We start from the raw sequence: 57671 nt of genomic DNA on the forward strand, positions 1-57671 counted from the left end.
AGGTTGTCTACCTTGTCATCCCACGCGATGATTTCTCTCGCGAGATCGCTGTTGCGATCAACAAGGCTTTTTACTGAGCCTTCGATCATGGTTTCGCACTCTTTTGCCATTTCCGCTATCAGAGCCTTAAGCCTGATATAATCAGTTTCATGCTGCTGTGACATATAACACCCCTTCATCAAACATAAATGTTATATTCATCCGCATATGCAGGGTTTGAAGTCTGTACATATTGCCTGTGGAGAATACTTAAAATCATTATATCAAAGACGCCGGCTTATGAAACAGGTTTAAGCCGCACTTTGAAAAACAATTTAACATATTTTAATTCTGTGGAGTCAATGTGAGAGAAATGTCAAATAGATGTTAATTAATTTATTTTCTCCGGCGTATGAAACTTTTTTGAACCTATATACATAATTTGGCTTTCAATTCTTTTTAGACTGTATTAAACTTTGTTAGACAAAAACGCAGGAGTGTTTATGAGAGACAGAGAACTTTCCGGCAGCATGGAAGATTACCTTGAAACCATTCTGCTGCTTCAAAAGGAAAACCCCGTTGCCAGAGCGAAAGAGATTTCGGAAAAGCTCGGTGTTAAGATGTCGTCGGTAACCAACGCACTCAAGCATCTTTCCGAAAAAGGATTCATTAACTACGACCGCTACAGCTTCATCACCCTCACAAAAGAGGGCGAAAAATACGCTGAGAACATCTTCCTCCGTCATGAGGTTCTTAAAAAGTTCCTTAAGACAGTTGTGGGCTTGAGCGAAGACCACGCAGAGGAGAACGCCTGTCGTATGGAACACGTCATGGATATGGACGTAATCAGCAGGATCAACAAGCTTGTGGAGTTTCTTGAGAGGGAAAATGTCTCTCAGGAGTTTAAAAAGTATCTCGACGAAAAAAATTAAACATGCTTCACCGGGGCGGTCTGTAAGAGTCTGCCCTGACTGATTACAAAAGATGTAACAGGCTTGTTGGTATCTATTCTCACTCAATCCCCCTTTATTAAAGGGGGAAGTTATTGCCGTAAAAATAAACCTTCCTCCTTTCTCAAAGGAGTACAGGAGAGGATTTATGCAGATATATACTTTTTTACTTTTGAAAGGATTTTATCAACAAGATGGGCAGCCTTAAAGAGGCTGTCTTTATTTTTTCAGGGTTCTGATCTCCCTGAGCAGCTTTCCCGTTACAGAAGTGAGCAGATTCATTTCCCTTTCCGACCATTCCTTAGAATCGAAAAGCAAGCCTATTTCCCGTAGCCGGACATCATTATTCTGGCTGTTCAGGTAGCCTGAAATCCTGAGCAGTTCAGCCAGCTTGCTCTTGAAACGCTGTTTTTGCTCAACAGAGGCGAAATCGGGCTTGCCTGCTTTTATTTCCGTATTCGTCATGGCGTCTCTCAGCCCCCACAGTACGGCTAGTACGGCGTGAGACAGGTTCATGCTCGGACAGGCGTCCTCCGTGGGCAGGGCGACCCTGTAGCGGCACGCTGAGAGGTGTTCGTTGGAGAGTCCCCGTGCTTCGTTGCCGAAAAGCAGACCGACTGTCTTCCCTGCCGTTATTTCGGTTTTGACAGCCTCGGCAAGAGCGGAGTAGGGGAGCGACAGCCCGTCATTCCATGGATTTCTGGGACTGAATCCTATTATGGTGTCTGTTTGGGAGACAAGTTCCGTGAACGAGCCTTGCTTAACTGCGCCGTCAAGGATGCGGGAAGCATGCACCGCATACATTGACGCACCCAGTTCCCTTCCGGAAAGAGCGCCGGTGAAGCTGAGCCTGTCAAATCCGGTATTTGCCATTATTCTGGCTACATATCCCAGATTAACCGCTCCTTCTGTTTCAGATAAAAGTACGGTGATTCTTTCCTTCGGGTCTGTCATTCAGGCTTTATTGCTGAGACTCAGCATCAGACGGTAGTTTTTCATTACTTTGCTGTAATACACCTGCGGCAGTCCTGTTCCGCTCTGGAGCTTCTTGCGCAGGTTCCCCGGCCCGAGGTTATAGGCGATGATGGCGTGTTTCTGATTGTCGTATTTATCCATGAGGTATGAGAGATAGCCTATGCCGAGTTTGATATTTGTGACGGGGTCAAAAAGCTCGTCAGCCCTTCGTATGTTCACATCCGCCTTTTGGTCGGAGATGTAGCGGGCGGTGCCGGGCAGAAGCTGCATAAGCCCCATTGCGCCCTTGTTTGACACTGAATGCCTGTTGAATGAGCTTTCCGTCTTGATTACCGCAAGCACGAGATACGGATCCAGATTGTGCTTGCGTGATTCGCTGACTATTAAATAAGCCAGATCCATTGTGGTCAGCCCGCCCTGAGAGCGGCTGAATGTTGATAAAATATCCCTGACATCCAAAACCTGTGTTGCGAATGTCATTTTTTCCCTTTCGGCGTTCAGTTTCTCTGATACGCTTACCATTTTGCTCTGCTGTTCCTGCGCTTTTTCTTCCATGCCGCCGAGATTGTAGTTTACGATGTTGAGGAAGAAGAAGTTCACGGCAAGCAGGAAGAATATAAACACTGACAGCATCAGCGCTATAGGTCTAGCCTGCATTTCGATAGCTTTCATTCTTTAAATGACGCTCCTTGCGTAAATTAGGTTCGTATTAACGGACAAATCATTCTCTGAAGAATTCAGAGTACAAAACCTTAATTTTTATATCGTCATGCTTCTTGTTGCGAAAAAATAGTCCATGGAGTATGAACTGTAAAGTGAAAAAATTACACTTCGCTCAAAAACACTGACAGAATAAAGGAAAAAAAGTTAAATTTTTATGTTTATATTTCCTCCGCTCTTCAAAGCCGAATTTGTAAAACGCTATAAAAGGTTTTTCACCGATGTGATGAAGGATGACAATATAACGGTGGTTCATAACCCCAACACCGGTTCCATGAAAAACCTCCTCACTGCCGGAAATCCCGTGCTGTGCTCCGTTTCCGACAACCCTGCCCGCAAGCTGCCCTGCACTCTGGAGGCTATGTGCGTAAACAGGGAGTGGCTCATTGTCAATACTATGGTTGTCAACCGAATCGCCGAAAGCGCCATAACGGACGGCGAGATAGATGAATTAGGCAATGTGAGCCTGTGCCGCAGGGAGTATGCGTATGATGAGGCGAGGCTTGACTTCTATGTGGAGTCCGACAGGGGAAAGTTCCTGATAGAGGTGAAGAACTGTACCTTGTATGATGATGAAACGGTTATGTTCCCCGATGCGGTTACAACGAGAGGAAAAAAGCATCTTGAAGTGCTTCAGAGAGCGGTGAAAGAGGGCTACACCGCCTGCATGCTTTATATGTGTCAGGTCAGGCGGAAGTCTTTCCGTCCGGCTCATGAGATAGATCCCGCATACGCCGCCGAATTTGAACGGGCGAAAGCCGCCGGAGTAAAAATTCTGGTTTATTACACTGACTTTGATCCTGAGGAGGGAACGGTGAGGCTGAGGAAGATGGTTTAAGTCTGCTGAGTCCTGCTCTGCTTACGGATGAATGCGTCGGTTTTGTCTTTATCTTTAATAGGTGAAAGTATAAGTATCTGTCCGTCTGTGGTTATTTAAAAAGCTGTTTCTGAGTTTGCTCCAAGCAGTTGCAGAATGGGATTTTCAATAACGAGTGCCAGACTGTTCCCGTGTTTTGTCAGGTTTTTTATCATGCCACGCTCCGAAGGCTGTACAATGTTATAATGTTTTTATGGCACCAATCTGTACATGCTGTCAGAGTAACGCTTACATACACCCAATCAGCGTATAAACCGCGTCTGTGTCTCTGATTTGTCCGGTTTTGATTTTGTAGTCCAGCTCGGCGAATTGTCCGGCAAGGACGGCAAGTTCAGAGGGCTTCCATTTGGATGCGTCCGATTTGATTTTATTGAGAATAAACATCCGCTCCTGAAGGGCGGAAGGAACTTTTTTCTGTAAGTATACCTGTTTCATTCTGCGGGCAAGGAGAACAAATATGATAGTTACCGCTTCGCCCCCTTTTATAAGGCTGTTGAGGATTCGGACGCACGCCTTGCGGTCGCGTCCGGCGAAGCTGTCAATAAACGCGAATATATTTTCCTGCTTTTCGGCAGTGATAAGCTTGAGAATATCGTCCGATGAAGCGGGCTTTTTGTGGGCGTAATACAGTGAGAGCTTGTCAACTTCGCTTCTTATCTGCTTTATATCTCCGCCGAAGATGTCATATATTTCGTCCGCACAGCCTTGGTTGCAGGGGAGGGAGTGCTTCTCAAACGCAGCCTTGACTTCCATAACGCTGTCACGGCGGGTTTTCTTCTTCTCAATTATTGTCCTGAATCCCTGAAACGCTCCCAGTTTCTTTTCGGCGTCGGCAGCCGCAGTGAGAACTATCACCGCCTCAGGGCATCTGTGTGCCTGATTCATGAAGGCTTCAAGCTCTTTTATTTTATCGGCGTTATGCACAACTGCGAGCTTTACCGGATTGAAAAGGGAAGGGGAGGAGACAAAACTGAAAAAATCGGACAGGTTAATTTCGTCTCCGAACCATACCGTGTCCTCCGGATCGTCCATGGACGCACGCACTTTTTCTGTTTCCTCATCAATAAACCCTGCCGAGCCGAGGACTATAAGCTTGGAATCATGGTCTGAAGGCATGGTAAAAATCCGTTAAAGACTGCTTGATAACATAATTTATAGCGTCTGTTCTGTTCCGTTTGTTTGTACCTATGTCGCTTGTGAGGTCGTATACAGTTCTGCCGGAGAAATTTCCGGTGAAGACTTCCTTTCCGGTTCTGTCATGTATTATTATTTCCAGCTCGCAGGTAACGGACGAGGTTCCTGTCTGTCCCGTTTTTGTTACGATTCTGGATTCAAAATTGAGCTTTCTGAGGCGGAGATCCGCTATGTATCTGCTTTTGCCGTTATCTCCCAGTGCGCTTCTGCCGCTGAAGAAGTTGACGGCGACATCCTCAATCTCTCTTTCAAGATCCGGTTCGGAAGACATGTTATAGACGCTGTTGATGCTCAGGGTATAGTTTGCCCTTTCCTCCAGACCGGCTATTTTGTATCCGCAGCCGCTTATCACGAAAAAAGTGAGAATAAGGGCGGTCAGCCCGCCCCTTAAGCTTTTGAACATTTATTTCACCACGATATTTATCAGTTTATTCGGAACGAAGATCTGCTTAACAATCTCCTTTCCGTCAGTATAGCCCTTGACTTTTTCATCAAGGAAAGCCGCCGTAAAAGCGTCATCCTGCGCGCAGTCACGGGGGAGCGAAAGCTGTGAGCGCACCTTTCCGTTTATTTGCACCACTACTGTTACCTCATCCGTTTTGGTATATTCCTCAACATATGAAGGCCAGTCGCTTCTGGAAAGGATTTCCTTCATTTCCGCCTCTTCCCACAGTTCCTCTGTTATATGAGGGGTGAAGGGGTTAAGAAGTTTTAAAAGAGCTGTAAGAGCATCCTTAAAAACCTGCTTTTCGCCGTCAGCACTGAGTCTGGTTTCAGCCTTGTAAAGGAAGTTTACGAACTCCATAAGCGCCGCCACAGCAGTATTGAGGTGATATTTATCTATATCCTGAGTAACCTTTTTAATTGTCGAGTGTGTGTGGTACAGCATTTCTTTTATGAATGTCTCGTCTCCGCCCGTGCCGAAGCTCTGCTGCAAGAGCTCAAGATTGTTTTTCACAAGCCTCCACACTCTTCCGAGGAAACGGAATGAACCTTCAACGCCCTGATCGCTCCACTCAAGCTCATTTTCGGGAGGAGCGGCAAAGATGATGAAAAGCCTTGCCGTGTCTGCGCCGTATTGCTGAATAAGCTTATTGGGGTCAACCACGTTTTTTTTGGATTTGCTCATTTTCTCTACTCGTCCGACTGTAGCGCTTTTACCGCACTTGCAGCATTTGCCGCCCTCTGCCTCCTCAGGAAAAAGCCAGCCGTGCTCCTCGCATTTGTAGGTCTCTTTGCAGACCATGCCCTGAGTGAGAAGACGCTTAAAGGGTTCGTCAAAGTTTATGTAGCCGAGATCCCTCAGAACCTTGGTGAAGAATCTTGAGTAAAGCAGGTGGAGGATTGCGTGCTCGATGCCGCCGATATACTGATCAACCGGCATCCAATAGTTCGCTTCATTCTTTTCAAAGGGCGCAGTTTCACACTTGGGTGAGCAGTAACGGAGAAAATACCATGAGGATTCCACAAAGGTGTCCATGGTGTCGGTTTCCCTTTCCGCCGCGCCGCCGCATTTGGGGCAGGTTGTGTTGAGGAATGCCGCTGATTTTCTCAGCGGGCTGCCGCCTGTGCCTGAGAGCTCGACATCCTCCGGCAGCCTGACCGGAAGCTGATCCTCCGGTACGGGCACTGTTCCGCATTTGGGGCAGTTTATGAAGGGAATGGGCGCGCCCCAGTATCTCTGGCGTGAGATCTGCCAGTCGCGCAGGCGGAAGTTTACAGTGCTTTTTGCCATGCCCTTTTCCGCAAGGAACTCAACGACTTCCGTTTTTGCTTTCTCATTGTGCATGCCTTCAAACTGTGCGGCGTCAACAAGCCTGCCGGGACCAGTGTAGGCTTCGTACATGGCTTCGGGAACAAGCTCCTGTTCTTCGGGCATGATGGCGATTACTATATCCAGATCGTATTTTTTCGCAAATTCAAAGTCTCTCTGATCGTGGGCGGGAACGGCCATGACAGCGCCTGTTCCGTAATCCATTAGTACAAAGTTTGCTATGTAAACCGGCATTCTGCGTTTATTCAGCGGGTTCATGACGTATTTTCCGGTGAAGAAGCCTTTCTTCTCTTTGTCGTCAGCCATGCGGTTGATTTTGTCCTCTTTGAGTATGTCCTCTATGAAGACGAGACCGTCCTTCTCCTGAGCGGTTCCCGAAAGGAGCCTTTTCGCAGCGGGGTGTTCGGGCGCTATTGACATGAACGTGGCGCCGAAGAGGGTATCCGCCCTTGTGGTGAACACGGTGATTTTTTCGTCAGTATTTTCAATTGCGAAATCTATCTCAGCGCCGAATGACTTTCCTATCCAGTTCTGCTGCATGGTGAGAACTTTTTTCGGCCAGCCGTCCATGCTTTCCGTGCAGGAAAGGAGCTCTTCTGCGTAATCGGTGATTTTAAAGTACCAGCCGTCCAGCTCTTTGATTCTCACTTCGCCGTCACAGCGCCAGCATTTGCCGTCCTCAACCTGTTCGTTGGCGAGAACCGTCTGGCAGGATTCGCACCAGTTAAGGTGCGATGTTCTTTTGTAGACAAGTCCCTTCTCAAACATTTTGATTACAATAAGCTGTTCCCACTTATAGTATTCGGGATCGCATGTGGCTATTTCCCTGTCCCAGTCGTAGGAGAGACCGAGCTGCTTAAGCTGCGTTTTCATGTATGCAATATTGCTTTTTGTCCAGATAGCCGGATGGGATTTGTTTTCTATAGCCGCGTTTTCAGCGGGCATCCCGAAGGCGTCCCAGCCCATGGGGTGTATAACATTGAAGCCTTTCATGAATTTGAAGCGGGAGATAACATCGCCTATGGCATAGTTGCGCACATGACCCATGTGGATTTTTCCCGAAGGGTAGGGGAACATTTCAAGACAGTAAAACTTTTCTTTGGAGTTATCCGCTTCGACTTTGAAAAGCTTGTCATCCTCCCATTTTTTCTGCCATTTATGCTCAATTTCTGCGGGATTGTATCTCATCTTCTTATTCCTCCGGCTATAAAAAAAGACGGAACGGACGCTCCGCCTGATCCGCAAAAAGTTAACACATATACGCCTCTGTCTGCAAGGGCAAAAAGTGCTGTACATCTGTTCTTATAACTATTAAATCTGGCGGAATTCGTGATTTTTTATTATAACTTCTGTTTTGAATACCGGCGATTATTGCTATAATTGCTAAAGAATATAATGATTCTTCTTACGGAGTCTGAATTGAAGATTACAGGCGAAAGTTTTCTTGAACTGGCATATACACTTGTGAGGATACGTGACCTTGATGTGCTTCTGGAAACCATTCTCAAAAGGATAAGAGGGATGCTGGGCGCGGACGCCGGAAGCATCTTTATTTATGATGATGAAAAGGACGAGCTGATCTTCAAATACACTCAGAACGATTCTGTTCAGCTTCCCTTCAAAGAGTTTTCCATTCCCGCAAACGAAGAGAGCATAGCCGGTTACGTGGCAAAGACCGGCAGCACCCTGAGGCTGAAAGACGTCTATCATCTGGAGGACGAGTACCCCTTCGGTTTCAATGTCAGCTTTGACAAGATGTCCGGGTACAGAACAAAATCGGTTCTCGCCTTTCCTATTACTGACCTGAACGATCAGCTGACGGGCGTGCTCCAGATAATAAACAAGAAGCGCTATGAGGTTCCTCTCACGCTTGAAAACGTAAACAGAATAGTGCTCCCGTTTAATGATAATGACGAAATGGTAGCCGAATCCCTCACGGGGGTCATCAGTCTCGCCCTTGAAAACGGCGTGCTGTACGACAATCTGGAAAAAATGAATGAGAGCTTTATCACCGAGCTCTCAAAAGCTCTGGAAAACAGGGAGCCGTTCAGCATGGGGCATGTAAACAGGGTCACCGCCATCTGCGAGACCTTAGCTTCGGAGATGCACAGGGATCTGGATGATTTTCCAGATTTTTTCATGAACAGGCTTAAGGATAAGATACTCCGGTATTCATGCCGCCTTCATGATATAGGAAAGCTGTTTGTTCCGGAGAAAATATTTGCCAAGAGCGGGAAGCTTTACCCCGGCATGACCGAAAATATAGAAAACAGATTCAGACTCGCAAAAGCCTGCGCAAGGCTGGGCGGGAGACCGAAGGTGCTGACAGATGAACTGGACAGGCTCCTTGCGGTGATAAAAGATGCGAACATTTCCGATATTGATGATAAAATAGCTGAGGATCTGGCTAAGTGTGTCGGCTACATCTTTGAAGACTCTGACGGGGAAGACGTAAAGCTTCTTTCTGAGGAAGAGTATGCGCTGCTCAGCATCCGAGAGGGCATATATACAGAAGATGAGCTTAAAAGCCTGCGGTTTCATGCACTGGGAACTTACGAGTTTCTGCGGAATATCCCGTGGACAGCGGAGCTGAGAGATGTTCCCGTTATAGCCGCCAGCCATCATGAAAAGCCTGACGGAACCGGATACCCGTTCGGAACGACAGACGCTGATCTGCATATATTTTCAAAGATAATGGCTGTCGCTGAAGGCTACGACCACTACACGGCAGACCCCCGTCCCTGCGGTCAGTCAATGATGCCGGAAGAGGCAGCGAAAGCGCTGAGAAAGGACGCAGAAAGCGGCGCGCTGGACAAAAAGATTGTTAACTTTTTTATAAACAAGGAAATATACAAAAGATTCTGAGCTCTCCCCCTTCCGGACAGAGAGATAAGCAGGAGGAACACTTGAAAACCGTACTGGTAATTGATGATGATGAGAGCCTCAGGCTCCTTCTCAGAGACGAATTCACTGACAGAAACTTCAACGTAGTCACCGCGGGCGACGGGGAAGAAGGGCTTGTCAGTTTTAATGAGGAGAATGTGGATTTGGTTATACTGGATCTCAATCTTCCCAAGATAAACGGAAGAGAAGTGCTTGAGCACCTTAAGGCACAGTCTCCGGATATTCCTGTGATTATTTATACCGCCAACCCCGACATGATTTTCGACACCGCAGACCTTGCCCATGTGGAAGTAATTCTCAAATCCACTGATGTTGAAGAGCTTATGGAGTGTTCGCAGAAACTTGCGTATGTTTAACGAAAATATCTACCGCGGATTTCTTACGGCAGAAAATTTCGGCAGAAACATACTCGTTTTTGATGAAACCGATTCCACGACAATCCGCCTTCTGGAAGCAGATACACCTTATTATACTGTTGCCGTTGCGGAAAGCCAGACGGCGGGCAGGGGGCGAAGCGGAAGAAAATGGATCTCCGAAAGCGGAGTGAATCTTTGTTTCTCCGTGAATCTTCCCCCTATGAAGATTGAGCATCTGCTTCCGTTTAATATCGCCGTGGGCTTTGCCGTGTGCGATGTTCTGCGGAGCACGGCGGATGTGAAGCTTAAGTGGCCTAATGATCTTATGGCGGGAGGAAAAAAGCTCGGCGGCATACTGTTTGAAACCTCCCTCAGCGGCTCTGTTACCGAAAAGGTAATCTTAGGCATAGGCATCAACGTGAATATGACTGATTTCCCGGCGGAAATAAAAGACATCGCCACATCTCTCAGGGAGGAAACCGGACTCAGCTATTCCAGAGAGGAGTTGCTGGCGGAGCTTATGAACAGGCTTGACGCTTTTTCAGAGGCTTTTCTTAAGGGCAGTATAAATATCGGGAGCGAGTGGAAAAAATATTCGGCTTCCCTTGACAAAAAAATAGCTGTGCACAAGAATGGGGTGAAAACCGTTTTTACGGAAAGAGGCATAACCCCTTCGGGCTTTCTCATAGCTGAGGACGAAAAGGGGCTGATAACCGAAATAGTTACCGGTGACGTGGGATATGATTTTAGCGGTTGATATAGGCAATACAAATATAGTTTTAGGAATATTTGAAGGGGAGAAGATACGTTGTAGCTTCCGCCTTCATACAGATACACAGCGCACCACAGACGAATACGCCTCCACCATAATGCTCCTTCTCAAAAGCAAAGAGATCGAGATTAAGGACATCAGAGGCGTTATCATCTCAAGCGTTGTTCCTCAGCTTATCTATTCTTTCACTAAGTTCTCCATGAAATACATGAATCTTGAGCCTATGGTGATAGCTCCCGGAGTGAAAACAGGCATGCCGATCCGCTACGAAAACCCCAAAGAGGTCGGAGCGGACAGAATAGTGAACTCTGTCGCCGCAAGGGATAAGTTCGGCGCTCCGGTTATCGTTGTGGATTTCGGCACCGCCACAACCTTTGACGTTGTAAACGCCAAGGGTGAGTACATAGGCGGGGTTATATGCCCGGGGGTCAAGCTCTCTGCGGGAATCCTCCATTCAAAAACAGCGAAACTTCCTGAAATAGAAATAGAAAAAGTGGAAAAGGTAGTCGGAAAAAATACTATACATTCACTCCAGTCAGGGATATATTACGGCTATCTGTCCATGCTGGACGGGCTTCTGGAAAGGATCATGACGGAAGAGTTCGGACGCTGCGACATAAAAGTCGTGGCGACAGGCGGTCTCGGAAGTATTTTTTCCAGAGACTCAAAGTATATCGAACACTACGACCCCGACCTGACTCTCACGGGACTGAGGCTGATATATGAAAAAAACCTTTAGTCTGTTTTTAGCTTTGCTGACAGTAGGCTGCGCGGCAAAGAATGTGGAGTCTCAGGTGCCCGACAGGGCGGCTCTCGCTGAATCTCACTATAAAATGGGCGTGGCGTACCTCAACACATCTACAGACTACAAGGCTTATCAGGAACTGGAAAGCGCTCTTCAGCTTGCTCAGGATAATGATAAGTATCTCTACACAATGGGGCTCTTCTTTATGAAGAAGGAGCGCTACGCGGAGGCGGAGCCCTTTATCAAAAAAGCCCTTGAGAAAAAGCCGAACGATTCGGAATACATGAACGCCTACGCAGCCATCATGGCGGGAACAGGCAGGCTCAATGAAGCGGTTGACTACTGGGACAGAGTAATAGCCGATCCGGGTTATCCGTACCAGATCATGGCGCTGTACAACGCCGCCAACGCGCTTTATGACGCAGGAAGATACAGCCGTGTCCCTTCTTATCTGGACAGGGCTCTGAACATAAACAGAAGATACGCGGACGCCTACAGGCTTCTTTTTAATACGTATATAAAACTCGGCGACAAGGCAAAGGCAGAGAAAACAATGCTGAAAACAGCGGAGATGATTTCAGATGATCCGGAAAACCACCTTACCGCTGCGGAATTTTATTTTGACAGCAGAGAGTATTCCAAAGCCGTCCCTTTCCTTGAGCATCTTCTTGAGGTTTTTCCCGATACGCCTCAGAGCAAAAGGGCGGGCGAGCTAATGAAAAGATTGGGGTTGATGAATGAGTAAACTCGGTGAGCTTCTTAAAAACGAAAGAATAAACAAGAATATAAATTTTGACACTATTACCGAAAAAACCAGAATAAGCGAAGAGATACTTCTCAGGCTTGAGGCAGGGGATTTCAACAGGCTTCCCAGCTATATTCATGCCAGAAATTTTGTAAAAACCTACGCAAACTTTCTCAAACTTGCGCCGGAAGAAGTGGAAGTTCTCTTTGACGAGGAATGCACAAGGGAATCGTTCGACAGGGAGATTCATTATGTCTCCTCACCTGTAACCCACGAACCCATAGACAGGAAAAGCCCTGTGGGATTTGTGACCGCTCTCATCATAGTTATCGTGCTTGTGATTGCCGCCGCTTATTTCTTTATGTCCATGAAAAACAATGACGCTATGAATAAAAAGGAAACGAAAATAAATATAACCGAAACCGAGCCGGTTCAGAACGATGCCGGACCGCAGGATGTTATCCCTCAGGCTGAGCCTATGGATAACTCCTCCGCTGTTTCTCCGGATGTTGTGGAAAGCCCTGATGCTCCGTCGGAAACCAAGCCCGCCGACAGTACCCCCGCATCTGTTCAGTCGGCTGCGGCTCAGCCTCAGCCGCTCCCCGCGAGTGTTCCTTCTCCGGCGCCCGGAATGAGAGCTGTTGTTCTGACTTTCAGCGATGTCTGCTGGGTGAATATAGAGGTGGACAACGGAACGGTTTATGACTTCATAGCGGAAAAAGGTATCGAAAGAACTGTGGAGTTTAAGGATTACTTTATACTCAACCTCGGCAATGCCGCCGTGGCTGAGGTGCATGATAAAAACAACCGCTACAGAGGCTTCGGCGAGTACAGAAAGCCGGTCAAAAATCTGAAATTTTCATATGACGCCGCTGGAAAGCTTATTTATCAGAAGCAGAATTAATCCTTGCAATTTAGTATCCGCAAACTTATTCTAAAAGAGACATTTATGGTGCGAATAATATGAAAGGCATGAAAGCTGCCGTTTACGCTAACGATTCACTCCTGCTCGGCGAAGTTCTGGGCAGGATAGAAGAAGAACTTCCCCTGCTTGGGGTCAGCATCTACTCTTCTGAGGACTTTTTGCCCGCTATAGCAGCGGAAAAACCCGCTTACGAGGCGAAAAACATAAAAGACCTCGGGGATGAGGAAATAGCAGTAATACTCGGCGATCCGGGAATCCATGCTGACACCTTACGGAAGCTGGACGGCTCAATAATAGACTGTACTGGGATTTTCAGCGGTTATGATGATCTTTATGAAGTAGCTGAGCCCATTGAGTACATTGCCCGCCGTTTTCAGGGCGACAGATCTAAAGTGAGGGGCAGTCTGCTTATGCCTGCTGCTCTTTTCGGCAGAAATGCCATAGACGATCTGATCAGCCAGACGAGAAACCTATTCTCCTTCGGGCGGGACAATTCAAAAGTTTTTGAGGAGAGGGTAGCCTTTAATGTTCTTCTCGGCGGGGACGACAGCCGAAACATTATGAGCGGTTACAAAAAAAGGCTTGAAGAAACCACAGGGATGACCTTTAATTTCAGAATCATTCCGGTTTCCACCGTTTTCCTTGCGGATTTTTTCCTCGGGGATAATGTTGTTTTTGCGGAAGAAGGCGGCATGTTTTACGAGTTTACCGCCTCAAGTCTGGAAGAAGCCATGGAGAATGACGGCATCGGAGTTATAAAGCATCCGTCCGGAAGCATGATAAGCTTCACGGGCGATTATATAAAAGTTCTGACGGGTCAGATAGTATCACACCTGAAAGAACTGACAGGAGAATAGGATGGCTTTTTTAGATAATGTTGCCGGAACCAGACCCGACAGCAGAGTGGTTGATAAAATGCTCCCGTTTCTTACGGAGTATTACGGCAACCCCAGCGCCCACTTTTACCCCCTCGGCAGAGAATCCTTTGAGGCGGTGCAGGAGGCGAGAAGGCACGTTGCAGAGCTTATCGGAGCGGAGGAAGAGGAAGTGATCTTCACCTCCTGCGGCACAGAGTCCAACAACCTTGCGGTAAAAGGGGTGCTTAAGCGTCAGGACAGCAAAAAACACGTTATCATAAGCGAAATTGAGCATTTTTCCGTGCAGAACCCGCTTATATCCTTCATGAACGACGGCTATGAAATAACCAAGCTCAGAGTGGCGGAGAACGGTCTCATTAACCTTGAAGACCTCAAAAAAGCTATCCGCTCCGACACGGCTCTTGTTTCAGTGATGCTCGGCAACCCCGAGATCGGCACTGTTCAGCACAATGAGGAAATAGGCAGAATTTGTAAGGAAAAAGGCGTTCTTTATCATATAGACGCAATTGCCGGAGCAGGGCATATCGAAGTTGACGTTAATAAGCTTAACTGCGATCTTCTTTCTCTCTCCGCGCAGAATTTTTACGGACCCAGAGGAGCGGCGGCTCTTTACATAAGACAAGGGACAAAAGTCGCCTCTCTCATGCAGGGCGGACATCAGGAGTTCGGCTACAGAAGCGGCTCTGAAAATGTTGCGGCAATTGTGGGCATGGGCGAAGCGGCACGCATAGCCAAGGCGGAAATGCACCTATACTCCGCTGAAATGAAAAGGCTCTCAAAACGGCTCTGGGAAGGGCTTGCAAATATGTTTGACTTTTTGCATTTTACGGGGCATCCTGAACGCCGGCTCCCCGGACACGTCAGTTTCTGGATAGAGTTTATAGAGGGTGAATCGCTTCTTATGTGGCTTGCTCTTAAGGGAATATATGCGGCGAGCGGCTCAGCCTGCTCATCAAACATCCTTGCCGAAGACGAGGAAGACCTTCAGGCCTCTCCTGTTCTGACGGCGGTTGGGGTACCGAGCGATATTTGCGCCGGATCAATTACTTTCTCCCTTTCCCGTTATACAACTGACGCGGAAGTGGACAAGGTTCTTGAGGAGCTGCCCGGTATCGTTACAAGACTTTGCGAAATGTCTCCCGCTTACAACAAAGGAAACTAGGAGGTTACAATGGCAAAAGGACCATACAGCGAAAAAGTGATGGATCACTTTATGAATCCCCGCAACATGGGTGAAATAGAGGGCGCAAACGCTGTCGGAGAAGTGGGAAACCCCGCCTGCGGCGATGTTATGAAAATTTTCCTCGACATAGATGACGCAGGAATAGTTAAAGACGTTAAATTCAAGACATTCGGCTGCGGAGCGGCTATAGCTTCCAGCTCAATGGCTACTGAACTTATAAAAGGTAAAAAGGTTGAGGAAATCCTCGCCCTTACAAATCAGGCGATAGTTGACGCACTCGGCGGTCTTCCCCCTGCGAAAATCCACTGCTCGGTAATGGCGGAGGAAGCTATTGAAGAAGCTCTTAAGGACTTCTACATCAGAAAAGGCGAAGACCCCGCAATAGTTCAGAAAATGAAAGAAGAGATAAAAAGCGCTGCAACCGGAGGAAATTAATGAGCTTGAAAGAAAGAGTTGAAGCAGTCCTTGAGCAGGTAAGACCCGCTCTTCAGGCGGACGGAGGCGATATAGAGCTTCTCGGTGTTACTGAAGACGGAATAGTTAAAGTACAGCTTACCGGCGCGTGCGGAAGCTGCCCCTTCAGCACTATGACGCTGAAGCATGCAGTTGAAGGCAGACTCAAAGACCAGATTCCCGAAGTTAAAGAAGTTCAGTCATTTTAAAAGATGATACGGTGCGGGAAGCCTTTCCCGCACCTGTTAAATATCTGTTTTCCCGTATGTCGTCATTGAGCCCCGCCGTTTAAAATAATGCTTTTTTCCATGTCATAATTGTTTTATAATCTTATCTTTAATAATCGGTCGGGATAGTGGTGATGAACAAAAAAAACAAGAACCCTGAAACCCTTTTTCACTCTTTTATTCAGTCAGTGGACAGACATAAAAATAACACGGCATTCATATACAGATCAGCAGAGCAGGAACACAAAGTAACTTTTGAGAAGCTTTTTGAGGATGTTCTTCTCCTTTCCCGCTCTTTTGCGGAAAAAAAGATAGTCAAGGACACACGTGTTCTTCTCCTTTCCGATAACAGATATTCATGGATAGTGACCGACCTTGCCCTTGTTTCGCTGGGCGCAATCAGTGTTCCCCGAGGCAGCGAATGTCCGGAGCAGGAGCTTTCCTTCATCATGGAGCACTCGGGCTGTGAGTTCATTATCTTCGAGACGGAGAAGCTCTATGATGATCATAAAGCCTTTGTAAACACTCTGGAGAGAGTGAAGGGCGTATTCATCATGGAAGGAGAGCACAGACACAAAATTTTTTCCCGCATATATACGTACAACGATCTTCTCACTGACCGGACAATCTCAGATGAGGACATAGCCCGTTTCAGGGCGAGGAAGCACAAGCTTTTCAAGGAAGATGTCTTCACTCTTATCTATACATCAGGTACAACGGGTGTTCCCAAAGGGGTTATGCTCACCCATGACAATATTATGTACAATCTTGAGGTTATTCCGTGGCTGATAGCTCTCAGACCCGACGACACATGGCTTTCGATCCTTCCCACATGGCACATATTTGAACGCGCTGCGGAATATGCGGCACTTATGAGCGGCTGCTGTACGATATATTCATCCATTAAAACCTTCTCCGCTGACCTTGAGCATTACAAACCGACAATCGTTGCCACCGTTCCCCGCCTGTGGGAGTCCATGTACACCAAGGTTAACGCTGCTCTTGAGAAGCAGGGAAAGACGAAGCACAGAATTTTCACTTCGCTTGTGGCGGTCTCAGCCGCTTATAAAAGAAACAAGCGCCGACTGAAAGGGCATCTTCCCGTATTTGAGAAAGAACCGAAAATGACTAAACTAATAAATGATTTTAAGGCTTTTGCCGCGTGTTGCGCTCTTTACCCGCTGAATCTTCTGGCGGCGAAGAAGCTTAAGGCTGTTCAGGCAAAGTTCGGCGGCAGAATGAGGCTTGCCATCAGCGGCGGCGGCAGTCTGCCCCAGTATCTGGATGAATGGATCGACGCTCTGGGTATCAGAATCATCAACGCGTACGGTATGACCGAATGTGCCCCCGCCATAGCGGGCAGGGCACTTAACTGTGAAATCTTCGGAACCCTCGGACCTGCTGTGGGAAACACGCTGCTGAGAATAACCGACGACGAGAACAGACCTCTCCCCGCAGGGGTTGAGGGAGAGATTCAGGTTAAGGGCAGGCAGGTCATGCCCGGCTACTATGATAATGATGAAGAAAACGAAAAAACTTTCACAGCGGACGGTTATCTGAAAACAGGCGATCTCGGCAAGCTTACCCGCACCGGAGAGCTTGTGATAACCGGACGCATAAAGGAGATAATAGTTCTTGCCAACGGGGAAAATATTGACCCCAGCCGCATCGAATCCACCATCACCAAGCTGCCCTTCGTTAAGGATGCCGTTCTCGTCGGTCAGGACAGGAAGGGGCTCGGAGCGCTCATTGTCCCTGACCTTGAAAAGCTTAAGGAAGCGTTCCTGCCCAAGATTGAGAACATGGTGCACGATGCTCAGGACATGCTGAAGGACAGCAGAGTCATAGAACAGGCAAAACGGGAGATAAACAAGCTCCTGAATGCCAAAAAAGGTTTTAAGCCCCACGAAAAAGTGCATAACATTCACTTCATGGAGAATGATTTTGAACCGGGAAAAGACCTCACCAACACACTGAAAAAGAAGAGACATGCCATAGAGAAAAGGTATCAGAGCATCATACAGAAGCTTTTCGGCAAAGATTAAAACCTGAGAGGGGTTTATTATGGAATATAAAAAAATACTGGTTATGACCGATTTTTCAAAGGACTCAAACCTTGCTGTGGAGACAGCGGCAGCGCTTGCCATGAAGTTCGGCGCTGAGCTCAGCGTTCTGCATGTAGCTCATGACGAGGCTCATTTCGATCTTTATGTATTTGAAAAGGAGCTTGATGCCATAAACAGGAAGATAATAGATGAGGCGGAAGCCTCCTTCTGCCGCCTTGAAGAGGAAGTTCCGCTTCTTAAGGAAGTTACATGGGACTCTCTTGTCAGAAGGGGTGTGCCTTATGAGGAAGGGCTGCACGAGATAGAGAGCAAGTCTTACGACCTGCTTGTTATAGGTTCTCACGGCAAAAGAGGCGTTAAACGCTTTCTTTACGGGACAACGGCGGAGAAGATGATCCGCAACTGCCCGGTGAGTGTGCATGTTACCAGACATGAATGCACGGGACTTAAAAAATAAAAAATCAGGCGGGGTGTCATACCCCGCTTTTTTCTCTCTGACATTCGGAACTTTTCTTTAACTTTAAGATAACAATTTTCAATATAATTACATGTAGCCTTCACTCAGCAATTAATTTGGAGGTTGCATTCTATGTTCATGAGGAACAGAAAAAAAATGCTTCTGACCGCTCTGGCGGTACTTTGTGCTGTGGTCATTACCGCATGCGGAAGCGGAAGCAGCAAAAAAGCCGAAGAGCACTCGCCTGTTTCTGTCAGGCTGATTCACACCAATGATCACCACTCATACCTTGACAGCGGAAGCTACGATCTCAAGATCGACAATATCACAACCAGAATGGAGCTGGGCGGATTCGCCCGCCTTGCAACCGTTATCAAGGAGAAAAGGAACGCTAACAGTATAGTTGTGAACAGCGGCGAGCTTGCCGGAACTCTGTACTTCTCTCTTTTTCACGGAGAGGTTGATTTCAAGGTGTTCAATGAACTCGGACTGGACAGCTACACCCTCGGGAATCACGAATTTGATGACGGTGACGAGCGTCTGGCGGAACTCATCGAAATGACAGATTTCCCCATTCTCTCCTCAAATATGCACCCTGAATCCGCAAGCCCTCTCTACAGAGTTAAAGACCGGATAAAACCTTATATAATCAAAGAGATAGACGGAGAGAAGGTAGGTATTATCGGCATATTGAAGGTCGAAAAAACCAAAAACTCCTCCATGGCTTCAGACAACATCACTTTTGATGATGAAATTGAATCTGCTAAGGCGAACGTGGCGGAGCTTGAGGCTCAGGGCATAAACAAGATCATCCTTGTGAGCCATGTAGGGTATTACAACGACATACTCTTCGCAAAAAATGTTCCCGGAATTGATATAATTGTCGGCGGGGATACCCATGACCTTCTCGGGGATACAGATGACCTCGCCGAAATAGGTCTCGCCCCTTCCTTCGGCAGCCAGACAGGTCCGTTTGACGGCTACACTCACGACGGATTCGAGAACGAAGATCTCGGCGCGTACCCCACAACTGTAACCGGAGCGGACGGCAAGCCTGTTCACATAGTTACCGCATGGTGCTACGCATACGGAGTCGGTGTTCTGGATATTGACTTCAACAAAGACGGCGTTGTGACAATGGTAAACGGCAGCATTATTCTCCCTGTGAGCGACGTTTTTCAGAGAGACGGCGGCTCCGGATTTGCCGAAGTCACCGCCGAAGTTAAGACTCAGATACTCGCAGCAATAGAAAGATCTCCGATACTCACTGTAGCGGCAGTCGATCAGACTATAGACGACATCATTGAACCCTATCGGGCTCAGAAGGATGCTTCTCTTAACGAAGTCATAGGCACTGTGACAGTGACTATGGACAATACGCGGGTTCCCACTGTCTTCACCGCCTCCCAGACTCCGACGGGAAGCTATGCGGCATGGGTTGTGGCTGAAGCCTTCAAAAACACCAACCATAAAATCGATGTGGCAATCCAGAACGCAGGCGGTGTGAGGACTCCTCTTATGTCAGGTCAGCTCACAGCAGGCGACGCCATAGCTGTTCTCCCGTTTTCAAATACTGTGGTAATGCTTGATATGAAAGGTTCCGATATAGTGCAGGTGCTAAACGAGGCGGCGTGGTATTCGATACATTCCGGCTCTTCCGGCGCTTTCCCTTATTCTTCGGGACTCCGCTACGATGTTAACCTCAGCGGGGACAACGTGAGCATTATTACAAATGTGGAAGTTCAGGATCGTGACACTGAGGCTTGGTCGAATATATCGGCGAATACTGTGTATACTGTGGCTACAAACTCATTTACAGCTCTCGGTAAGGACAACTATCTTTCCTTCGCCAGAGTGAGGGAGGATGATCCTACTATTTTCGAGGACACAAGCATACTCTACAGCGTGCCTCTGGTGGATTACCTGAAAGGTCTTCCAGCGCAGACTCTTCCACCGCTGGATATTTCGCTCTACTGTCTGAAATCTGTTACCAACTGATAAAATAAATAAGCCGGATGTTTTAACGTCCGGCTTATTTCTATTTCCCGAACCATACGCTCATGGCGTCAATGGCTTCCATTGTGTTTCCGCATCTCTTTCTGAGGAAATCTTCTCCGAGAACCGCTTCAGCGCCAAGTTCGGCTGATTCCTCTATTGCCGCCCCGCCGTCAAAGTCAACGTATGACAGACGAAGGGTGAGTTCGTCCGCAGGGCGCCCGAAGCAGCTTCCGGCAAGAGTGGCAACCCCTGTTTCCTCAAGAAGCCTTTCGCACATTTCAGCGGAGTCATGTATTCCCCGTGCAGACAGCTTATCCTTGAGCGGCGAGAAGTCCGGAAAAAGGTAGAATCCGCCGTCCGGTCTCACGAGTTCCGCTCCGGCATTTCTGAGGGTGTCAGCGCAGTATGCTCCGAGGGCTTTGAGCACTTTCCTTGAGTGAAAGAGGTAGGCATCTATCTCCTTATCAGGAGTGAACGCCTTCACTGCCGCATACTGAATCGGTGCGCTCACTGATGTGAAGGTTTCACTTGCGACAACTGCCATGGCATCGACTATTTTTCTGAGCCCCGTGGGAACAGCGAAGGTTCCGAGCCTCCATCCGCCTGCGCCGCACCATTTGCTGAGTCCGCCGGACACTATTGTGCCTTCGGGATAGAATTTGGCGATCGATACATGGCTTCCGTCATGGTTTACTTCGCCGTAAATCTCGTCCGAGAGTATCAGCACGCCGTATCTGCGGGCGGTTTCGGCGAGGGCATGAAGCTCATCCGCATTATATGAATAACCTGTGGGGTTGTTGGGATAGTTGAGGAGCAGGACTCTCGGTCTTGCGGGGTCTTTAGCGCACTCTGCCTCCAGTGTGTCCGGCGTGAGAAGCCATTTATTATCTCTTTCCGTATTAAGCCAGCATACTCTCCTTCCTGTCAGCGCTGCCTGAGGAGCGTAGGATACCCAGCTTGGTGAAGGGAGAAGGAGATCTGCATCGTACACAAGCTGAAGGATGAACATAAGCTCCTTTGAACCGGGACCTATGATTATATCATCCCATGTGAAGCCGAGCCCCTGAGCCCTGCCGTAGTACGCGGCAACTGCTTCTCTGAGTTCTTTCAGACCCCGCACCGGCAGATAATCCTTCTGGCGGGCATTATCCTTAAGCGCCTGTATCACAGGAGCCGCAACGGGGAAGGGCGACTGCCCCAGACCGAGCTTATAAACTTTTTTCCCCGCCAGTATCATCGCGTTGCTGCGTTCGTTTATGCCGAGGGTAGCCGAGACGGGCATGCTTTTTATCGTATCGCTTATGGGGAGAGGTTCTTTCATATTTCACCTGAAAAAAGTAAGGCGGGGTTTTCGCCCCGCCCGTGTTTTCTTTATGCAGTCTGTCTTCCCGCTCTGAACTTCTGTTCCAGATAAAGAAGTCCCATAACTCCGAGACCAATCAGGTAAACAAGGTATCTGCTGCTTTCGGGTATGTTCAGATACTCATTTATCGAGCCCGGATGGAAAAGTACAAGGCACGCAAACAGGAAGAAGGGTATTTCATACCACTTGTTCCTTGTTATATACCAGCCCTGAACGGCGCTTGTAAAGGCAAATGCTCCGCAGCATGCCATCACGAAAACCAAGATGCCCTGAGTCCAGCTGAAAATATCATGCAGGATAAGGTCAGTGTTGAATACGAAAAAGAACGGAATAATCGCCGTGCGCATGTCATACGCAAAGCCCTGAAGTCCGGTCTTTATGGGGTCGGAATCCGCTATTGCCGCCGCAGCGTACGCCGCAAGCCCCACAGGGGGAGTATCGTCCGCCAGTATGCCGAAATAGAAGCAGAAGAGGTGTGCCGCCATGAGCGGAACAACAAATCCGTACAAACCTCCCACCTCAACAATGATCGGCGCGGTGAGAGATGCCATGACTATGTATGTGGCGGTTGTCGGAAGCCCCATGCCGAGAAGAAGGCTGGCAATAGCTGTTATTATAAGAAGCAGGAATATGCTGCCTCCGGAAAGCTGCTCAACGATCATAGTGATCATGCCGCCGATGCCCATGTTCACAACACCGACTATGATGCCTGCGGATGCTGTGGCAAGGGCAACGGCAACCATGTTTCTGCTGCCCGCTATAAATCCCTGACACATTGTCATCACTGAATCGAAAAAGCCTTTGCCGAGTCCTATGGCTTTATCCTTCAGTCCGTTTCTTATCCCGCGCACAAGTATTATGGCGATAAGAACAATGATAGCGTTGAACGCCGCTTTTTCCGGCGAGTGACGGAGAACAACAAGCTCATAAACAAGCATGGCAATGGGGAGCATATAATGCAGACCGCCCTTAAGCGTGGCAAAAAAACCGGGTATCTCCTCTTTTGGAAGCCCCTTCATGCCGAGCTTGCTTGCTTCGAGATGTACAACGTAGAAAAGCGCCGTGTATGAAACAAAAGCCGGTATCGCAGCCGCTTTAACCACCTCAAGGTATGGTACATTGACGTACTCCGCTATGATGAAGGCGGCAGCGCCCATGATAGGGGGCATTATCTGCCCGTCCGTGCTGGCGGCAACTTCGATGGCAGCCGCTTTCTTGGCGGGGTAGCCGACTTTTTTCATGAGAGGTATAGTGAATGTTCCCGTTGTTACCACGTTGGCGATACTGGAACCGGAGACAAGTCCGGTGAGCCCGCTTGCGACTATTGCCGCTTTAGCCGGTCCGCCCTTGTATTTGCCGAGAAGAGAAAGTGCCAGATCGATAAAAAACTTGCCCGCTCCCGCTTTGTCAAGCATGGAGCCGAGAAGAACGAACAGATAAACTATAGAAGCGGAAACTCCGAGGGGGATTCCGTATATTCCTTCCGTGGAAAGTGAGATCTGGTTGAGATATTTATTAAGAGAAACACCCTTGAACGCCAGAACATCGGGCATGTGGGGTCCGAGGAAGGCGTAAGCTGTGAATGCGAGTGCTATCACTGTGAGTGCCGGTCCTATTGAGCGTCTTGTAGCTTCCAGCAGAAGCACAAGGATAGCGAGACCCGCTACAATGTCTATGGTAATCGGCGCACCCTGACGGGTAGCCAGCCCTTCCCACGCCAGCATGATGTAAAGCGCGGAAACGGCTCCGACTGCTGCCAGAGTGTAGTCCAGAATACTTATCTTATTTAATGATACTAGTTTTTTAAGCCATCCCGAGGGTTTTTTCACTATAGGGATGTTAAGAAAAAGAAGAACGATCGCAAATGCGAGGTGTATTGCCCTTGTTTTTGTGCTGTCAAGAATGAGCCAGCTTGCCAGTGAAAGCTGGAAGAGAGCCCATGCCACTGCTATGACGCCGATAAGAATGCGCTCAAATTTGCGGAGGTGCCTTATCTCCCCCGTTTCCTCTCGCAGAAACTCTTCTGCTGATTTAATTTTTCTGCTCATAGAAACCCCTTGAATAAAAAGAAAACCCGCCCCTGAGGGCGGATGCTCTTTAAAAATTTTTAGATTACTGGATAAGAGACTTGTCTATGAACTTATCGAGTCCCGCCTCTTTGTAGTACTTAAGCGCGCCGGGATGTATCGGAGCGGAAAGACCCTGAAGCAGTTCCTCTTTCTCAAGGTTTGCGAAAGCAGGGTGGATTTTCTTAAATTCTTCAAAGTTATCGAAAACCTCTTTGGTGATGGCGTAAACCACGTTAGCGTCCACATCTGCCGAGGTAACGAGAGTAGCCTTCACGCCCACGCTCTCAATATCTGTTTTATTAATTGCGGTGGGGTAGTCCTTAAGAGATATTTTAGCCTTCGCGTAGTATGGGTACTTGGCAATGAGCTTGTCAACGGGGGCGCCGGTTATGGGCACTATCATAACCTTGATTCTGCCTGAGGTAGCTTCCTTTATATTGCCGTTGGGGTGTCCCACTGTGTAGAAGAAAGCGTCAAGCCTTTCATCCTGAAGAAGACCGGGGGCTTCAACAGCTTTGATATATTCCGCTTTGAGGTCGCTTTCCTTAATCCCGAAGGCTTCAAAAAGGTCTTTGGAGTTCTGGAGCTGACCGGAACCGGGGTTGCCCACATTTACTCTTTTGTCTTTGAGGGTCATTATGTCTTTGATACCGCTTGCCTCTGAAGCAATGAGGGTGATTGTTTCGGGGTGAACGGAGAAAACGGATCTGAGTTTTTTCTGAGGTCCTTTGTCTTTCCATTCATCCTGTCCGTAGAATGCTTTATATTGAATGTCTGACTGGGCGATGCCGAACTCAAGGTCTCCTGCGAGGACGGCGTTGACGTTGTAAACTGAACCGCCTGTTGATTCAACAGTGGCTTTGATGCCGTATTCTTTTGACTTTGTGTTTACCATGCGGCTGATTGCTCCGCCTGTGGGATAGTAAACCCCGGTAACGCCGCCTGTACCTATCGTAACGAAAGTAGTTTTGGCGAAAGAAACGGGAACTGCTGCTGCGACTATGAAAAGAGCCGCAATAAGAACTGTAAGTTTCCTCATGCTTTTCCTCCTTTATTTGTCCCCGAGCCGCACCACAGAGTTTAGCTGTGCTGTAATCCGGTTCAGGGAATTACATACTGTTTAACTTATTGAGAAAAAAGGTAAGACCGCCGCAAAAAAGAACGGTCAAGAGGGAACAGGCGCAGGTCCGCAGCGCTCCCCTATATCTAAGAATAGCTGATTGCGCCTTTATGTGTCAACATTTTCCTTAAGATGGAAATAATAAAATAACCTTTAATTATCAATCATTATGCTTAATTTTTACTCACTCCCTCATATCATCGGTTAAATGTTAATCAGGTTTGACCTCCGGACAATCTGCGGGCTGTTCAGCGTAATTGAAAATATAAGCCTATTTATCAACGGACTGCTTGAATAGCTGTTATTTTAAGTGTAGTATTAAAAAATATAATTTTTTTCCGGTGTGTGGATAATGGGTCTGTTTGAAAGAGAAAAGCGTTCTCATCAGCGAACGCAGCTTCGTACTGAGTTTTTTATACGAAAGGAAGGTGAGGGCGAGTTGTTTGAATCCTTCAAGGTCGTGGACATATCAGAAAACGGCATGCGTGTCAAAGACAACGGAAAACTGAGAGGCTCGGCTGTTCTTGAAATCGGAACCTATGACAAGGTGAAAAATTTAGGAATCGGAGACGCGGGTGAGCACCCGGGGTACGATACTCTGTTTGTGGGGATCATGAAGGGGCGTGCCGTGTGGTTCGACGAGCACTGGACAGGCATAGAAATATATGAAATATCAAAAGAATGCGCCGAAAAGCTGCGCATGCTTGCCGATTAGGTTATTATAAATTTTCATCCGGTGAATAATGAATACTTCTTTTAAGCTGCCCGGAACCGTTGAATGGAAAAACGGTGAACTCTATTTCCTTGACCAAACCCTGCTCCCTCTTGAGATAATATCCGAGAAACAGGAAAACGCCGAACAGGTCTGGGACTCCATAAAAAGGCTCAAGGTCAGGGGGGCTCCGGCAATAGGCATAGCAGGGGCATACGGTCTTGCCGTAGGGATGAGGAATAAGCTTCGTCTTTCTGCGGACGGATTTCTGAAAGAGCTCGCCCGCTGCGCCGAATATCTTAATTCATCACGCCCTACCGCAGTTAACCTGAGCTGGGCGTTAAAGAGGATTGTCGGCAGAGTGAGCGAAAGCGGTCTGGACAGTGCGGAGGCGATGTACAGGCTCCTTGTGACCGAAGCGGAGCTCATACACGCCGAGGATCGCGCCATATGTGAGGGCATAGGCAGGCACGGCGCAGGACTGATTAAAGAAGAGGCAGGGGTGCTTACCCACTGTAACGCGGGCTCTCTTGCCACATCGGGTATAGGCACGGCAACCGCGCCGATGTATACAGCTCATGCTGAGGGGCGCAGGTTCAGGGTTTTTTCCGATGAGACACGACCGCTTCTTCAGGGCGCGCGACTTACGTCATGGGAGCTTCAGCGCGCAGGGCTCGATGTTACGCTGATATGCGACAATATGGCTGCCTCTGTAATGGCAAAGGGATGGATAAATCTTGTGATAGTCGGAACTGACAGGGTAACCGCCAACGGGGATGTCGCCAATAAAATAGGCACACTGGGTGTCGCTGTCATGGCGAAGCATTTCGGCATACCCTTCTATGTTGCCTGCCCTTCATCAACTGTGGATCTTGCCACCGCTTGCGGCGCTGATATTGAGATAGAAGAACGGGATGCCGAGGAAGTAACATCCTTCGGGGAGAGACGCACGGCACCCGAGAATATTAAGGTGTGTAATCCGGCTTTTGATGTAACGCCGAATGAACTGATAACCGGAATTATCACAGAGAAAGGCATTATAAAAGCTCCGTACGGAGAGACACTGGTAAGGCTGTTCGGAAAATAGAGCAGGCGCTGTTTTTCGGGACTGCCTATGACCGCAATCCCGAAATCTCTTATGATTTCAGCGTGAGAGAGCTTTCAGTACATCACCGAGAGAAACCAGCCCGATAAGTTCTTCGTTTTCTATTACTGGAAGACGATGGACATATTTTTCAAGCATGATCCTTGCCGCTTCCTTAACATCGGCATCAGGGCTCACGGTGTATCTCGGCTCAGACATAACCATGCGGACAGAATTGTCCGTAAGTTCTTTGATGTCGATGAGCGGAATGGCGTCCGCATCGTTAAGGATGTCGGGCAGCGCCATCATAACATCCGACTCACTGAAAACACCCACTATTTTGTTGCTGCTGTTAACAACAGGAAGACCCGAAATTTTGTTTGTTCTGAGGCGTAGAATAACCTCTTTTATCGTCTCGTCAGGTCTTGCGGTAACGACCTTTGTTGTCATTATGTCTCTGATCTTCAAATTAAACCCCTTTACATCTGCATTGCTATATCTTTAAGCAGATCGCGGAGAATTACCCCGTCGGGAGATTTCGGCAGTGTCCTTGTGAAACGTATTTCACTGGGCAGGGCGATTTCTCCGATTTCTTCAATAATCCGCTCTCTCAATTCTCTGACAGTGGTGTCGTGGTAACTTTCGTCTATCTCTTTTTTAAGAACGCAGAACGCAATAAGGGCATCCCCGCGTTTCTCATCGGGAATGCTGACCACGGCGCAATCTTCAACATTGTCGTGTGTTTTTATCGCTTCTTCAATCTCAATCAAGCTGAGCCTTTTACCGCCCAGATGGAGAACATCGTCCAGCCTGCCTTTGAGGGTGAGATAACCCTCTGAATTGATTTCGGCGGAGTCTCCTGTTTTGAAGAATACATTATTATTATAAGATTTCCAGTAAATTTTTTTATAAGTGTCATAGGAATTATTTATAGTTCTGCATAGTGAAGGCATAGGCTTGTCCAGAACCAGAGCGCCCTGAGTGCCCGGTTCGGGGAGAATTTCACCGCTGGCGCTGTTTATAATTTTCACAGACACTCCGGGAAGGGGCTTTGCCACTGTACCCGGGCGGCATTCCTCATAACCGGGTATGGCTGACGCAATAGCGCCTCCTGTCTCGGTAATAGAGTATATGTCGAAAAGGGCGGCGTTATAATTACCCAGCGCCTTTGCTGTCCATTCTCTCACATCGTCGGTCATTTTTTCACCGCCGGTGGCTATCAGCTCAAGGGTGTCCAGCTTCATATACTTTTTCTTTTTCTGCGATGCGTTCATAAGAGATTTCAATATCGACGGTCTGGTGTAGAGTTTGTTTACGCAGAATTTATCGCATATATCGTAAAATCTGTGTGCGTTGTCCATGTCTATGGTGTCTTCAAACACCAGAACAGTTTCACCCGCCATCAGCGGACCGTACACAAGGTAGGAGTGTCCGGTTATCCACGCTATGTCCGCCGTGCACCAGAAGGTATCCGTGTCCCGCGCGTCAAACATCAGCAGATAAGAGAAATACGCCCAAAGGAGATAGCCCGCGGTATGGAACACAAGGGCTTTGGGGTCTTTCATATTGGTCGAGGTATACAGCATGAACATCGGGTCTTCCGCCCGCGCGTATTCCTGTCCATGGTTTTTGGCTATGGAGTAGTGCTCATCGCTTATCAGATCATGGAACCAGATGTCTCTCAGCGGTTTCATGTGTACCCTTTTTGATACCCGCTCAACAACTATGCAGTACTGAGGCTGATGATCCGATATGATGAGGGCGTTGTCCAGTTTGCTTTTCAGGTTCTGATTGGCTGTTACCGTTCCGTCCGCCGTGATTATTACCTTCGGACGGCAGTCGTTTATTCTGTCCGCAAGAGAGTCTGTGGAGTAGCTTGTGTGATAAACAATGTGCACCGCGCCCAGTTTGACACAGGCGAGCATGGAAATGATAAGCTCGGGTATGTTCGGCAGATGCAGAAGAACTTTGTCCCCCTTTTTCAGTCCGAGTTTTTTCAGCGCGGAGGCGCATTTTATTATTTCGGAGTAAAGTGACTGGTATGTGTATACCATCTGAGCGTGGTCGGCGCCTTTCCATATTATAGCTGCTTTGTTTTTCTTCGTTGTCGTCAGGTGCTTACCCAGAATATTTTCAAGCGGGCAGAGGGTTCCGTTTTCGTAAAATCTCGGCGCTTGCTTCTCTCCCCAGTACAGGGAGGTGTATTCCTTTTCCCAAACAAGATATTTCTTCGCCAGATAATCATGGAGTTTTTCGTAGTCTCCGCTGAGGGAGCGTATTTTATCCATCTCTGCTTTATCAAGGGAATGTCTCTGAAAATTTTTGCAGTTTTCTGTCAGTCTGGAATAAACGGACATGTTCCACCTCTGTAATGCTGGAAAATAACACGTTTGTTTAAAAATGTACAAGGACAAAATATATATTTATTATGCCAATAGGCGTGTTGAGAATAAAATATGTAATTTTATGTTTTAAGCTGTGCTGTTAAAATGCCCATGTTCTGTTTTTATCGTCCTATTATTTTAGAGAAATACCTCTTTGTTGAATCCTGAAGCTTACTTGTCGCCTTAAACGCCTCTTTGAGAAGATCCGCCTCCTGCTCGCTCAGGGTGTCGGGATCCATGTAATGGCTGGGGCTCTCACCCTGTTCTATAAGGTTTATCTCATTCTGAAGACGCAGATAGGTAAATGACTCAAAGGCTGCCTTAAGGTTCTCAACGGTAGATTTGTTGAACAGCCTCCTTTCAAGGAGAACATCAAGCCTGTCAAGGGTTGTGACTGCGTGCACACCCTCCTGAAGAGTGAACATGCGGGCGCAGTCAACTATAAAGATGCTGCCGTTCTCCTTAAGGGATAGCTTGCCTTTGTGTTCCTTCTCGCCGGAGGTTATGAATCTGCCGATGAGATTCAGGGGAACCTTGTGCTTGAAATCCAGCTCCATCATCTGGAAAAGGAAAAGAGGGTTGGCTTTTATTTCCTGAAAAACGGTTTCCCTGAGGCTTGCGCACAGCGATTCCTCACCGATAATCGGCATGAAGTCGAAAAATATGGACGAATAGCGTACTCTCTGCGGTTCGGGCACACGTATCCACCTGCTTACTCTTTCCTTCCATTCCGAAAGCCGCCCGCGCCAGCTTGGGTTGTTCACCATCACCTTTCCGTTGCAGAGGTGATAGCCTATGTCCGCAAGCGCAGAAACCAGCCTTTCGGCGAAGGGGTCGAAGAATGCCTCCACCTGTTCATGGAGCTCCTCCGGATAGTCTTCAAATATGAAGCCGTTGTCCTGATCGGGTCCGAGGAGCATCTCCTTACGCCCTCCGCTGCCCATGATTATGAAGGTGTATTTTATCGGCGGAACACTGTGACCTTCTTTTACCATAGACTGAAGCACCACCTCAAAGCAGCGGCGTATTATGCTGTGGTGAATGTATGAGAGTATCTCCATTGTTTCCACATGGGAGCGGTTTTCGGCCAGAAGTATCTTGGCGACCTTGACTATTTCGCCTCTTATGCGGGTAAGCTCCTCAATCGTTTCCGCCTCTTTTGCGCTGCCCACGAGGAGCATTGATTTCTGGCTGCGGAACTTCATCAGATCCTGAATGGAGACTATGCCGACAATATTCTGCCCGTCAAGGATCGGCAGATGTCTTATGCTGTGGCGGAGCATGAAGGTTGCCGCTTCATACATATAAGTGTCCGGTGTCATGAAATAAGGTTCAGGAGTCATTACGTCTTTGGCTGTAAAATGCCTCAGGCAGTTTTCCGTGTCGGTGGCAAGCACCTTGCGCACCATGTCTCTCTCTGTGATGATGCCCGTCATCTTCCCCGTTCCGTCGCATACCACAAGGGCTGCTATGTCCTGCTCGGTCATCTTCATGGCTATTTCCCGCACAGAGGTTGAGAGGGAGCATGTTTCGACAGGTCTGGACATTATTTCAGTCAGGCGCTTCTGAAACGGGTAAGCCTCAATCTGCGCCATGGGGTCAAGGGATTTGTGCTCCGTCATTTCTCGATAGAGCTTTCTGATCTGCGAATAGATCGCTTTGCTGAAATAGTTCGATATTATAGGGTGCTGCTGGGCAAGACTGAGCAGCGGCTCTTTCGGAATAAGCAGACAATGAGTGGCTTCCGTGGTTTTTGCTCCGGCGGCATAGCTCTCGCTTGTGAATATGGGCGACCAGCCGAAGAATCCTCCGGATTTCCGGTAGTCAACAATCATCTCCACGCCTTCGCTTGTTTCCGCTGTTATTTCCACCTGACCTTTTTGAATGAAATAAAGATAACCGCTTGGCTCAGACTTCTGAGTGAAAATAACGACGCCGTCGGGGTAAACAACAGTTTCGGACAGCGCCTCAAGCTCATCCGCGGCTTTTGCGGGAATATGTTTAAAGGGCTCGCACTCGTAAAGTCTCTTAAGCTCGCTCATAGTATTACCCCGTGAATGAATGCTTTGAGTCATTATAACAAAAAAGTCTCCAGTCGGAGACTTTTTCGGAAAAAAACATGAATATAAAGACGGTTCAGCAGTCGCTTATTCGGCTGTCGCTTCCTTCTTCTTCCTGCCGAACACAAAAGGGTGCGCCTGCTGACGGAGAATGAAGTCCGCGAAAATCTTACCCCATATGGTTATTCCTGCCATTGCAGACCACTTATCATAGGGATAGCCGAGTGCTATTACACCAAAGGCGGTCCAGAGAGTGAAAAGTCCCGCAACGAGGTTTATTGTCCCTGCGAACGGAGCCCATTTTTTGGGGTTCGCAGGCGGTTCGCCGCGTTTGACAGCGACCTCAGAGTAATTATTCTGTATTAAAATACGCCACGCGCGGCGGAGCCAGAAAAAGGTCAATGGGAACAGCGCAAGAAACAAAACCCATGTGAGCGCCAGACTAACGTAAGAATAATGCATGTAAAAACTCCTTTTAATATTACGGCAACCTGTACCTTCTTCTTAAAGCGCTCCGCCGGAAGACGCTCCGGCGGAGCATTGGTTAATCAAGCTTGGTCAAAGGAAAGAGGTCTATCAGTGTCCGCCAGTGGCTTCGCCGGCGCCTCTGGGGATACGTACGCTTTCTACCATCTCAGCTATATGAGAGGGAACGGGTGCTGTCATGTTCTTCACAGCGAAAGCCACTGCGAAGTTGATAACTGCGCCTATTGCTCCGAAGGCGTTGGGAGATATTCCGAAGAAGAAGTCCTTACCGCCGAAGAGGGCATAAAATTCAGTTCCTTTGACGTAGAATATTCCGGTGTGAGCAAAGACATAGAACATTGTGGCGAGAAGACCCGCGAGCATGCCCGCTATTGCGCCCTGTTTGTTCATTGTTTTGCTGAATATTCCCATCATCAGAGCAGGGAAGATGGATGATGCCGCAAGACCGAACGCTATCGCCACCGTGCCTGCCGCGAAATCGGGCGGGTTCATGCCGAGGTAGCCTGCGCCGACTATTGCCGCAGCCATTGCGATTCGTCCTGCCATCAGCTCGCCTTTTTCTGTGAGATCCTTCATGAACATGTTTTTCAGAAGGTCATGTGAAACGGCGGATGATATAGCAAGGAGAAGACCCGCAGCCGTTGAGAGAGCCGCCGCAAGACCGCCTGCCGCCACAAGTGCTATGACCCAGTTAGGGAGCCTTGCGATTTCAGGGTTTGCGAGAACCATAATATCGTTGTTAACTGAGAGTTCGTTGCCCTGCCAGCCTGCTGCTTCTGCCTGTGCGAGGAATTCAGCGTTCTTTGATTTATCGTTGTAGTACTGGATGCGTCCGTCTGCGTTTTTGTCTTCATACGTGAGGAGTCCTGTAACTTCCCAGCGTTTGAACCATTCGGGACGGCTGTCATACTGAACGCTTGCCTCTTCGGCGAAAACATCGCCGCCGGACTTAACGGCTGTGTTGATTGTGGCGTGAAGGTTAAGACGAGCCATAGCCGCAACTGCGGGGGCAGTTGTGTAAAGGATCGCTATGAAAACAAGCGCCCAGCCTGCTGAGGAGCGGGCGTCCTTAACCTTGGGAACAGTGAAGAAGCGGATAATAACGTGGGGCAGACCCGCAGTACCGATCATCAGCGAAACAGTGTACACAAACATATTCAGCCTGTCCCCGGGGAGTGCGGTTGTGTACTTCCCGAAGCCGAGGTCGTTTACGATGTGGTCAAGCTTTTCGAGCATGTGCATGTCTGAACCGCTGAAAGTTGAACCGAGACCGAGCTGAGGAATGGGGTTGCCTGTGAGCTGGAATGATATGAATATCGCGGGGATTGTATACGCGAGGATCAGTACGCAGTACTGGGCAACCTGAGTATAGGTAATCCCTTTCATACCGCCGAAAACCGCGTAAACAAAAACTATCGCCATACCGACTACAACACCTACGTTATTGGAGACACCGAGAAAGCGGGAAAATGCCACGCCGACACCGGTCATCTGACCGATAATATACGTGGTTGAAGCTACCAGAAGACAAATTACCGCCACAATTGTTGCTGTGTCGGAGTAGAAACGTGCTTTAAAGAAATCAGGTACTGTAAATTTTCCGAACTTTCTGAGATAAGGTGCCAGAAGCATAGCGAGGAGAACATATCCTCCTGTCCAGCCCATAAGGAACAGAGCGCCGCCGTAGCCCATATAGCCGATCATGCCCGCCATAGAGATGAAGGACGCAGCAGACATCCAGTCCGCTCCGGTCGCCATACCGTTCATGATGGGGTGAACGCCGCCGCCTGCTACATAAAACTCTTTAGTACTGCCGGCGCGCGCCCAGAATGCTATACCTATGTAAAGGGCGAATGTTAAACCGACTACCAGATAAATCGTTGCTTGCAAACTCATTATGCCCTCCTTACTTTTCTTCTACATCAAATTCTTCGTCAATTTTGCCCATCAGCTTTGCATAGATGAAGATGAGAGCGACAAAGATATAGATGGAGCCCTGCTGTGCAAACCAGAAACCGAGGGGATAACCGCCGAGTTTGATTTTGTCCAGCGCGCTTGCGAACATAATTCCTGCTCCGTAAGAGCATAAGAACCATACGATCAGGACGTTGCGAATGAGTCCTAATACTTTTTTCCAGTAAAGCTCATGTGACTTTTCCATAAAAACAACACCTCGCTAAGTTAATTCTGTACTCCTGTGGTTTTCTGACCTTGTTTAAGCGTGGGCAGCCTCCCTTAATCATTGTAAAATACAGGTTAATATATAAGTTTATAATTAACCTTCTTTTCTGTTCAGATAATAGTAAACCGTTTTAAAATTGTCAACACTAAAAAATCCTGTATTATAGGGTGTTTGTGTGCAGTATACAATTTTACCATTATAAGTTACGGTAAAAATTAAATATTGGTATGCAGGCTGGTCTTCATTCTGCCTGAAAAAAAAGTTTATAAGAGCAGAAATTACTCATTCTTCACATCCTTTTTGCAGTAAAGCCTCCTGTGAGGCGTATTATGTATAATAGCCTATCTATTAGCATATTATATGCTTTTTAAACTTGCTCTTACACTTGTTTACTGTGCTATAAATTTATTTAACATTAAAAACCGCATATGCAGGTTTACGTAATATGAAGATGTTTTCCTGCATTTGTTTGTTTTAATCTGTTACATAAATAGAACCATGTTATTGATTGATGGTATTGTGAGTGCAAGGGGTCTTCTGTTTGAGCGCCCCGATTCAGATTCTTCTGTTTACAGTCAGGAAAAATGATTCAAATAAAGTATTGTGTATGGATAGGGTATGAGCAGTCCATATTATTACTTAAGACAGACCTCTGTTATTATTTTAACACGGAAAATATCCATCTATTGTAAAAAAAGTAAATTTAAGGGAATTGCCGAAACATCGAAAATAGGTTGGAGGAAAATTTACTGCCCTCTTCAGGTGTTTGAGGAGGGCAGGTGAAGATTATTTCTCTTTTTTGGTAAGAAGAAGCCTGATTTTTCCTTTTATAGGCTGAAAGAAGAAATCTGGTGTTTCAGCGGATGTCTGTCCCTGTTTAACGAACGTATCCTCTTCTGCTGGCATAAACTCATATGCTATGACCAGCTCTTTTTCATCCTTTGATGGAACATAAAATTCAAATGCTTTATGGCTGAGCATTTTTATGCTGCCCAGATTCCTGAATACGTGTGATTTTTCCTGATACTGACCGCTCAGTGAGTCGGAAACATCGAGGGTTACGTTGCTGGCAAAGCTTCTGCTTATATTTTGAATAACCCCTTTCACCATTATCCCGCTGCCCATGGGCGCAAAGTCGTAAAATGCCCTGAAGTGCTCTGAAGCGGCAATGTAGCCGTAATCCTCACGCAGTTCGTTGGCAGGCTTGTAGTTCAGCGGTGCGCCCGCGCATGAAACTGTGAAAACACACACGCATAGAAGAGCGCTAAATTTTAAAAAGTTCTTTTTCCTTTTCATATATGTCCATAAGTGCCGACTCAAGTTCATCTCCGTCCTCCGGCGTCATTCCGAGATATTTCATAGAGTGCTGAAACTTCTCAATATCGTGATGGTTGTTGATTCCTATCAGTTTGGACTTGGTCAGGTTGTTGGCAAAGCATATGAGATGCGCCAAATCCCTGTATTTGCTTTTATCAGGCTGATGATGCCAGCGGACGACATCCGTAAGGTGAGCGGGCATTCCCCATTTTTCAAGGGCGAGTCCGCCGACATCGGTATGATCAAATCCGAGGTTCTCATTTTCCATCTGCCGCAGATCAAGCTTTTTGTTGTAAGCATCCTGCACAATTGCCTCATAGCTGTGCACCTCTTTAGCCAGTATAAGCTGTCCGAGGTCATGCAGAAGTCCTATGATGAAGCATTCCTCCGCCAGAGCGGGTCTGACCCTCAGTGCCGTGAGCCTTGCGCTTATGGCAACTGTGAGGGAGTGCTCCCAGAGCTTCTGCTCCAGAAGACGCAGATTGCCGGAGCCGAAAAGAGCCTTTGAGGAGAGGGAGATAACAAGGTTTTTCACCGTGTTCATGCCCAGATAGGTTATCGCCTGCTTTATGGTGGATATTTTGGTGGAGGGGTTATACAGAGCGGAATTCGCCAGACGCAGAATCTCCGTTGTAAGTCCCATATCCTTTGAAACGCAGTAAACCAGATCCGTTACATGGTATTCAGGATTTTCAAGGATTTTCACCACCTTAAACGCTGTCTGAGGTATGGGGGGAAAATCCCTGACCGAGTCCAGTATGCTTTTCAGTTTGTCAGACTCATTAATCCGTTGCATTCATCTACCGCGGGAGGCTTATTTTTATTCGTCGTCTTTGTCGTCGAGAGGGATCGATTTCGCCTCAATTGCTTTTCTGGCTGAGTCCGCGGAATCTTTTGCCGCAGGCTGTTCTTTGGTTTTCTTTTTAATATCAGTAATATCCAGATTTTTATCAGCTATTTCGGCTTCAATGGATTTGATCATGGAGTATTCGGGCTCGATCATATCCACTTCAAGGTATCCTTCTTTGACAAGCTCAATGGCTTTTTTGCCGAGGAGTTTAAGTCTTTCGTCCTTTTTCTTTTTAAGAGCGACAATATCAAGCTTGATTTTGGCTATTTTTGTAAGGCGGAGAACCTCTTCCTTGCCTTTTTCATAGCTTTCCTTCAGCCAGTCGCCCATTTTTTCGCCGGTATTGTGGACTTTATCTTCAAATGAGCCGTGTCTGTGCTTGTAGTTGCCGTAGTTGCTGCGTTTTTTAGCCTGCTCACTTGGGTCTTCCTTTTCTTCCGCGTCTTCATCAAGATCAACGTCCGAGCAGCAGGATGAATCATGGGCAAACTTTTTGCGTGCCTCAAGCTCTTCGGTTTCTTCTGTCTCTTCCTGACTGCGTTTTTCTTTATCCATAATTTCCTCCTGTTATCTTGTTAAAATCTCTATTTTTTCCTGCTGCAAATGTATTATGCAGATCAGGATTATGTTTATCAGAAGTGAGAATATAAACAGCACATACCCTGCAATATATGCCTTAGACTCTTTTACCGCAGCTTTTTTTGAGGGAAAAAGGTTTTTTATTTCTGTCCATGGCGTATAGACTGTCGCTGCCATATCGGTTTCAAGCAGTGTTCCTTTTTCCAGAGCTTCACGGATTTCTTTTTCACTGAGCCCCTGCTTAGTCTCCTCACCGGTCATGATGTCAAACTTGGCAGCCTTCTTTTTAACCGGATATGTGCGTCCGCAGGACGGGCACTCGGTTTTCTTTCCCGCTTTGTATGAAAACTCGGCGGAGCAGTTTTTGCAGATACCCTTTATCATTCCCATCTTTTAAAAAGCCTGTGGTCTGTTTTAAGTATATCAAATATTTTCCCGATCATGAAAGAGATAAGATCATCTATGGATTCCGGTTTGTGGTAAAAGGCGGGTGCGGCGGGGATTATCACCGCTCCGGCTTTAGCCAGTTTCGTAAGGTTTTCAAGGTGTATCAGGTTCAGCGGAGCCTCCCTGAACAGAATCACAAGATCCCGCTTTTCCTTCATTGCCACGTCAGCGCAGCGTTCCACAAGGTTTGAACTCACACCTGAGGCTATTCTGCCCACACAGCCCATTGAGGCGGGGGCGATTATGTAATGATCCACCATGAACGAACCGCTGGAAACAGGAGCGGCGAAGTTTCGGCTGTCGTGGAATATCACGTTTCCGCCGAACTCTGCTCTATCAAGCTCTTTCCCTGTTTCGATCAGTATATTTTCGTGTCCGTCAGGCGTTATGCAGACATGGACTTCCGCGTCAAGCTTCGTCAGCTCATCCAGAAGCTTCAGTCCGTAAACAGCGCCGCTCGCGCCGGTTATGCCGAGAAAAAACTTTTTCATAAGTTATATTAAAGAAATATATCGACGGCTGTAAAGAGGAATATGGTAACACTGATGTATGCGTTCAGATTGAAGAACGCCATATCCAGCTTTGAGAGATCATTCGGCTTGAGGATAGCGTGCTGATACAGCATGAAAATACCTGTGAGAAGAACTCCTGCGAGGTATATCCACCCGAGCCCGAACATGAACTTGGCTGAAAAGAAAATCAGGAAAGCCAGAGCGTGCAGGACACGGGCGAGGTTCAGTGAACCTGTGACGCCGATGTATCTGGGGATCGAGTGAAGATTTTCCTTTCTGTCGAAGTCTATGTCCTGACAGGCGTAAACTATGTCGAACCCTGCCGCCCATAGAAGAACCGCAAGTCCGAGCATCACTATGGATGTGCTCACTTCACCCCTTACTGCAACCCATGCGCCTATGGGAGCAAGCCCCAGTGCCACGCCGAGAACAACATGGCAAAGGAAAGTAAAGCGCTTGGTGTATGAGTAAAGCATAAATATTCCCAGCGGGATAGGGGAGAGCCAGAAGCAGAGCGGATTCAGCATATACGCGGCGAACAGATAAACCGCAAATGATATTGCCGTGTAGATTCCCGCTTCTTTTCTGCTTATTCTGCCTGCGGGTATGTCTCTCTTTGCTGTTCTGGGGTTGCGGGCATCAATTGCCGCATCCGCCAGCCTGTTGAAGCCCATAGCGCCGGAACGTGCGCCGAGCACGGCTGTTACTATCCATAAAACTGTTGAAAGGGAAGGCAGACCCTCAGCCGCAAGAAGCATTCCCGTGAAGGCGAAGGGGAGGGCGAACAGAGTATGTTCCACCTTTATCATGCTTAAAAATGTCTTAAATTTTTCCAATTTTAGTCACCAATCAACTGAGAATGATATTATAAATGCTTTCGGCGAAGTCGTCCGAAGCGTTGAGGCTTTCTGTTCTCGTTATATTTATTCCCTTAGTCTTTATGTGGCTGATATATTCCTCATCAAGCTCAATGAGCGTTTCAATATGATCTGAAATAAATGAGATCGGCACCACTATTATATTATCCGTGCCCGCGTCCGCAAGCTGCTCAAGTTTTGCCGAGGTTTCAGGTCCCAGCCATTTCACCGGACCCGTGCGGCTCTGGTAGGCGAGGGAGTGGTTGTAGTGGCGGAGCATATCCTTGATATAGCTGATCTGCTCCTCCAGATGTACTGTGTAGAGATCCCCTTTTGCGAGGGTGTATTCCGGCAGCGAGTGGGCGGAGTATAGGATGTGGCATTCTGTGAGAGGTTTCCCGAGAGATTCCGCCGCCTTGTATATTCTGGCTATGAGACAGCTGTTGTAGCTTTCGTTGAGGTGCCAGAAGGGGATACGTTTCATATGCCCTTTGACGCTCACGGTTTTGAGCTTTTCCTCAAACCTTTTGAAGCAGAGTCCGCTTGTGGTATAGGAATCCTGCGGGTACATGGTCATCACATATATATTGCCGAACTCGGAGCCGTCCAGCCTGTCCAGCTCGTCTTCAATATACGGATGGTAGTAGCACATGCCTGTTCTGACCTCAAGCTCTCTGCCTGTTTTGGCATAGTATACTGCGGCTGTTTTTTCCAGAACGGTTTTCATGTGTCTTAGCTGAGGTGAGGAGCCGCCCATTTTTTCATATAAGGGGGCGACTTTTTTGGAACGGGATTTCGCTATGACTCCCGCAAGAATATTCTGCGCCCATGTGCCGATCCTGAAATCTATTATGGTGCGGTCTGAAAAAAGATTCTTAAGAAAGGGGCGGATCGCCTCAATCGAGTCGGGTCCGCCCATGTACATAGCGAAGAGAAGGTCTTTCATTAAACGCCTTTAACTATATCCACAAGGTGCTTAACATTTTCAACCGGAGTCTGCGGCATTATACCGTGACCGAGGTTGAAGATGTGCCCCTTAAGTGATTTTCCTTCTTCAAGGATGATGTTTGCGTATTTTGTTATAGTGGCTTTATCCGCAAAAAGAAGCGCCGGATCCATGTTCCCCTGAAGGACAAACTTGTGCTCCAGTGCGGCATCCGCCTGTTTAAGACTGGTTTTCCAGTCTACGCCGAGGGCAGCGCAGTTCAGGTTTTTGATCAGCGGGTAGAAGGATGAACTGTCCTTAGCGAAGTAGATGAAGTGTGCGCCCTTTACGGATTCGGCGACTCTCTGTACATAGGGGAATATGAATTCTTCATATTCATAGGTGGAAACAAGCCCTGCCCATGTGTCAAACATCTGCACAACGGGGCAGCCGCTGTCGACCTGTGCCTGAAGATAGGAGATGGTGTTGTCCGTGAGTTTCTCCATCAGCACGGTATAGGCTTTTGTATTGTTGTGCATAAGCTTTTTAACTTCAAGGAAGCTTTTTGAGCCTTCACCCTCTATCATGTAGCAGGCGAGGGTGAACGGAGCGCCGGAGAAGCCTATAAGCGGTACATTCAGCTTGCTGATCATAAGCTTGATGGCGTCCATGACGAACTTAAGCTCTGTTTTGGGGTTGACAAGCCTCATCCTGTCGGCGTCCTCAAGGGTTCTTACAGGGTTTGATATATATGGAGCGGGTTTAAAATCCAGATTAACGCCCATAGGCTCAATCGGAACAAGAATATCGGAAAAAAGTATAGCGCAGTCCAGTCCGAAAGCGTCTATGGGCTGAAGTACAACTTCGCAAGCCAGTTCGGGTGTTTTGCAGAGCTCAAGGAAGCTGACCTTGCTTCTTACGTCTCTGTATTCCTTCATGTATCTGCCTGCCTGTCTCATAAGCCAGATGGGCGGTCTTTCTGTTTTTTCCCCGTTCAGCGTTCTTAATAAAAGGTCATTGAAAGCCATTTAGTTCTCCGTGAAATTTTTTTGATACCATTACGATTGCCATGAAACTATACCAACACATAAGCGGGTTGCCAAGTTAATTAGTAAAGCTCCGTATGTAAAAATTATGATTCGGATAAATTAAAGGTGTTTTCATTTGTTAATTCCGTTCTATTTCGGTTAATATTTAGTATCTTATTGCGATCCGGCAGGCGTTTTGTTAATCTGTACGCTCCCCCTGAAGCATACACGGCGGGACGTAAACTATAGCTATGAAGAGGGCAGCGAATGGCACAATTTGATGTAATAATTACGGATCATATCTCCGAGGAAGGGGTTAAGATACTTCAGAACGCAGGGGATATTAACGTTGACATCAGAGCCGGCATTAAAAATGACGACCTGAAAAAAATCATAGGCAACTACGACGCGGCAATCACCAGAAGCGGAACAACCGTTACCGCTGATTTAATCGAAAATCCCGGAAAACTCAAGCTTCTCGGACGCGCGGGTGTCGGTCTTGATAACGTGGACATCGAAGCTGCCAGCAAAAAAGGCATAATCGTTATGAACGCCCCCACAGGCAACACTCTTGCCGCGACGGAGCTTACCATGGGCATGATGCTTGCGGCTGTGAGGAAAATCCCCGCTGCGAACGACTCTGTAAAATCCATCAAATGGGACAGAAAGAAGTTTATGGGTATTCAGCTCCACGGCAAAACCCTCGGCATAGTCGGGCTCGGACGCATAGGCGGAAATGTTGCTATCAGAGCGAAAAGCTTTGGCATGAAGATTGTCTCCTTTGATCCTTATATAAAACAGGCTAAGGCTGATGCTTTGGGTGTTACTCTCTGTGAAAGCCTTGAGCAGGTTCTTAAGCAGGCGGATGTAATCACCTTCCACACTCCGCTCACTGATGAAACCAAAAACCTGATCACTAAGAAAGAAATAGATATGATGAAGGACAATGTCGTGATCATAAACTGCGCCAGAGGCGGCATAGTTAATGAGGACGATCTCTACGATGCCCTTGTCTCCGGCAAGGTGTTCTCTGCCGCTGTGGATGTTTTCACGAAAGAACCGCTCGGCGAAAACAGGCTCCTTACCCTTGACAATCTTTTTGTCACACCTCACATAGGCGCAAACACGGAGGAAGGGCAGAGGGATGTTGCGCTTCTTATCTGCCAGCAGGTGGTAAATGCTCTGCACGGCAAATCATATGAAAACGCTGTTAATATTCCCTTTATGAAGTCTCAGCTCAGCATCGAAATGCAGAAGTACTTTGAACTCATCGAAAGAATGGGGCATCTTCTCGCACAGCTCACAAAAGGTAGACCTGAAAGAGTGGAAGTGACAATGGTGGGTCACAAGTTTGACGAAGACTTCTTTGAGAGAACCTTTGACACTCCCTTCAATTTTCAGGCTTTCACTATCGCGGGTCTCAGAGGACTTCTTGAGTTCAACGTGAAGGAGACTGTTTCCTACATAAACGCTCCCTACATCGCAAAAGACAGAGGGATCGACATTCAGGAAAGCAAAACCCACGCATACGGTAAATTTAACGATCTGCTTGTTATGAAAGTGAAAACCGACAAGGAAGAGAAGGTGATAGGCGGAACCGTTTTTCCCGACGGCTACGGACGCATTACCATATTTGATCAGTTCTTTCTTGATATGATATGTCAGGGTACATACATCTATATCAGAAACAGCGACACCCCCGGCGTTGTGGGCAAGATAGGAACTCTTCTAGGCAACAACAACATCAACATAGCAGGCTTTGAACTCAGCCGTCTGAAAGGCGGGGATGCCATATCCTTCATCTCCGTTGACAGTGAGGTTCCGAAGTCTGTTCTTGATCAGATTCAGGCGATCCCCGGCATAATTGAAGCCAAGGTCGTTACTCTTTAATATTAATTATTGCGTCAGCAGTATAACTTCGGCAGGAATCCGGACGGCGGACAAGCCCGCCCTCCGGAGGAAGCCTTACACGGATAGAAGGGCGGTATTATTGCCGCTTCAATCTTATAAATCCCCCTCTGTCCCCCTTTATTAAAGGGGGAAGTTATTGCAGTTAAAATCATAACAGCTTTTTCCCGGTCATTCTGAACGAAGTGAAGAATCTCCTGTTTGATTAGGCCGGGGCTCTTCGCTCGTGCTCAGAGTGACGCATGGGGCGGGGATAAGAATATTTTTGATTTTTCCACGGATGGAAGTGCGCCGTGCGTAGCGAAGGTTTGCTTTGCAAACCGCGAGCGTGTACAGAAATCCGACAGGATGTGCGGATTTCTGTTATAAAATCAGAGATTGTTTTATCCTATAAGGGTTCGCAGAGACGCAAATGGTCTACATTTCCACGGATGGAAGTGCGCCGTGCGTAGCGAAGGTTTGCTTTGCAAACCGCGAGCGTGTACAGAAATCCGACAGGATGTGCGGATTTCTGTTATAAAATCAGAGATTGTTTTATCCTATAAGGGTTCGCAGAGACGCAAATGGTCTACATTTCCACGGATGGAAGTGCGCCGTGCGTAGCGAAGGTTTGCTTTGCAAACCGCGAGCGTGTACAGAAATCCGACAGGATGTGCGGATTTCTGTTATAAGACGGTCACTCTGTCCCTGCCGTCACGTTTGCTTATGTAGAGAGCCTTGTCTGCATTCTGGATCATCTCTTCGGAATGGGAAAATTTCGGGTCAAACTCTGTAACGCCTGCGCTGAAGGTTATTTTGAAGCAGCCTGTCTCACTTTCAAAAACTATGCTTTTCAGCCCTTCCTTGATCCTTTCTATGGCGATTACGGCGTGTGCCGTATCTGTTTCGGGAAAAACTATTGCAAATTCCTCTCCGCCGTATCTGGCTGCTATGTCGGTTTCACGTATATTTTCGCCGATGATAACCGCAAAGGCTCTGAGAACCTCATCCCCTTTGGGGTGCCCGTAAGTGTCGTTGACTTTTTTGAAGAAGTCCAGATCAAGCAGGGTTACGGTGAATTTATTGCCGTATCGTTTTGATTTATCAAATTCGCTTTTAAGTTTGTCTTTAAAATAGGAGTGGTTGTACAGAAGTGTGAGACCGTCTTTCTTCGCCATCTGCTCAAGAAATTCGTTCTGCTCAAGAACGTTTGTGGATGCGAAAGCCAGTTCAAACACCGTGTTTTCGAGTTCTTCGGTTTTTTTCTGAAGCTCAACGGTCATGGCAAAGTATTTCACAAGGGTATTGTAATGGATTATGAGATCCTCCACAGGGTCATCCGTGTGAGTGAACTCAAAGAAAAAGTCCTTGGAAAGTGACAGAAACTGATGATCAAACTCCCTGTTTGCTATGAAAAGGAAGAAGTTTTCATTCACCATCATCGAAGCGAGCTTTTCAACTGTGTCCGTTTTGCGCACCTCATAAATGATAACCCTAGGACCGTCCTCAGACTGTGCGCAATCCCATTCGACGCTTTCCGGAAAAAGCTGTTTCAGTGTTTCTGTTGTTTCTTCACTTTGTGTGCAGCGGTAAACTGTAGGGTTAACCTGCATCCTCCGGTCTCATATGGGGGAAGAGAATGACTTCTCTTATGGACTGGCTGTCTGTGAGCAGCATCACCAGTCTGTCTATACCGAGTCCTGCGCCTGCCGTGGGCGGAAGTCCGTATTCAAGCGCACGGATGTAGTCACTGTCCATAGCGTGGGCTTCTTCATCGCCCGCTTCTTTTTCAGCAACCTGTTTTTCAAATCTTTCCTTTTGGTCTATGGGGTCGTTAAGCTCATTAAAACCGTTGGAAATCTCGAATCCGCCGATGAAAAGCTCATAGCGCTCGGTAATTTCCGGATTATCCTTTTTTGATTTGGCAAGAGGGGAAACCTCTTTAGGATAATCTGTAATAAATATCGGATCAAAAAGTTTTTCCTCAACTGTATTTTCAAAAATTTCCAGAACTATTCTTCCTCTGCCCCAACTGTCATTGATGAAAATGCCTAAGCCCTCTGCGGTTTTTCTTGCCGAGTCGTAATCCGCAAGCTGCTCCGGAGTAATGTCTTTTCCGCCGAGTTCAACGACAGCCTGTTCCATCGTCATCCTTTTCCAAGGAGACTCAAGATCTATTATACGCCCGTTGAAGGGGATTTTCGCTGTTCCGCATATTTTCACGGCAATATTTCTCACGAAGGTTTCGATCATGTCCATAAGGTCATGGTAGTCGGCATATGCCATGTACCACTCGATCATGGTGAATTCGGGGTTGTGGCGTGTGGACAGTCCTTCGTTGCGGAAGCTTCTGTTTATCTCAAAAACACGCTCAAAGCCGCCGATGACAAGCCTTTTCAGGTAAAGCTCCGGCGCTATGCGCATGAACAGGGGCATATCCAGCGCATTGTGGTGAGTAACAAAAGGTTTTGCCGTGGCGCCGCCCGCTATTGGCTGCATCATAGGTGTTTCGACCTCCATGAAGTCTTTGGACAGGAAGAAGTTTCTCACTTCCTGTATGATAGCGCTTCTTTTGCGGAAAATGTCACGGACATTATCATTAACTATGAGATCGACATATCTTCTGCGGTATCTCTGCTCAACGTCTTTAAGACCGTGAAACTTCTCCGGAAGGTCTCTGAGAGCCTTGGTCAGGAGGCTGAATTTTTCTGCGTAAACGGTAAGCTCGCCTGTTTTTGTTTTGAAGAGGAAGCCGGAGATGCTCACAAAGTCGCCGACGTCGGTGAGCTCAAATACATTGTACTGCTCCTCCGTTATGTCGCCTTTCTTGATGTAAGCCTGAAGATTTCCCGTTCTGTCTTTAAGGTTCAGGAAAGTTATTTTGCCGAACTGCCTGACCGCCATGATGCGTCCGGCAACGGTAAATGTGTATTTCTTTTCAAGAAGTTCATGTCCGTCAGTGTTTTCAAACCTTTCGGACACTTCTTTTATACTGAATGGAACCTTGAATGAGTTTACATAGGGTTGAACTTTATTTTCTGCCAGTTTTTGAAGCTTTTCCAGACGGTGCTGATCCATGTTGAATGTGTTTTCTCCTTAATGATTGCCTGCGGTGAAACCCTTTGCTGCGGCAGATTCCAAAGGCAGGATATAATATATGAATAGTGTGTTTTACTCATCTTAATGTGTTGACTTGTTATACAAAAATCTTTAATCTATTACAAGAAAGAAATTTTTTATGACCTTTCCGGCATTTTAACTTGTCTTTATTTTGCCGAAACCGTCACAATAATTGTTGCATAAGCATGAGTTTTGATTTATTTCACCATGCAAGCCGGAGGTAAAAAGGAATGTTAAACGGTCTCTACAATATTTTTTCTAGTGACCTTGCCATAGATCTCGGAACAGCCAACACACTGATTTACGTTAAAGGCAAGGGCGTGGTTTGCGATGAACCCTCAGTGGTAGCCATAAACAATCATAACAAAGAAACCCTCGCAGTGGGGGACGAAGCCAAGTGCATGCTGGGAAGAACTCCTGCAAACATAGTAGCCATTCGCCCCATGAAGGACGGTGTCATAGCCAGCTTTGAGCATACTGAAAAGATGCTCCGTTATTTTATCCAGAAAACCCTTAACAAGAAAAAATTTATCGGTCCCCGAATCGTTATATGCGTTCCCTCCGGTGTTACTCAGGTTGAGAAGCGCGCAGTGAAGGATTCCGCCATTCAGGCGGGCGCCCGCGAGGTTTATCTTGTTGAGGAGCCCATGGCGGCGGCAATAGGCGCCGGGCTCCCCATAGAAGAACCCTCAGGCAACATGGTTGTGGATATAGGCGGCGGAACGACTGAAGTCGCCGTTATCTCTCTTTCCGGCATTGTTTACTCAAACTCCGTCCGTGTCGGCGGGGATGAAATGGATGACGCCATAGTTAACTACATCAAAAGAAAGTACAACCTTCTCATAGGCACAAGCACCGCAGAGAAGATCAAAAAGGAAATAGGCTCCGCCTTCCCTATGGAAGAGCGTAAAACCATAAAAATCAAAGGACGTGACATGGTTTCCGGTATTCCTCAGACAAGAGAAATATCAGATGCCGAAGCGAGAGAGGCGATAGAGGAAGCGGTAACCAAAATAGTGGACGCCGTGAGAATCGCCCTTGAGAAAACGCCGCCCGAGCTTTCTGCCGACATAGTCGACAGAGGCATAGTTCTCACCGGCGGCGGAGCGCTCCTTAAAGGACTTGACAAGCGCCTTGAAGCAGAAACCAAGCTTCCCATACTCGTATCGGACGATCCGCTCAGGGCAGTGGTTATGGGAGCAGGCAAGGTGCTTGACAATATCGAGCTTCTCAAAAAAGTAACCATAGATTAGTTCGCCAATGACCGGCTGGAAAAAAATAGCGGGAATAACAGCCTTTCTATTTTTCCTTATTCTGCTTCAGGTGCAGAACCCTGAAATTAACGGACCATTCAAAGGGATTTTCGGCAACGTCGTAAATCCCTTTATTTATTACTCTTCCAAGACATCAGCCTTTTTCAGGGATGTCTGGAGCGGGTATATAAATCTTGTTTACGTACGTCAGGATAACCTTGAGCTGAAGGATAAGAACGACAGGCTGAAGATGGAAAACTCCCTTCTTCGCGAAAAGGTTCTGGAATATGAAAGGCTGAAAAAGCTCCTTAATTTTAAAGAGGCTTACAGCTTTCAGTCTGTTGCGTGCAATGTCGTGGGCAGAAACGTTGACGGTTACCTGAAATATATAATCATCGACAGGGGCTCTGAAGACGGAATCGAGATTAAGGATCCGGTGATCAGCTTTGAGGGTCTGGTGGGTTCCGTCAGTGAAGTGTACAAAAACACTGCCCGTGTGGACGTTATCCTTAACATTAAGAACAACGCCAGCGTTATGAACAAACGCACAAGAGCGGTGGGCATAATAAGAGGCAACGGCGAAGGTCAGCTTGTGGTTGACTACTACGACAGGCTGGACAAGGTTCAGATAAAGGATGAGCTTATAACATCCGGTCTCGGCGGCGTTTATCCCAAGGGGATAGCTGTCGGCGTGGTGGACAGGATTGATGAAAAGGACACAGGGCTTTTTCAGGATCTGTTTGTCCGCCCCGTGGTGGATTTCTATAAGCTGGAAAATGTTCTGGTGCTGAAAAGGTAGCGCTGATGTATTATGTGCTGCTGATTCTCACTCTTCTTGTTCTCCATGTTCTGGCGAATTCGGTTTTCGGTTTTCTGAATCCTGTTTCCTACATTCTGATTGTTTACATCGCCATGCTTGAAAAGCTGGATGAGACAAACTACATATGGCATGCGGTTATTTTCGGACTTTTCAGCGATTTTGTCAGGGGCGGATACTTAGGACCCGGGGTTCTTATCTACTTCTTTTACGGAGTGCTCACTCTGAAGGCGGGTGTGTTTTTCGATATGCAGAAGTTCTTCTCAAGGTTCTTCTTCCGCTTGGGGCTCATCGCTGTTCACGTCTTTCTTAATATGGCAATGAACGATTATCTGAAAACACCGTTCTTAGGCGCATACCTGTATTATCTGTTAATAAACACTCTTGCTTTGGTAGCGCTTGTGTTGGTCACGGAGGTAACCGGTGCTTTTAAAAGTGCTGAAAGACGAAGTTCTGGAGTATTATAAGCACAGAACCTACTGGTTTATAGGCATAATTATAGTTATGTTTGCCGGTCTTATAATGCGTCTGGTCTATCTTCAGATATATGAATACGACAAATATAAAAAGCTGTCCGAAAACAACCGTATCCGAATTGTCAAAGTACGGGCGGACAGAGGCTTTATCCTTGACCGCAAGGGAAGACTCCTTGTAAAAAACACACCCAGCTATGAGCTTAAAGTGGTTAAGGAGGACGCAGGCGATATTGACGGGCTGCTCCGGAGCCTTTCAAAATATGTTCAGATTGACCGTGAATACGCGTTGAAGTCAATCCAGCGCTCCTACTTTTACGAGCCTGCTGTTATCGCACGCGGGCTCACCTTTGAGCAGGTTGCGGAAATTCTCGAAAATTACAATGACTTCAAAGGGCTTGAGGTGGATATAGAATCCGTAAGGGAATATATTGACAGTAAGGCTCTCAGCCATATACTCGGTTATCTTTCCGAGGTTACGGAGAATGATCTCAAAACAGATTCCTCCTACTCCAGCGGGGATATGATCGGCAAAACCGGAATAGAGAAGGTCTACGAGCAGGAACTCAGAGGAGTGGACGGAGCCAGACAGGTTGAGGTTGACAGCTACGGGCGTCCGATCAAGACTCTTTCCGAAAAGCACACAATAACAGGAAACGACCTTGTGCTTACCCTTGATATGGACCTCCAGAGGGCACTTCACAGTATATTCGAGGGCAAGAAGGGCGCCGCCGTGGTGCTTGATATTGAAACCTTCGGTGTTATGGGGCTCTACTCCGCGCCGACTTTTGATCTTAATATATTTTCTCCCTTTCATACTTCCGGTGAGAGAATGTCAATTATGACCGATCAGACTAAACCGCTGCTCAACAGGGCAATAGAGGGTGCTTATCCGCCGGGCTCGGTATACAAGATTCTCATGGGCATGGCGGGTCTGCTGGAAAGGAAAGTAACGCTTGACACTGTTGTTAACTGTACAGGCGAGCTGCGTTACGGCAACTTCACATACAGATGCTGGAAAAAAGAAGGGCATGGTCCCATGCGGCTGATCGATGCCATAGCTGAATCCTGCGATGTGTATTTCTATCAGCTGGGGCTTAATCTGGGCATAGATGATATAGAAAAATACTCCTCAATACTGGGGCTGGGCAAGACAACAGGCATCGACCTTCCTAACGAAAAATCGGGCTTTTTTCCCGGAAGAGACTGGAAAAGGCGTAAATTCAAGGAATCATGGTATCCGGGTGAAACAATCATCACAAGCATAGGGCAGGGGTATATGACCACAACCCCGCTTCAGATAGCCGTGATGATGGCGGGCATATTCAACGGCGGAACAGTGATGAAGCCGAAAATAGTTGAGTTCGTGCATAATCCGGTTACGGATGTTAAGATACACACGCCCATGGAAACAGTTGCCGAGATAGAGATTCCCAAATGGATTGTAGATGCGGTCATGGACGGCATGGTAAAGGTTATTTACGGAAACACGGGAACAGGCTACAGAGCAAGGGTTGAGGGTGTGAGCTACGGCGGCAAAACAGGAACCGCTCAGGTTGTTTCCCTGAGCAAAACGGAGCACATGGAAGAGGATGAGATACCCGAGTTCATGCGTGATCATGCGTGGTTCGGCGCTGTGGTGCCTGAGGAAAAACCGAAATACGCCATAGCGGTGCTGATGCAGCATGGAGGATCTGGAAGCAGGAGCGCAGCGCCCGTCGCTGGGGCCATAGTTAATAAACTTGTGGATTTAGGATATGTTAGGGCTGAAGAAAAAGGAAATTGAAAATATAGACAAAGCGCTCGTGACGATCATCGCAATAGTTCTGACTATGAGCTGTGCGGCAGTTTACAGCGCCTCGTTTGACGCGCAGGCGGATGTTATAAGAGATTTCTACGAGAAACAGGTTCTCTGGGTCGTTCTGGGGTTCGCTGTTTTCTTTTTCATATCTTGGGTCGGGCACCAGCGTTTTGTAAAATATCTCCCCGTGCTTTATGTCATAGGCTGCGTGGCGCTTTTTTTTGTTCTTCTCATGCCGCCTATCATGGGGGCGAGAAGATGGCTTATAATAGGCGGATCCAGAATACAGCCCTCTGAGTTTTTCAAATTTATCTGGGTGCTGACTCTTGCCAGAATGTTTATCTCTTATGATGATCTCAAGCTGGGCTTCAAAGATATTTTTCTGAAGATGCTCCCGCTCATTCCGCCGTTTGTTCTGATATTTCTCCAGCCTGATCTCGGAACGGCGGGCAGCTTCCTTGTTATATGGGGTATTGTCATTCTTTTCATCGGTATAAAGCGCACTCCGTTTGTTTTTGCCGCGGTTTCCGCCGCTGTGTTTCTCCCTGTGATGTGGATGTTCTTCATGAAGGACTATCAGCGCCAAAGAGTAATGACTTTCCTTGATCCCGAGAAGGATCCGTTCGGTTCCGGTTACCATGTTATTCAGTCTAAAATAGGCATAGGCAGCGGAGGAATCTGGGGGAAGGGATTTATGGAGGGCACACAGTCTCACCTCAAGTTTATTCCCGAAAGGCATACGGACTTCATTTTCTCAGTTGTGGCTGAGGAAGCTGGGCTTGTGGGCGCCGCTATCATAATCTGCATGTTTCTGTTTATGATTGTTCGTGTTCTGAGCATATCAATGGAGACAAGGGAAGCCTCCGGCAAAGTGATCTGTGTTGCCGTGGCTTCGTACATATTTTTCCAGTTTTTCGTAAACTCCGCCATGACAATGGGCATAATGCCCGTTGTGGGCATACCCATGCCCATATTCAGTTACGGCGGTTCTTCCCTGCTTACATTCATGGCGATGCTCGGTCTTGTTAACAGCGTCGCAATGCGAAAATACAATCCAATAGGCGCGTAATTAATGCTCGATAATTCTCTTTTAACCATCTCCAAACCCTCAAGGTACGTGAATCATGAGATAAACTCTGTTCATAAGCCGAAAGAGGGCAGACTCTCATTCTGCCTCGCTTTTCCCGATGTCTATGAAGTCGGCATGAGTCACATTGGCTTTAAAATGCTTTATGAAAGGCTCAACTCCTCTGATCTGATAGTCTGCGAACGCTTCTTCATGCCGTGGACAGATGCCGTGGCAGAGCTTAAGGAAAAAGTCTTTGTCTCTCTTGAATCGGGAACAGGGCTGAAAAGTTTTGATATTCTCGGTTTCTCGCTTCAATATGAGCTTTCATATACCAATGTCCTCCACAGTATGAAGTATGCGGGTATTTCGTATTTTTCAGCCGAAAGAGGGGAGGACGACCCGATAGTTACCGCAGGCGGTTCCTGTGTTATGAACCCCATGCCGCTGAAAGAGATTATAGACGTGTTTTTCATTGGCGAGATGGAGGGGGAGATAGTATCTGTCTTTGAGACCCTAGCAGGCATGAAGGGGCAGAGCAGAAGAGCGAAGCTCGAATATCTCAACAGCCTCTCTTATACCTATGTTCCGCTAATACAGCCTGATAAGACTGTTAAAAGAAATATTTACACAGGCTTCAGTGAGGATGTGACCATAAACAGCCTCATTGTTCCCATGATGCCCGCCGTGCAGGACAGGGTGGCCGTGGAGATCTCAAGGGGCTGCACGAGAGGATGCCGGTTTTGTCAGGCGGGCTACATTTACCGCCCCTCCCGTGAGCGCAGCATAGAGACAATAGCTAAGGATGCCCTGTGCCAGCTTGCCTCCAGCGGATACATGGAGGTTTCCATGCTTTCCCTCTCCGCTGCTGACTACAGCAGGCTTGAAGAACTTCTTGTCACTATGACAAGGCTCATAAGCGCCGAAGGCTCATCCCTCTCTCTGCCTTCCATCAGGGCTGACAGAATACAGGACTTCATCTTCCGTGAGCTTGCCAAGGTGCGCAAATCAGGCTTTACCATAGCTCCTGAAGCGGGCTCGCAGAGGCTCCGCAATATCATAAACAAGAACCTCAGTGAAGAGGATATTATATCCGCCGTACTGAAAGCCGCGGATGCGGGGTGGAACGGCGCTAAGCTGTATTTCATGATCGGTCTCCCCTTTGAGACTGACGAAGATGTGCTCTCCATAGCCGACCTTGCGTTTAAGGTTAAACGTGCGGCGGGCAAGGGGCGGTTTGATATAAAGGTTTCCGCCTCCAACTTCGTGCCGAAGCCGCACACACCCTTTCAGGTTTTTCCGCAGAACACTGCGTCTGAGCTGAGGCGCAAGCAGATGCTTCTGGCTGATAAGCTGAAAAGCTACCGCATGCGCCTGAGCTGGCATGATGTTGAACAGAGCGTTATGGAGGGGGTATTCTCCAGAGGTGATGAAAGGCTCGGCAGGGTGCTGGCGCTCGCCGCTGACCGCGGGCTTATGTTTGACGGGTGGAGCGAATGCTTCGACTCAAACGCATGGAAGCAGGTGTTCCGTGATCTTGACCTGACCATGGAGGAATTCGCCTCAAGGGAGTTTCATAAGGGAGATTCTCTTCCGTGGAGCGGTATTGATTCCGGCGTTGAGGTTTCATATTTCGAGGACGAATATGAAAAAGCCCGCACGGAAGCGGTTACCGCAGACTGCCGAGAGGATGCGTGTACAAGCTGCGGAGTGTGCGACTTCAAAAATGTTCTCAATGTTTACGCAGGGGATAAGCTTCCCGAAGAACCCCCTCAGCCGGAGCAGGAAGAGACATTCCATTATGTTTTTTACATAGAGAAGCGCAAGGCGGGCAAGTTCCTCTCAGCGATAGAATCTATCCGTCTTTTTACCCATGCGGCGAGGATAGCGGAGATAAAACTGGCATTTACTCATGGTTTCAACCCTCAGCCTAAGATGCGTTATCTCATCCCGCCTCCTGTCGGTATCGAATGCGCATGCGATCTCCTTGCCCTTGAATGCGGCAGACTGAACAACTTCGGAGAAGTGCAGAAGAAGATAAACCGGATTCTACCGGACGGTGTGAAGGTGAAGCGCATTATCCCTTACAAGGTGAATGAGAAGAGAGTGAGCTTCGCCGGACGCTACCGTCTCGGCGGAGAGCTTCCTTCCATGCTTGATAAGCTGGCGGCGGAAGACAAGGCGTATTATATTAAGAAGGATAAAAAGGGCAGGGATAAAAAGGTTGAGCTTGCCGAGTTCATGCTCCACCGATCCGGTGATGAGGTCATACTGCTTTCAGGAGAAACCGGTTCGTTCAACCTGCTTGAGTTTTTCGCTTATCACGGTCTGAGCAGGGCGGAGCTTGATGTGGAACGCAAAAATCTCTATATGTTCCAGAAACCCAGACCGGAAAAAAGCTCAGGAAGCGAAGACGAAGGAGAAGATGACGAAGGCTGAAAGGTTCCGTCCGTTTTTTGAAAGCCTGTACGAAAAGTACAACAAAGCTGAGTACGTGGGCACGGATCCGATTGTGTATCCCTATACAGTTAAAGGGAATACGGAGTTTGTGGCATTTTGCTCAAGCTGCTTCGCCTACGGAAACGTGAAGGCGATTCAGGGCTTTCTGATGAGCTTTTTCAGCGAGTTCGGCACAGAACCGTCAGTTCTGGAGGACAAGCCTACCAAGCTTTACTACAGGTTTCAGAAACCGTCTGATGTCAGAGCCTTCATACTGACCATGAAGGAGCTTTACGACGGATACGGTTCCATTGAACAGGCTTTTGCCTCTTTGGGCGGCAGTCTGGAGGAATCGCTGGTAAACTTTGTAATCCACATGAAAAAACGTGGTGCCGCGCACGGCGGTAAAAACGGTTACAACTTCCTCTTTGCAGATCCTGTGAAGTCCGGCGCTAAGCGTTTGAGAATGTTTCTCCGTTGGATGGTCAGAAAAGATCAGGTCGATTTCGGCATATGGAAAAATTATGACTGTAAGGACTTGCATTTTATCATAGACACACATATATTAAGATTCGCATATAAGAACGGGATAATCAAAAATGATTCAGGCACGAGAAAAAATCTTGATACTGTTACAGATTTTTTTAGGCAGATGAATCCTGACGATCCCGCTAAATATGACTTTGCAGTATCAAGACTGGGTATAGCCTTCGGCTGCACCTATGGCGCAGATGAAAAATGTATTTCATGCGCAGAGAAGGATTTGTGTCCGTTTAACGAAGTCTCAGGGTGAGAATTGAGAGTGAAACAATCTTAATTCCTATGATTGACAAACGGATGAATTTGTATAGTATAACTTATAAGTTATTAAGGAGGAAACAATGGCTGTTGAACTTAATGAGTCAACCTTTCAAACTGACGTGGTAGAGAGCAGCGTGCCCGTTCTCGTGGATTTCTGGGCTGTGTGGTGCGGACCTTGCAGAATGCTTACTCCCACTGTGGAAGCACTGGCTAATGAATATGCCGGTAAAATAAAAGTCGGCAAAGTCAATGTGGACGAAAACCAGCAGCTTGCCGCCAAATACGGCATCATGAGCATACCTACGGTCATGGTATTCAAAGACGGCAAGGTGGTTGAGCAGTTTATCGGTGTTCAGCCCAAAGGCGTTTATGAGGACGCGCTCAAAAGATATATTTAGGGTGTTTTTATGCCCTTTTATGAATACAGATGCAGAGATTGCGGCACAGAGTTTTCCCGTTTGGTTTTCAAAGAGGGTGACAAGGTGGAGTGTACGAAGTGTTCGGGGACGGAAACCGTGAGGATTGCCCTCAGCCACGCCGGAAACGGCTCGGACGGGTGTACATGCTGTACATCAAAGGGGTGTTTTCCTGCTTCCGGTATTGCGGATAAAGAGTAGCGCGGTTTAGCAGCAGTGTAACCATAAAAGAAAAATAAGAATATGAAGCCTTCCGTATCACCGCGGAAGGCTTTTTTTATATCTCCTCCCGGGTTATTCCGGATAGTAATGACAGATCGGATGTTTGATGTTATTAATTGACATAGCATGCGCACTGAATTAAAAAATAAATATCTTTTTGACAAAATTTGCGGGCTGCCGTAAAAATGCGGTTTTGCTCCACTAAACCTAGAAGGGGATTGTACATGAAGAAAATTCTTTTAGCACTTTTAACGGCGGTTCTTTTCACCGCAGGCGCGTCCGCCGCCGACAAGCAGATCAAGGCAGGCTTTATCTATGTCGGACCCGTGGGTGACGCAGGCTGGACCTACGCACACGATCAGGGCAGGCTTGAAATGGAAAAGCTCCCTTATGTCGAAAAATCCACTTATATCGAATCAGTTCCCGAAGGCGCTGACGCCACAAGGATAATCACCGGGCTTGCGAAAAAAGGGCATAACCTGATTTTTACCACCAGCTTCGGTTATATGGACCCCACCATTGAAGTCGCGAAAAGAAATAAAGACATCATCTTCATGCACTGCTCAGGCTACAAAACAGCAGAGAATGTGGGTACTTACTTCGGAAGAATGTATCAGCCCCGCTACCTTTCAGGCGTTGTGGCGGGTAAAATGACAAAATCAAACGCAATAGGCTATGTTGCCGCTTTCCCCATCCCTGAGGTTATCAGAGGAATCAACGCCTTCACACTGGGCGTAAAAAGCGTTAACCCTGCCGCTACTGTAAAAGTTGTCTGGACTCATACGTGGTTCGACCCGGGCAAAGAGCGTGAGGCAGCGGAAAGCGTGCTTGACGCGGGCGCAGATGTTATAACTATGCATCAGGACACTCCTGCTCCCCTTCAGGCAGCTGAAAAAAGAGGCGCATACGCCATCGGCTACAATGTGGAAATGAAAAAATTCGCCCCCAAAGCCTACCTCACTTCCCCTGTCTGGAACTGGGCTGCTCTTTACAAAGTTGTTGCGGAGCAGGTAAGCAAAGGCACTTGGAAAAGCGAACAGATCTGGTGGGGCATGGAGCACGGACTCGTTGATCTCGCTCCCCTCAGCGACCTTGTTCCCGCAGATGTTAAAAAGATAGTTGAAGAAAGAAAAACAGCAGTTAAAAACGGCACAACCAAAGTATTCACCGGTCCCATCAAAGACCAGTCAGGCAAAATTGTCGTGCCCGCGGGCAAAACAATGACAGACGCCGAAATGCTCAGCATGAACTTCTTCGTTGAAGGCGTTCAGGGCTCACCTAAGTAATTATAAAATAAGGGCGGCGCAGGGTTTAAAAGCTCTGCGCCGCTTTTTTATTTTTAAGGGATCACATTGAAACCGTATCTTAAACTTGAAAATATAACCAAAAGCTTTCCGGGCGTTAAGGCTCTGGATAATGTTTCTCTGGACTGTTACGAGGGGGAGATTCACACTCTTCTGGGTGAGAACGGGGCAGGCAAGAGTACGCTTATGAGCGTGCTCGCGGGGCTCTATAAGCCCGAAGCCGGACGCATCTCCGTTAACGGCTCCGAAGTTTCCATATCCTCTCCGTCTGAATCCTTAAAATTCGGCATAGGAATGGTTTACCAGCATTTTATGCTTGTGAGAAACCATTCTGTCATGGAGAACATACTTCTTTCTCTTGATAACCTCCCGGGGATAATAAACAGGGGTGAGGTATTTGAAAGGACGAAGAAGATCCTTGCGGATTTCGGGCTTGATATAAACCTGAATGAACCGGTCTGGAAGCTTTCCATAGGCGAACAGCAGTGGGTGGAGCTTATCAAGCTTCTTGTCCGTGACTGTAAAGTGCTTATTCTGGATGAACCCACGGCGGTGCTTACTCCGCAGGAGGCGGACACTCTTTTCGGGTTCCTCAAAAAGCTTAAAAGTCAGGGCAAGTCTATCATCTTCATCTCCCACAAGATGCGTGAGGTCATGGAGCTTTCTGACCGTGTCACTGTTCTCAAGAAAGGAAAGACTGTTAAATCCCTTGTCGCCGGCGAGTTTGACGAGGCTCTGCTCGCAGGGCTTATGATCGGAACCGATGATGTACCACAGTGGGAGAAGGCGGAAAAAGTCTTTGATGATAAAATTCTGGAAGTGAAAAACCTTTCAGTTGAAAACGATAAAGGACTTTCAGACGTTAAGGGGATCAGTTTCGATCTTTTTAAAGGCGAGATTCTGGGCATCGCAGGCGTTGCCGGAAACGGACAGAAGGCTCTTGCGGAGGTTCTAACAGGTCTGCGCAGACCCTCAGGCGGACAGATAATCGTCAGGGGTGAGGACTTCACTGATCATAAGGGCAAAAATCCCTACATCGCAGGCATAGCCCACATTCCTGAGGACAGAAAGGCGTTCGGCATAGCTCCTGAGATGAGCGTTGACGAAAACCTGATCCTCAAAAGCTACAAAGACAGCAAATTCAAAAAATTTTTCATACAAAACGCCGGAGCGATCAGGCAGAACGCCAAGGAGCTCATATCAAAATTCGCCATAAAAACAGGTCCTGCGGGCTCGCCCGTGCGTCTGCTCTCCGGCGGAAACATACAGAAGGTTATCATCGCCCGTGAACTCTCCCTCAACCCTCTTGTGCTTGTGGCGCTTTACCCCACCAGAGGGCTTGACATAGGCTCGGCGGAATATGTTCATAAGGTTATTATAGACGCAAGGGAAAACGGAATGAGCACTATCCTTATCTCTGAGGATCTGGATGAGCTTCTCAAGCTTTCCGACCGTGTGGCGGTTATGTTCAGAGGGGTTATAACCGGTGTTGTCAGACCTGAAACAGCCACCAGAGAAAAGATTGGACTCATGATGAGCGGAGTGAAAAATGCGGATAAGGTTTGAAAAAAGACTGGAAGCATCAAGAGCTTTCCGCATCACTGCCCCGTTTGTCGCCGTTGCGTTTTCGCTCTTCACTGCGGGCATCATAATGCTTTTTGCGGATATAAACCCCCTCGAAGCTTACAGAGACATGATCATGGAAGCCCTCGGTACCTCATACGGCATAAGTGAAACCCTCGTTAAGGCGACACCGCTTATCATCTGCGGACTGGGAATATCCGTAGCCTTCCGCATGCAGCTCTGGAACATAGGCGCTGAGGGGCAGCTGGTGATGGGCGCCATCGGAGCTTCCGGCGTTGCGCTCTTCTCCGGCATAGAAAACCATTTTCTGATGATCGCTGCTATGATCGCTGCCT

At 47.6% G+C, this 57671-nt stretch carries 55 protein-coding genes (2 of these 55 cut by a window edge); 30 read left to right on the top strand and 25 right to left on the bottom strand.

What is annotated here, in order from left to right:
* Positions 1-164, bottom strand: partial view of a phosphate signaling complex protein PhoU gene (gene phoU / locus EP073_RS06830; RefSeq protein WP_128466409.1) — the 5' portion only. It extends 496 nt beyond the left edge of the window; only the first 164 of its 660 coding nucleotides appear in the window; its start codon is at positions 162-164; the stop codon falls past the left edge of the window.
* A gap of 318 nt (positions 165-482) precedes the next feature.
* Between phoU and EP073_RS06835 the strand changes: the two genes are divergently transcribed.
* Positions 483-911, top strand: coding sequence for a metal-dependent transcriptional regulator (locus tag EP073_RS06835; RefSeq protein WP_128466410.1), 429 nt, complete (start codon positions 483-485; stop codon positions 909-911).
* 237 nt (positions 912-1148) lie between these two features.
* Here the strand turns inward: EP073_RS06835 and EP073_RS06840 are convergent, their stop codons facing one another.
* Together EP073_RS06840 and EP073_RS06845 are read right to left on the bottom strand one after the other, a co-directional pair.
* Entirely contained in the window at positions 1149-1883 is a 735-nt protein-coding gene (locus EP073_RS06840) for an RNA methyltransferase (protein WP_128466411.1), read from the bottom strand.
* Positions 1884-2576 carry a lytic transglycosylase domain-containing protein gene (locus EP073_RS06845; RefSeq protein WP_128466412.1) on the bottom strand — a complete coding sequence of 231 codons (693 nt, stop codon included), beginning with the start codon at positions 2574-2576 and terminating at the stop codon, positions 1884-1886.
* A 205-nt stretch (positions 2577-2781) separates the two neighbouring features.
* Here EP073_RS06845 and sfsA point away from each other — a divergent pair, with 205 nt between their 5' ends.
* On the top strand, positions 2782-3462 hold the full coding sequence (gene sfsA / locus EP073_RS06850) for a DNA/RNA nuclease SfsA (RefSeq protein WP_128466413.1): 681 nt from the start codon (positions 2782-2784) through the stop codon (positions 3460-3462).
* A gap of 267 nt (positions 3463-3729) precedes the next feature.
* Here the strand turns inward: sfsA and holA are convergent, their stop codons facing one another.
* Genes holA through leuS form a run of 3 tightly spaced genes read right to left on the bottom strand, consistent with a single transcriptional unit; the run spans position 3730 to position 7657 of the window.
* Complete coding sequence (holA, locus tag EP073_RS06860; protein WP_128466414.1) at positions 3730-4617, bottom strand: DNA polymerase III subunit delta; 888 nt, start codon at positions 4615-4617, stop codon at positions 3730-3732.
* Positions 4601-5098 carry a hypothetical protein gene (locus tag EP073_RS06865; protein ID WP_128466415.1) on the bottom strand — a complete coding sequence of 166 codons (498 nt, stop codon included), beginning with the start codon at positions 5096-5098 and terminating at the stop codon, positions 4601-4603. Before EP073_RS06865 ends, holA begins: the two co-directional genes overlap by 17 nt.
* The gene (gene leuS, locus EP073_RS06870; RefSeq protein ID WP_128466416.1) at positions 5099-7657 is read right to left on the bottom strand and encodes a leucine--tRNA ligase; all 2559 of its coding nucleotides are present in this window, start codon (positions 7655-7657) and stop codon (positions 5099-5101) included.
* A 231-nt stretch (positions 7658-7888) separates the two neighbouring features.
* On the opposite strand from leuS, the gene EP073_RS06875 reads away from it, so the two are divergent.
* The 13 genes from EP073_RS06875 (at position 7889) to EP073_RS06935 (ending at position 20178) form a co-directional block, all read left to right on the top strand.
* A complete protein-coding gene (locus tag EP073_RS06875; RefSeq protein WP_164885298.1) occupies positions 7889-9334 on the top strand; it encodes a GAF and HD-GYP domain-containing protein in 1446 nt (481 codons plus the stop codon).
* Between the two features lie 41 nt (positions 9335-9375).
* A complete protein-coding gene (locus EP073_RS06880; protein WP_128466418.1) occupies positions 9376-9729 on the top strand; it encodes a response regulator in 354 nt (117 codons plus the stop codon).
* A complete protein-coding gene (locus tag EP073_RS06885) occupies positions 9722-10486 on the top strand; it encodes a biotin--[acetyl-CoA-carboxylase] ligase (protein ID WP_164885299.1) in 765 nt (254 codons plus the stop codon). The genes EP073_RS06880 and EP073_RS06885 overlap by 8 nt, the downstream gene beginning before the upstream one ends.
* Positions 10470-11240 (top strand): type III pantothenate kinase, encoded by a 771-nt coding sequence (locus tag EP073_RS06890; protein WP_128466420.1) that lies wholly within the window; start codon positions 10470-10472, stop codon positions 11238-11240. Before EP073_RS06885 ends, EP073_RS06890 begins: the two co-directional genes overlap by 17 nt.
* The gene (locus EP073_RS06895) at positions 11224-11991 is read left to right on the top strand and encodes a tetratricopeptide repeat protein (RefSeq protein ID WP_128466421.1); all 768 of its coding nucleotides are present in this window, start codon (positions 11224-11226) and stop codon (positions 11989-11991) included. Before EP073_RS06890 ends, EP073_RS06895 begins: the two co-directional genes overlap by 17 nt.
* Positions 11984-12895: a helix-turn-helix domain-containing protein gene (locus tag EP073_RS06900; protein WP_128466422.1), complete on the top strand. Its 912-nt coding sequence runs from the start codon at positions 11984-11986 to the stop codon at positions 12893-12895. Before EP073_RS06895 ends, EP073_RS06900 begins: the two co-directional genes overlap by 8 nt.
* Positions 12896-12954: 59 nt before the next feature.
* Complete coding sequence (locus EP073_RS06905) at positions 12955-13773, top strand: hypothetical protein (RefSeq protein WP_128466423.1); 819 nt, start codon at positions 12955-12957, stop codon at positions 13771-13773.
* 1 nt (position 13774) lies between these two features.
* The gene (locus EP073_RS06910; RefSeq protein ID WP_128466424.1) at positions 13775-14956 is read left to right on the top strand and encodes a cysteine desulfurase family protein; all 1182 of its coding nucleotides are present in this window, start codon (positions 13775-13777) and stop codon (positions 14954-14956) included.
* Positions 14957-14965: 9 nt separating this feature from the next.
* The gene (gene nifU, locus EP073_RS06915) at positions 14966-15412 is read left to right on the top strand and encodes a Fe-S cluster assembly scaffold protein NifU (RefSeq protein ID WP_128466425.1); all 447 of its coding nucleotides are present in this window, start codon (positions 14966-14968) and stop codon (positions 15410-15412) included.
* Positions 15413-15417: 5 nt separating this feature from the next.
* On the top strand, positions 15418-15639 hold the full coding sequence (locus EP073_RS06920; protein ID WP_128467788.1) for a NifU family protein: 222 nt from the start codon (positions 15418-15420) through the stop codon (positions 15637-15639).
* A 152-nt stretch (positions 15640-15791) separates the two neighbouring features.
* The gene (locus EP073_RS06925; RefSeq protein WP_128466426.1) at positions 15792-17702 is read left to right on the top strand and encodes an AMP-dependent synthetase/ligase; all 1911 of its coding nucleotides are present in this window, start codon (positions 15792-15794) and stop codon (positions 17700-17702) included.
* A 19-nt stretch (positions 17703-17721) separates the two neighbouring features.
* On the top strand, positions 17722-18180 hold the full coding sequence (locus tag EP073_RS06930) for a universal stress protein (RefSeq protein WP_128466427.1): 459 nt from the start codon (positions 17722-17724) through the stop codon (positions 18178-18180).
* 138 nt (positions 18181-18318) lie between these two features.
* Positions 18319-20178: a 5'-nucleotidase C-terminal domain-containing protein gene (locus tag EP073_RS06935; protein WP_128466428.1), complete on the top strand. Its 1860-nt coding sequence runs from the start codon at positions 18319-18321 to the stop codon at positions 20176-20178.
* A gap of 40 nt (positions 20179-20218) precedes the next feature.
* Here EP073_RS06935 and EP073_RS06940 read toward each other — a convergent pair whose 3' ends face one another.
* From EP073_RS06940 to EP073_RS06950, 3 genes are all read right to left on the bottom strand, one after another.
* The gene (locus EP073_RS06940; protein WP_128466429.1) at positions 20219-21499 is read right to left on the bottom strand and encodes a pyridoxal phosphate-dependent aminotransferase; all 1281 of its coding nucleotides are present in this window, start codon (positions 21497-21499) and stop codon (positions 20219-20221) included.
* A gap of 50 nt (positions 21500-21549) precedes the next feature.
* Positions 21550-23589: a TRAP transporter permease gene (locus EP073_RS06945; RefSeq protein WP_128466430.1), complete on the bottom strand. Its 2040-nt coding sequence runs from the start codon at positions 23587-23589 to the stop codon at positions 21550-21552.
* Positions 23590-23653: 64 nt separating this feature from the next.
* Positions 23654-24649, bottom strand: coding sequence for a TAXI family TRAP transporter solute-binding subunit (locus EP073_RS06950; RefSeq protein WP_128466431.1), 996 nt, complete (start codon positions 24647-24649; stop codon positions 23654-23656).
* A 433-nt stretch (positions 24650-25082) separates the two neighbouring features.
* Between EP073_RS06950 and EP073_RS06955 the strand changes: the two genes are divergently transcribed.
* Both EP073_RS06955 and mtnA read left to right on the top strand, forming a co-directional pair.
* Positions 25083-25445, top strand: coding sequence for a hypothetical protein (locus EP073_RS06955; RefSeq protein ID WP_128466432.1), 363 nt, complete (start codon positions 25083-25085; stop codon positions 25443-25445).
* A gap of 28 nt (positions 25446-25473) precedes the next feature.
* A complete protein-coding gene (mtnA, locus tag EP073_RS06960; protein WP_128466433.1) occupies positions 25474-26529 on the top strand; it encodes an S-methyl-5-thioribose-1-phosphate isomerase in 1056 nt (351 codons plus the stop codon).
* 57 nt (positions 26530-26586) lie between these two features.
* Here the strand turns inward: mtnA and EP073_RS06965 are convergent, their stop codons facing one another.
* The 14 genes from EP073_RS06965 to hemE form a co-directional block, all read right to left on the bottom strand.
* Complete coding sequence (locus tag EP073_RS06965) at positions 26587-26994, bottom strand: CBS domain-containing protein (protein WP_128466434.1); 408 nt, start codon at positions 26992-26994, stop codon at positions 26587-26589.
* Positions 26995-27005: 11 nt separating this feature from the next.
* Positions 27006-28883: an acetate--CoA ligase gene (locus EP073_RS06970; RefSeq protein WP_128466435.1), complete on the bottom strand. Its 1878-nt coding sequence runs from the start codon at positions 28881-28883 to the stop codon at positions 27006-27008.
* A gap of 149 nt (positions 28884-29032) precedes the next feature.
* Positions 29033-30952, bottom strand: a complete 1920-nt coding sequence (locus EP073_RS06975) for a DUF294 nucleotidyltransferase-like domain-containing protein (protein WP_128466436.1) — start codon at positions 30950-30952, stop codon at positions 29033-29035.
* Positions 30953-31057: 105 nt separating this feature from the next.
* Complete coding sequence (locus EP073_RS06980) at positions 31058-31432, bottom strand: hypothetical protein (RefSeq protein WP_128466437.1); 375 nt, start codon at positions 31430-31432, stop codon at positions 31058-31060.
* A gap of 114 nt (positions 31433-31546) precedes the next feature.
* Positions 31547-33352: a sodium:solute symporter family protein gene (locus EP073_RS06985; RefSeq protein WP_128466438.1), complete on the bottom strand. Its 1806-nt coding sequence runs from the start codon at positions 33350-33352 to the stop codon at positions 31547-31549.
* A 10-nt stretch (positions 33353-33362) separates the two neighbouring features.
* Entirely contained in the window at positions 33363-33617 is a 255-nt protein-coding gene (locus tag EP073_RS06990; RefSeq protein ID WP_128466439.1) for a DUF4212 domain-containing protein, read from the bottom strand.
* An 807-nt stretch (positions 33618-34424) separates the two neighbouring features.
* Positions 34425-34889 (bottom strand): hypothetical protein, encoded by a 465-nt coding sequence (locus EP073_RS06995; protein WP_128466440.1) that lies wholly within the window; start codon positions 34887-34889, stop codon positions 34425-34427.
* Between the two features lie 13 nt (positions 34890-34902).
* The gene (locus tag EP073_RS07000; RefSeq protein ID WP_128466441.1) at positions 34903-35751 is read right to left on the bottom strand and encodes an HDOD domain-containing protein; all 849 of its coding nucleotides are present in this window, start codon (positions 35749-35751) and stop codon (positions 34903-34905) included.
* A gap of 24 nt (positions 35752-35775) precedes the next feature.
* A complete protein-coding gene (locus EP073_RS07005) occupies positions 35776-36360 on the bottom strand; it encodes a hypothetical protein (RefSeq protein ID WP_128466442.1) in 585 nt (194 codons plus the stop codon).
* A 12-nt stretch (positions 36361-36372) separates the two neighbouring features.
* Positions 36373-36768 (bottom strand): hypothetical protein, encoded by a 396-nt coding sequence (locus tag EP073_RS07010; protein WP_128466443.1) that lies wholly within the window; start codon positions 36766-36768, stop codon positions 36373-36375.
* A complete protein-coding gene (locus tag EP073_RS07015; protein WP_128466444.1) occupies positions 36765-37322 on the bottom strand; it encodes a UbiX family flavin prenyltransferase in 558 nt (185 codons plus the stop codon). The genes EP073_RS07010 and EP073_RS07015 overlap by 4 nt, the downstream gene beginning before the upstream one ends.
* An 8-nt stretch (positions 37323-37330) precedes the next feature.
* Positions 37331-38179 carry a UbiA-like polyprenyltransferase gene (locus EP073_RS07020; RefSeq protein ID WP_128466445.1) on the bottom strand — a complete coding sequence of 283 codons (849 nt, stop codon included), beginning with the start codon at positions 38177-38179 and terminating at the stop codon, positions 37331-37333.
* Between the two features lie 13 nt (positions 38180-38192).
* Positions 38193-39146, bottom strand: a complete 954-nt coding sequence (gene hemH / locus EP073_RS07025) for a ferrochelatase (RefSeq protein ID WP_128466446.1) — start codon at positions 39144-39146, stop codon at positions 38193-38195.
* Positions 39146-40153 (bottom strand): uroporphyrinogen decarboxylase, encoded by a 1008-nt coding sequence (gene hemE / locus EP073_RS07030; protein WP_128466447.1) that lies wholly within the window; start codon positions 40151-40153, stop codon positions 39146-39148. Before hemE ends, hemH begins: the two co-directional genes overlap by 1 nt.
* 267 nt (positions 40154-40420) lie before the next feature.
* Here hemE and serA point away from each other — a divergent pair, with 267 nt between their 5' ends.
* Entirely contained in the window at positions 40421-42043 is a 1623-nt protein-coding gene (gene serA / locus EP073_RS07035) for a phosphoglycerate dehydrogenase (RefSeq protein WP_128466448.1), read from the top strand.
* Positions 42044-42726: 683 nt separating this feature from the next.
* Here serA and EP073_RS07040 read toward each other — a convergent pair.
* The gene (locus EP073_RS07040) at positions 42727-43653 is read right to left on the bottom strand and encodes a GGDEF domain-containing protein (protein WP_128466449.1); all 927 of its coding nucleotides are present in this window, start codon (positions 43651-43653) and stop codon (positions 42727-42729) included.
* The gene (lysS, locus tag EP073_RS07045) at positions 43643-45118 is read right to left on the bottom strand and encodes a lysine--tRNA ligase (protein WP_128466450.1); all 1476 of its coding nucleotides are present in this window, start codon (positions 45116-45118) and stop codon (positions 43643-43645) included. The genes EP073_RS07040 and lysS overlap by 11 nt, the downstream gene beginning before the upstream one ends.
* Before the next feature lie 272 nt (positions 45119-45390).
* Between lysS and EP073_RS07050 the strand changes: the two genes are divergently transcribed.
* The 12 genes from EP073_RS07050 to EP073_RS07105 form a co-directional block, all read left to right on the top strand.
* Positions 45391-46413 carry a rod shape-determining protein gene (locus EP073_RS07050; protein WP_128466451.1) on the top strand — a complete coding sequence of 341 codons (1023 nt, stop codon included), beginning with the start codon at positions 45391-45393 and terminating at the stop codon, positions 46411-46413.
* 7 nt (positions 46414-46420) lie between these two features.
* Positions 46421-47212 (top strand): rod shape-determining protein MreC, encoded by a 792-nt coding sequence (gene mreC, locus EP073_RS07055; RefSeq protein ID WP_128466452.1) that lies wholly within the window; start codon positions 46421-46423, stop codon positions 47210-47212.
* Between the two features lie 5 nt (positions 47213-47217).
* Positions 47218-47697: a hypothetical protein gene (locus EP073_RS07060; protein WP_128466453.1), complete on the top strand. Its 480-nt coding sequence runs from the start codon at positions 47218-47220 to the stop codon at positions 47695-47697.
* A complete protein-coding gene (gene mrdA, locus EP073_RS07065) occupies positions 47654-49489 on the top strand; it encodes a penicillin-binding protein 2 (RefSeq protein ID WP_128466454.1) in 1836 nt (611 codons plus the stop codon). Before EP073_RS07060 ends, mrdA begins: the two co-directional genes overlap by 44 nt.
* Positions 49461-50573 carry a rod shape-determining protein RodA gene (gene rodA / locus EP073_RS07070; RefSeq protein ID WP_128466455.1) on the top strand — a complete coding sequence of 371 codons (1113 nt, stop codon included), beginning with the start codon at positions 49461-49463 and terminating at the stop codon, positions 50571-50573. Before mrdA ends, rodA begins: the two co-directional genes overlap by 29 nt.
* Before the next feature lie 3 nt (positions 50574-50576).
* Positions 50577-53009: a TIGR03960 family B12-binding radical SAM protein gene (locus EP073_RS07075; RefSeq protein ID WP_128466456.1), complete on the top strand. Its 2433-nt coding sequence runs from the start codon at positions 50577-50579 to the stop codon at positions 53007-53009.
* Entirely contained in the window at positions 52996-53802 is an 807-nt protein-coding gene (locus EP073_RS07080) for a TIGR02757 family protein (protein ID WP_164885300.1), read from the top strand. Before EP073_RS07075 ends, EP073_RS07080 begins: the two co-directional genes overlap by 14 nt.
* An 88-nt stretch (positions 53803-53890) precedes the next feature.
* Positions 53891-54208: a thioredoxin gene (trxA, locus tag EP073_RS07085; RefSeq protein ID WP_128466458.1), complete on the top strand. Its 318-nt coding sequence runs from the start codon at positions 53891-53893 to the stop codon at positions 54206-54208.
* A 9-nt stretch (positions 54209-54217) separates the two neighbouring features.
* The gene (locus EP073_RS07090; RefSeq protein ID WP_128466459.1) at positions 54218-54427 is read left to right on the top strand and encodes an FmdB family zinc ribbon protein; all 210 of its coding nucleotides are present in this window, start codon (positions 54218-54220) and stop codon (positions 54425-54427) included.
* A gap of 245 nt (positions 54428-54672) precedes the next feature.
* Positions 54673-55734: a BMP family ABC transporter substrate-binding protein gene (locus EP073_RS07095; protein WP_128466460.1), complete on the top strand. Its 1062-nt coding sequence runs from the start codon at positions 54673-54675 to the stop codon at positions 55732-55734.
* A gap of 66 nt (positions 55735-55800) precedes the next feature.
* Entirely contained in the window at positions 55801-57318 is a 1518-nt protein-coding gene (locus EP073_RS07100; protein ID WP_128466461.1) for an ABC transporter ATP-binding protein, read from the top strand.
* A protein-coding gene (locus EP073_RS07105) for an ABC transporter permease (protein ID WP_128466462.1) crosses the window boundary here: on the top strand, positions 57302-57671 show its start. Its footprint extends 695 nt past the window's final position; 370 of the gene's 1065 nt are visible here — the first part of the coding sequence; its start codon is at positions 57302-57304; the stop codon falls past the right edge of the window. The genes EP073_RS07100 and EP073_RS07105 overlap by 17 nt, the downstream gene beginning before the upstream one ends.

The sequence above is a fragment of the Geovibrio thiophilus genome, assembly GCF_004087915.1.
Lineage (GTDB): Bacteria > Chrysiogenota > Deferribacteres > Deferribacterales > Geovibrionaceae > Geovibrio > Geovibrio thiophilus.

Bases quoted from the DNA above. Each gene is read 5' to 3' on its own strand.
- EP073_RS06910 (WP_128466424.1), top strand. From the start codon at position 13,775: ATGGCTTTTTTAGATAATGTTGCCGGAACCAGACCCGACAGCAGAGTG.
- EP073_RS06940 (WP_128466429.1), bottom strand. From the start codon at position 21,499: ATGAAAGAACCTCTCCCCATAAGCGATACGATAAAAAGCATGCCCGTC.
- EP073_RS06945 (WP_128466430.1), bottom strand. From the start codon at position 23,589: ATGAGCAGAAAAATTAAATCAGCAGAAGAGTTTCTGCGAGAGGAAACG.
- lysS (WP_128466450.1), bottom strand. From the start codon at position 45,118: ATGGATCAGCACCGTCTGGAAAAGCTTCAAAAACTGGCAGAAAATAAA.
- EP073_RS07015 (WP_128466444.1), bottom strand. From the start codon at position 37,322: ATGAAAAAGTTTTTTCTCGGCATAACCGGCGCGAGCGGCGCTGTTTAC.
- EP073_RS07000 (WP_128466441.1), bottom strand. From the start codon at position 35,751: ATGCAACGGATTAATGAGTCTGACAAACTGAAAAGCATACTGGACTCG.
- EP073_RS06970 (WP_128466435.1), bottom strand. From the start codon at position 28,883: ATGTCCGTTTATTCCAGACTGACAGAAAACTGCAAAAATTTTCAGAGA.
- trxA (WP_128466458.1), top strand. From the start codon at position 53,891: ATGGCTGTTGAACTTAATGAGTCAACCTTTCAAACTGACGTGGTAGAG.
- leuS (WP_128466416.1), bottom strand. From the start codon at position 7,657: ATGAGATACAATCCCGCAGAAATTGAGCATAAATGGCAGAAAAAATGG.
- EP073_RS06905 (WP_128466423.1), top strand. From the start codon at position 12,955: ATGAAAGGCATGAAAGCTGCCGTTTACGCTAACGATTCACTCCTGCTC.
- EP073_RS06900 (WP_128466422.1), top strand. From the start codon at position 11,984: ATGAGTAAACTCGGTGAGCTTCTTAAAAACGAAAGAATAAACAAGAAT.
- EP073_RS06930 (WP_128466427.1), top strand. From the start codon at position 17,722: ATGGAATATAAAAAAATACTGGTTATGACCGATTTTTCAAAGGACTCA.
- EP073_RS07060 (WP_128466453.1), top strand. From the start codon at position 47,218: ATGTATTATGTGCTGCTGATTCTCACTCTTCTTGTTCTCCATGTTCTG.
- EP073_RS06835 (WP_128466410.1), top strand. From the start codon at position 483: ATGAGAGACAGAGAACTTTCCGGCAGCATGGAAGATTACCTTGAAACC.
- EP073_RS06955 (WP_128466432.1), top strand. From the start codon at position 25,083: ATGGGTCTGTTTGAAAGAGAAAAGCGTTCTCATCAGCGAACGCAGCTT.
- hemH (WP_128466446.1), bottom strand. From the start codon at position 39,146: ATGAAAGACCTTCTCTTCGCTATGTACATGGGCGGACCCGACTCGATT.
- EP073_RS06885 (WP_164885299.1), top strand. From the start codon at position 9,722: ATGTTTAACGAAAATATCTACCGCGGATTTCTTACGGCAGAAAATTTC.
- hemE (WP_128466447.1), bottom strand. From the start codon at position 40,153: ATGGCTTTCAATGACCTTTTATTAAGAACGCTGAACGGGGAAAAAACA.
- sfsA (WP_128466413.1), top strand. From the start codon at position 2,782: ATGTTTATATTTCCTCCGCTCTTCAAAGCCGAATTTGTAAAACGCTAT.
- EP073_RS06950 (WP_128466431.1), bottom strand. From the start codon at position 24,649: ATGAGGAAACTTACAGTTCTTATTGCGGCTCTTTTCATAGTCGCAGCA.
- EP073_RS07040 (WP_128466449.1), bottom strand. From the start codon at position 43,653: ATGCAGGTTAACCCTACAGTTTACCGCTGCACACAAAGTGAAGAAACA.
- EP073_RS06975 (WP_128466436.1), bottom strand. From the start codon at position 30,952: ATGAGCGAGCTTAAGAGACTTTACGAGTGCGAGCCCTTTAAACATATT.
- EP073_RS07095 (WP_128466460.1), top strand. From the start codon at position 54,673: ATGAAGAAAATTCTTTTAGCACTTTTAACGGCGGTTCTTTTCACCGCA.
- EP073_RS07050 (WP_128466451.1), top strand. From the start codon at position 45,391: ATGTTAAACGGTCTCTACAATATTTTTTCTAGTGACCTTGCCATAGAT.
- rodA (WP_128466455.1), top strand. From the start codon at position 49,461: ATGTTAGGGCTGAAGAAAAAGGAAATTGAAAATATAGACAAAGCGCTC.
- EP073_RS06840 (WP_128466411.1), bottom strand. From the start codon at position 1,883: ATGACAGACCCGAAGGAAAGAATCACCGTACTTTTATCTGAAACAGAA.
- holA (WP_128466414.1), bottom strand. From the start codon at position 4,617: ATGCCTTCAGACCATGATTCCAAGCTTATAGTCCTCGGCTCGGCAGGG.
- mreC (WP_128466452.1), top strand. From the start codon at position 46,421: ATGACCGGCTGGAAAAAAATAGCGGGAATAACAGCCTTTCTATTTTTC.
- EP073_RS06925 (WP_128466426.1), top strand. From the start codon at position 15,792: ATGAACAAAAAAAACAAGAACCCTGAAACCCTTTTTCACTCTTTTATT.
- serA (WP_128466448.1), top strand. From the start codon at position 40,421: ATGGCACAATTTGATGTAATAATTACGGATCATATCTCCGAGGAAGGG.
- EP073_RS07090 (WP_128466459.1), top strand. From the start codon at position 54,218: ATGCCCTTTTATGAATACAGATGCAGAGATTGCGGCACAGAGTTTTCC.
- EP073_RS06990 (WP_128466439.1), bottom strand. From the start codon at position 33,617: ATGGAAAAGTCACATGAGCTTTACTGGAAAAAAGTATTAGGACTCATT.
- nifU (WP_128466425.1), top strand. From the start codon at position 14,966: ATGGCAAAAGGACCATACAGCGAAAAAGTGATGGATCACTTTATGAAT.
- EP073_RS06980 (WP_128466437.1), bottom strand. From the start codon at position 31,432: ATGCATTATTCTTACGTTAGTCTGGCGCTCACATGGGTTTTGTTTCTT.
- EP073_RS07005 (WP_128466442.1), bottom strand. From the start codon at position 36,360: ATGGATAAAGAAAAACGCAGTCAGGAAGAGACAGAAGAAACCGAAGAG.
- EP073_RS06935 (WP_128466428.1), top strand. From the start codon at position 18,319: ATGAGGAACAGAAAAAAAATGCTTCTGACCGCTCTGGCGGTACTTTGT.
- EP073_RS07075 (WP_128466456.1), top strand. From the start codon at position 50,577: ATGCTCGATAATTCTCTTTTAACCATCTCCAAACCCTCAAGGTACGTG.
- EP073_RS07080 (WP_164885300.1), top strand. From the start codon at position 52,996: ATGACGAAGGCTGAAAGGTTCCGTCCGTTTTTTGAAAGCCTGTACGAA.
- EP073_RS07010 (WP_128466443.1), bottom strand. From the start codon at position 36,768: ATGATAAAGGGTATCTGCAAAAACTGCTCCGCCGAGTTTTCATACAAA.
- EP073_RS06895 (WP_128466421.1), top strand. From the start codon at position 11,224: ATGAAAAAAACCTTTAGTCTGTTTTTAGCTTTGCTGACAGTAGGCTGC.
- EP073_RS06985 (WP_128466438.1), bottom strand. From the start codon at position 33,352: ATGAGTTTGCAAGCAACGATTTATCTGGTAGTCGGTTTAACATTCGCC.
- EP073_RS06845 (WP_128466412.1), bottom strand. From the start codon at position 2,576: ATGAAAGCTATCGAAATGCAGGCTAGACCTATAGCGCTGATGCTGTCA.
- EP073_RS06890 (WP_128466420.1), top strand. From the start codon at position 10,470: ATGATTTTAGCGGTTGATATAGGCAATACAAATATAGTTTTAGGAATA.
- EP073_RS06865 (WP_128466415.1), bottom strand. From the start codon at position 5,098: ATGTTCAAAAGCTTAAGGGGCGGGCTGACCGCCCTTATTCTCACTTTT.
- mtnA (WP_128466433.1), top strand. From the start codon at position 25,474: ATGAATACTTCTTTTAAGCTGCCCGGAACCGTTGAATGGAAAAACGGT.